This is a genomic window from Mucilaginibacter kameinonensis (assembly GCF_003675385.1).
GTDB lineage: Bacteria > Bacteroidota > Bacteroidia > Sphingobacteriales > Sphingobacteriaceae > Mucilaginibacter > Mucilaginibacter kameinonensis.
The window spans coordinates 1-56,515 of sequence record NZ_RCWZ01000010.1 but is presented as its reverse complement, the minus strand read 5'-3'; the positions used below and the strand labels follow the sequence as shown (position 1 = coordinate 56,515).

At 42.5% G+C, this 56,515-nt stretch carries 42 protein-coding genes and 1 tRNA gene; 30 read left to right on the top strand and 13 right to left on the bottom strand.

Features of this window, described 5'->3' with window-relative positions; translation table 11 throughout:
* Positions 1-966: 966 nt before the first annotated feature.
* From EAH55_RS30705 to EAH55_RS30615, 19 genes are all read left to right on the top strand, one after another.
* The gene (locus tag EAH55_RS30705; protein WP_121813066.1) at positions 967-1,530 is read left to right on the top strand and encodes an ROK family protein; all 564 of its coding nucleotides are present in this window, start codon (positions 967-969) and stop codon (positions 1,528-1,530) included.
* Between the two features lie 5 nt (positions 1,531-1,535).
* Complete coding sequence (locus EAH55_RS30700; protein WP_121813065.1) at positions 1,536-1,880, top strand: ROK family protein; 345 nt, start codon at positions 1,536-1,538, stop codon at positions 1,878-1,880.
* 38 nt (positions 1,881-1,918) lie between these two features.
* The gene (locus tag EAH55_RS30695; protein WP_121813064.1) at positions 1,919-2,287 is read left to right on the top strand and encodes a carboxypeptidase-like regulatory domain-containing protein; all 369 of its coding nucleotides are present in this window, start codon (positions 1,919-1,921) and stop codon (positions 2,285-2,287) included.
* A gap of 12 nt (positions 2,288-2,299) precedes the next feature.
* The gene (locus EAH55_RS30690) at positions 2,300-3,049 is read left to right on the top strand and encodes a TonB-dependent receptor plug domain-containing protein (RefSeq protein WP_121813063.1); all 750 of its coding nucleotides are present in this window, start codon (positions 2,300-2,302) and stop codon (positions 3,047-3,049) included.
* Between the two features lie 625 nt (positions 3,050-3,674).
* Positions 3,675-4,229 (top strand): RNA polymerase sigma factor, encoded by a 555-nt coding sequence (locus EAH55_RS30685; RefSeq protein ID WP_317127621.1) that lies wholly within the window; start codon positions 3,675-3,677, stop codon positions 4,227-4,229.
* 149 nt (positions 4,230-4,378) lie between these two features.
* Positions 4,379-5,554 (top strand): FecR family protein, encoded by a 1,176-nt coding sequence (locus EAH55_RS30680; protein ID WP_121813061.1) that lies wholly within the window; start codon positions 4,379-4,381, stop codon positions 5,552-5,554.
* Between the two features lie 272 nt (positions 5,555-5,826).
* Positions 5,827-9,252: a TonB-dependent receptor gene (locus tag EAH55_RS30675; protein WP_162997121.1), complete on the top strand. Its 3,426-nt coding sequence runs from the start codon at positions 5,827-5,829 to the stop codon at positions 9,250-9,252.
* 19 nt (positions 9,253-9,271) lie between these two features.
* Positions 9,272-11,044, top strand: a complete 1,773-nt coding sequence (locus EAH55_RS30670) for a RagB/SusD family nutrient uptake outer membrane protein (protein WP_121813059.1) — start codon at positions 9,272-9,274, stop codon at positions 11,042-11,044.
* A 146-nt stretch (positions 11,045-11,190) separates the two neighbouring features.
* On the top strand, positions 11,191-12,126 hold the full coding sequence (locus EAH55_RS30665; protein WP_121813058.1) for a metallophosphoesterase family protein: 936 nt from the start codon (positions 11,191-11,193) through the stop codon (positions 12,124-12,126).
* A complete protein-coding gene (locus EAH55_RS30660; protein WP_121813057.1) occupies positions 12,127-13,989 on the top strand; it encodes a beta-N-acetylhexosaminidase in 1,863 nt (620 codons plus the stop codon).
* Between the two features lie 35 nt (positions 13,990-14,024).
* Positions 14,025-15,527 (top strand): alpha-L-fucosidase, encoded by a 1,503-nt coding sequence (locus EAH55_RS30655; protein ID WP_121813056.1) that lies wholly within the window; start codon positions 14,025-14,027, stop codon positions 15,525-15,527.
* An 84-nt stretch (positions 15,528-15,611) separates the two neighbouring features.
* Entirely contained in the window at positions 15,612-16,703 is a 1,092-nt protein-coding gene (locus tag EAH55_RS30650) for an alkaline phosphatase family protein (protein ID WP_121813055.1), read from the top strand.
* Between the two features lie 66 nt (positions 16,704-16,769).
* On the top strand, positions 16,770-18,596 hold the full coding sequence (locus EAH55_RS30645; protein WP_121813054.1) for a beta-N-acetylhexosaminidase: 1,827 nt from the start codon (positions 16,770-16,772) through the stop codon (positions 18,594-18,596).
* 829 nt (positions 18,597-19,425) lie between these two features.
* Positions 19,426-20,004 carry an RNA polymerase sigma factor gene (locus tag EAH55_RS30640; protein WP_121813053.1) on the top strand — a complete coding sequence of 193 codons (579 nt, stop codon included), beginning with the start codon at positions 19,426-19,428 and terminating at the stop codon, positions 20,002-20,004.
* A gap of 94 nt (positions 20,005-20,098) precedes the next feature.
* On the top strand, positions 20,099-21,226 hold the full coding sequence (locus EAH55_RS30635; RefSeq protein ID WP_121813052.1) for a FecR family protein: 1,128 nt from the start codon (positions 20,099-20,101) through the stop codon (positions 21,224-21,226).
* 204 nt (positions 21,227-21,430) lie between these two features.
* Positions 21,431-24,712: a SusC/RagA family TonB-linked outer membrane protein gene (locus tag EAH55_RS30630; RefSeq protein WP_121813051.1), complete on the top strand. Its 3,282-nt coding sequence runs from the start codon at positions 21,431-21,433 to the stop codon at positions 24,710-24,712.
* 15 nt (positions 24,713-24,727) lie between these two features.
* Entirely contained in the window at positions 24,728-26,296 is a 1,569-nt protein-coding gene (locus tag EAH55_RS30625) for a RagB/SusD family nutrient uptake outer membrane protein (RefSeq protein ID WP_121813050.1), read from the top strand.
* Positions 26,297-26,359: 63 nt separating this feature from the next.
* Positions 26,360-27,808: an alpha-L-fucosidase gene (locus EAH55_RS30620; protein WP_121813049.1), complete on the top strand. Its 1,449-nt coding sequence runs from the start codon at positions 26,360-26,362 to the stop codon at positions 27,806-27,808.
* Between the two features lie 25 nt (positions 27,809-27,833).
* Positions 27,834-29,918: a glycoside hydrolase family 2 protein gene (locus EAH55_RS30615; protein WP_121813068.1), complete on the top strand. Its 2,085-nt coding sequence runs from the start codon at positions 27,834-27,836 to the stop codon at positions 29,916-29,918.
* A gap of 264 nt (positions 29,919-30,182) precedes the next feature.
* Here the strand turns inward: EAH55_RS30615 and EAH55_RS30610 are convergent.
* A tRNA-Ser gene (locus tag EAH55_RS30610) sits at positions 30,183-30,270 on the bottom strand.
* Between the two features lie 261 nt (positions 30,271-30,531).
* On the opposite strand from EAH55_RS30610, the gene EAH55_RS30605 reads away from it, so the two are divergent.
* The 4 genes from EAH55_RS30605 to EAH55_RS30590 all read left to right on the top strand — a co-directional run bounded on the left by EAH55_RS30605 (position 30,532) and on the right by EAH55_RS30590 (position 33,770).
* The gene (locus tag EAH55_RS30605; RefSeq protein WP_121813048.1) at positions 30,532-31,503 is read left to right on the top strand and encodes a polyprenyl synthetase family protein; all 972 of its coding nucleotides are present in this window, start codon (positions 30,532-30,534) and stop codon (positions 31,501-31,503) included.
* Positions 31,504-31,580: 77 nt separating this feature from the next.
* Positions 31,581-32,051 (top strand): group II truncated hemoglobin, encoded by a 471-nt coding sequence (locus EAH55_RS30600; protein ID WP_121813047.1) that lies wholly within the window; start codon positions 31,581-31,583, stop codon positions 32,049-32,051.
* A 102-nt stretch (positions 32,052-32,153) separates the two neighbouring features.
* Positions 32,154-32,945, top strand: coding sequence for a diadenylate cyclase CdaA (cdaA, locus tag EAH55_RS30595; RefSeq protein WP_112575059.1), 792 nt, complete (start codon positions 32,154-32,156; stop codon positions 32,943-32,945).
* A 6-nt stretch (positions 32,946-32,951) separates the two neighbouring features.
* Entirely contained in the window at positions 32,952-33,770 is an 819-nt protein-coding gene (locus tag EAH55_RS30590; protein ID WP_121813046.1) for a sterol desaturase family protein, read from the top strand.
* Here EAH55_RS30590 and EAH55_RS30585 read toward each other — a convergent pair.
* The gene (locus EAH55_RS30585) at positions 33,760-34,149 is read right to left on the bottom strand and encodes a hypothetical protein (RefSeq protein WP_121813045.1); all 390 of its coding nucleotides are present in this window, start codon (positions 34,147-34,149) and stop codon (positions 33,760-33,762) included. The genes EAH55_RS30590 and EAH55_RS30585 overlap by 11 nt on opposite strands.
* Positions 34,150-34,300: 151 nt before the next feature.
* Here EAH55_RS30585 and frr point away from each other — a divergent pair, with 151 nt between their 5' ends.
* The gene (gene frr, locus EAH55_RS30580) at positions 34,301-34,864 is read left to right on the top strand and encodes a ribosome recycling factor (protein WP_112575056.1); all 564 of its coding nucleotides are present in this window, start codon (positions 34,301-34,303) and stop codon (positions 34,862-34,864) included.
* A 73-nt stretch (positions 34,865-34,937) separates the two neighbouring features.
* Complete coding sequence (locus tag EAH55_RS30575) at positions 34,938-36,698, top strand: ABC transporter ATP-binding protein (protein ID WP_121813044.1); 1,761 nt, start codon at positions 34,938-34,940, stop codon at positions 36,696-36,698.
* A gap of 149 nt (positions 36,699-36,847) precedes the next feature.
* Here the strand turns inward: EAH55_RS30575 and EAH55_RS30570 are convergent, their stop codons facing one another.
* The 7 genes from EAH55_RS30570 to EAH55_RS30540 all read right to left on the bottom strand — a co-directional run bounded on the left by EAH55_RS30570 (position 36,848) and on the right by EAH55_RS30540 (position 43,943).
* On the bottom strand, positions 36,848-37,453 hold the full coding sequence (locus tag EAH55_RS30570) for a biliverdin-producing heme oxygenase (RefSeq protein WP_121813043.1): 606 nt from the start codon (positions 37,451-37,453) through the stop codon (positions 36,848-36,850).
* Between the two features lie 13 nt (positions 37,454-37,466).
* Positions 37,467-37,823, bottom strand: coding sequence for a response regulator (locus EAH55_RS30565; RefSeq protein ID WP_162997120.1), 357 nt, complete (start codon positions 37,821-37,823; stop codon positions 37,467-37,469).
* A gap of 4 nt (positions 37,824-37,827) precedes the next feature.
* Positions 37,828-38,247, bottom strand: a complete 420-nt coding sequence (locus tag EAH55_RS30560) for a response regulator (protein ID WP_121813042.1) — start codon at positions 38,245-38,247, stop codon at positions 37,828-37,830.
* Positions 38,248-38,249: 2 nt separating this feature from the next.
* Entirely contained in the window at positions 38,250-40,472 is a 2,223-nt protein-coding gene (locus EAH55_RS30555; protein ID WP_121813041.1) for an ATP-binding protein, read from the bottom strand.
* 269 nt (positions 40,473-40,741) lie between these two features.
* Entirely contained in the window at positions 40,742-41,479 is a 738-nt protein-coding gene (locus EAH55_RS30550) for a LytR/AlgR family response regulator transcription factor (RefSeq protein WP_110586695.1), read from the bottom strand.
* 55 nt (positions 41,480-41,534) lie between these two features.
* On the bottom strand, positions 41,535-42,869 hold the full coding sequence (locus tag EAH55_RS31120) for a 3-keto-disaccharide hydrolase (RefSeq protein ID WP_162997119.1): 1,335 nt from the start codon (positions 42,867-42,869) through the stop codon (positions 41,535-41,537).
* 18 nt (positions 42,870-42,887) lie between these two features.
* The gene (locus EAH55_RS30540) at positions 42,888-43,943 is read right to left on the bottom strand and encodes a sensor histidine kinase (protein WP_121813040.1); all 1,056 of its coding nucleotides are present in this window, start codon (positions 43,941-43,943) and stop codon (positions 42,888-42,890) included.
* Between the two features lie 241 nt (positions 43,944-44,184).
* Here EAH55_RS30540 and EAH55_RS30535 point away from each other — a divergent pair, with 241 nt between their 5' ends.
* From EAH55_RS30535 to EAH55_RS30525, 3 genes are read left to right on the top strand one after another with little or no spacing between them, the layout of a single operon-like run.
* A complete protein-coding gene (locus EAH55_RS30535) occupies positions 44,185-44,397 on the top strand; it encodes a hypothetical protein (RefSeq protein ID WP_112575048.1) in 213 nt (70 codons plus the stop codon).
* Positions 44,391-45,290, top strand: coding sequence for an ABC transporter ATP-binding protein (locus tag EAH55_RS30530; RefSeq protein WP_121813039.1), 900 nt, complete (start codon positions 44,391-44,393; stop codon positions 45,288-45,290). The genes EAH55_RS30535 and EAH55_RS30530 overlap by 7 nt, the downstream gene beginning before the upstream one ends.
* 3 nt (positions 45,291-45,293) lie before the next feature.
* Positions 45,294-46,094, top strand: a complete 801-nt coding sequence (locus tag EAH55_RS30525) for an ABC transporter permease (protein WP_121813038.1) — start codon at positions 45,294-45,296, stop codon at positions 46,092-46,094.
* A gap of 155 nt (positions 46,095-46,249) precedes the next feature.
* Here the strand turns inward: EAH55_RS30525 and EAH55_RS30520 are convergent, their stop codons facing one another.
* Together EAH55_RS30520 and EAH55_RS30515 are read right to left on the bottom strand one after the other, a co-directional pair.
* Positions 46,250-47,596: a M28 family peptidase gene (locus EAH55_RS30520; protein WP_121813037.1), complete on the bottom strand. Its 1,347-nt coding sequence runs from the start codon at positions 47,594-47,596 to the stop codon at positions 46,250-46,252.
* 151 nt (positions 47,597-47,747) lie between these two features.
* A complete protein-coding gene (locus EAH55_RS30515; RefSeq protein WP_121813067.1) occupies positions 47,748-50,918 on the bottom strand; it encodes an ATP-dependent DNA helicase in 3,171 nt (1,056 codons plus the stop codon).
* Between the two features lie 82 nt (positions 50,919-51,000).
* On the opposite strand from EAH55_RS30515, the gene EAH55_RS30510 reads away from it, so the two are divergent.
* Positions 51,001-51,567 (top strand): hypothetical protein, encoded by a 567-nt coding sequence (locus EAH55_RS30510; RefSeq protein WP_121813036.1) that lies wholly within the window; start codon positions 51,001-51,003, stop codon positions 51,565-51,567.
* Between the two features lie 51 nt (positions 51,568-51,618).
* On the opposite strand, the gene EAH55_RS30505 is transcribed toward EAH55_RS30510, so the two are convergent.
* Positions 51,619-53,331 carry a glycoside hydrolase family 3 protein gene (locus EAH55_RS30505; protein ID WP_121813035.1) on the bottom strand — a complete coding sequence of 571 codons (1,713 nt, stop codon included), beginning with the start codon at positions 53,329-53,331 and terminating at the stop codon, positions 51,619-51,621.
* 198 nt (positions 53,332-53,529) lie between these two features.
* Here EAH55_RS30505 and EAH55_RS30500 point away from each other — a divergent pair, with 198 nt between their 5' ends.
* Entirely contained in the window at positions 53,530-54,213 is a 684-nt protein-coding gene (locus tag EAH55_RS30500; protein ID WP_114941751.1) for a porin family protein, read from the top strand.
* Between the two features lie 246 nt (positions 54,214-54,459).
* Here EAH55_RS30500 and EAH55_RS30495 read toward each other — a convergent pair whose 3' ends face one another.
* Positions 54,460-55,866, bottom strand: coding sequence for a methyltransferase RsmF C-terminal domain-like protein (locus tag EAH55_RS30495; protein ID WP_244228409.1), 1,407 nt, complete (start codon positions 55,864-55,866; stop codon positions 54,460-54,462).
* Between the last annotated feature and the right edge of the window lie 649 nt (positions 55,867-56,515).

The window sequence follows — 56,515 nt, the reverse complement described above, 5'->3', positions numbered from 1 at the left end:
GCCAGAGCCGATGGTACTGCGGTAAAACGTGGGAGAGTAGGTCGGTGCCACCCTTTATCACCTTTAATGGTGCAACATTGCAAAAGCCTTAGCTAATCACTAAGGCTTTTTGCGTGTCTTACTGTTTCTGCGAATCCCGAAACCTATAATCATCTCAACCACTCACCCGCGCAGCGAAAAAGATCGGGTGACAAATGGTGAAATCGCATCATGGCGTAACATAACTATTCACCGCTCTCTACTCACAAATCAACTACCCACCTCAACCCGCGTTAGGGATAGGAGCGGATACAGACCAGTGGATAAGTCCTGCAGGCGTATGAGCGTATAGCCCGGCCGAAGGAAACGCCTTTAAACAATAAATATCACGCTATATCCAACGAAACCAACCCTTAACTACTAACAGCTCATCATTCTCCACTCATCCGCATAGCGAAAAATATGCTTCCTGCCTTGGTATTGCAATAAGAGTTACCGATGTCATGTAGGGCTTAGTCCGATATGTTTTAAATTATATCCTCAGAAAGAACTTTCCGGTTGCACGGCCATACGGCCTGATATGCCTGATAATGCTATGGTAAATAAAAGTAATTCAAACTTTTATCTGTAATAACATAGACAAGCAAACTTAAAAAAAAATAAAAAGTTTGCTTGTCTTATTAAATAAATATTAAATTGCCATGTCAAGCTTTTATCCTATATTATATTTAAGAATATTGACATCATTAAAGGGCTGTACTATAATAAGTCAGCATCGCTTAGTGATTTGGAGTATTTTCACTGGGAAAAGCATCCCTACGTAGCCAAAAGAATTGCTGAATTGGTCAAGTCGGCTATTGTTAAGGAAGTAGGCATCCGGGCGTCAAGCGGTGGGAGAAAGCCCGCAACGTACTCATTGATACTAGATACCGGCTTTATCATTTCTGTAGCGAGAACCAGTTTCTGACGAGAATCGCAATTATTAATATGAATAATGAGTTTGTTGGTGGCGTTCAGGAGTTTGAAATAAACCTGACCGACAATGAAAGTGCAGTTCATTCATTAATAACATGTATTAAAAGTGTTATTGTGAGCTCGGCGCTACTGTTGGATAAGTTTTTGGCCATTGCTTTTACTATGCCGGGATTTATTGATGCTTTTTTAGGCAACAACCTGAGTTTTCTTAAATTTCCTGGCCAAACACTGGTAACCTATATTACGCAACAGATTGGATTGCCGGTATTAATTGAAAATGATTTTACCGCAATAGCTCTGGCCGAACAAAAGTTTGGCCTTCCACTTGCCCGTAATAATTCTATGATCGTGAACCTGGGATGGGGCGTTGGTCGGGGAATGATTATCAATAAGGAGATCTTTAAAGGGCATAGCGGATTTGCAGGTGAGTTTAGCCACTTGCCATTGCATAAGAATGGAAAGTTATGTTCATGCGGTAAGCAGGGCCGTCTGGAAACGGAAGCTTCCCTGCTGGCTATCGGAGCTAAGGCAGTGGAAGGCTCAAAACAAGGGGAAATCAGCAGTCTGGTAAAGTAGATGCTATTACAGCGGATAATATTATTGCCGAGGTGCTTAAAGGTGACGCTTTTGCGGTGAAGATTATCTCGGAAGCTGCTTATTTTAGAGGCCAGGGCCTGGCTATCCTACTACATTTAATGAATCCCGAAAGTATTATTTTTAGCGGAAAGGGAAGTGTTATGGGCAAGATATGGCTTACTCCAATTCAACGAGCCATGAATGAACATTGTATACCTCACTTAACCACCTATGCACAATTGGCGGTCTCCAATCTCGGCAACGACGCACAACTGCTGGGAGGAGTAACCACCGTTATTGAAAGCCTTTATAAACTAAGTCCGCAGGCAAATATTGCTGAGCCTGTCTGAACATATTCAAAACTTTTTTTACTCAATCAATTAATTTTATGCAACAATTTTATCTAACCTTAAAAAGGTGGGTGGTTCTGCTACTGCCTCTTTTTATCTCGGCAAAATTATTTGCCCAAACAAATGTTACGGGAGTGGTGCGCGATAATACCGGGCCTTTACCTGGTGTAACTGTACAGGTTGCCGGTACAAGCAACGGTACGCAAACCAATGCAAACGGTGCTTATAGCATCAAAGTAGCAAAAGGTACAGTACTGAGGTTTTCATCTGTAGGTTATACCGCACAGGAGGTTACAGTTGGTGATAACCCCGTTATCAACGTGACCCTTGCCGCCGGTAAAGGTGAATTAAATGAAGTAGTAGTTACTTCGTTTAGTATCAAGCGTCAGGAAAAAGCCTTGGGCTAGGCGACTACTACGATTACCGCCAAACAATTAACGGAGGCCGGGAATATAAACTTCGCTTCTGCATTGTACGGTAAGACCCCAGGTGTGAAGATCACTACTGCTCCCGGTGGTTCAAGCAGTGCCGTAAATGTGCAGATACGTGGTATTAACTCGCTTAACTACAACACACAGCCCCTTCACGTTGTGGAGGGTGTTATTATCCGTAAAAACAGAGAGGCTGGTGCCGGTGGTTCAAATAATGACGGATATTGGTCTGACCAGTGTATCAGGGGCAATGGTATCCTTGATATTAATCCGCAGGAGATTGAGACTCTTACCGTGTTAAAAGGTGCAAGTGCGACTGCCCTTTATCGCTCCGATGCGATGGGCGGTGCGATTGTGATCACTACCAAAAAAGGCTCAAAATCAAGAGGCCTTGGTGTTGATTTCAACTATGTAGGTACTACCGAGCAAGTAGCTTTTACTCCAAATTTTCAAAACGTTTACGGCTCGGGTTATGACCGTGCAACCAACCTTGCCGGTGGTTTTATCGAAGATGGCCGGTCAGCTGATTCTAATTCCCCAACAGGATACAGACCTCGTTTTAGCTCATATGCGCAGTTTGGCCCTAAAATGGAAGGCCAAAAAATCAGGCGGTGGGACGGTGAGATCAGGGATTACACTCCACAGCCAAATAGCTACAAGGACTTGTTTCAAGCTGGTTATAGCTCAAGCTGGCTAATTATACTACCCCAACAAGCAGGCTGGTATATCCAAGCATAGAAACCGGCTTTAATAGTCATTATAACGATGTTAAAGCTAAAGACAAACGCGATGCAAAAATATTCTGGGATGTAAATTAAGCAACCAGACTTTTAGTTGATTAGGCTGTCTACATTTGTAGGCAGCTTTTTTTTGTAATTTCGAAAACCACCCGGTTTTGCAATTACCTCATCAATACGGCCTCATTTACAAGACGACAGACGCAGAACTTAAGCGCTTTAAAGATAGGTAAAGGGCACTTTTAATTAGATTTAAGACCGGTATTATATCTTATCTGGTTCGCCCTCGTTATACCTGCTACATCCAGCACGCCTGTAAGGATTGTAAGTATCTTATTATTAATTGCTTACGCAAGCGTTTGCGCAAGTGTTTTTAATATTGCTTGCTATGACTTTCGGAAATTCTTCTGTACGAACTGAACTATAGTTAGATAGCCCTTTTTAGGGTATCTGACGGAGGGGTGCCATTTATATTTCTCTAAAAACCACCAAATTCAAACAAACGTTTGCGCTTTGAAAAGCAGATTGCTGGCATCTTTTTGATATATATTCACTACAATAAAATAAACCTTCTTTAATAATTCCTTTTGTACGTGTCACAGAATAGCTCAATAGATACTGATAAAATGCTTATGCATAGGATTGCTTCCGGTGATCAGAAGTCATTTACGGTTCTTTTTGAGCATTATTCTAAAATGATTTATCCATTTGCGCTTAAACTTACACGGTCAGAAGAGCTCGCTGAAGAAATTTTACAGGAGGTTTTCCTGAAAATTTGGCTTAACCGACAAAATCTTCCGGAGATTGAAAACCTGGGGGCTTATCTCAATCGCATATGTCGCAATTACGCATACAACACATTAAGGCGCATTGCTCATGAAAACCTGCTTGCTTCAGAACTGAGCAAACAAATGACCGGGGAAGTAAATAATACAGAAGAGGATGTTATTTATCGGGACATGGAGCGGTCACTTAACCAGGCTATAAATGGTCTTACGCCCCAGCAAAAACTTATCTATACATTATGCCATCAGGAAGGATTAAAATATAGCGAAGTGGCGGGCCGTTTAAATATCTCCTCCTCAACAGTTCACACTCATATGAAACTGGCCCTGAAATTTATCAGGAACCATTTTGTCCGTATTAATAGCCTTATCCTGTTTTGTTGGCTTTTTAAATAATGAAATTTATATACTTGACTATTAGTTAGTTATTGTAAATATCATAAAAAAGTTATTTTCAACTCACCCTCGCTTTCTTACTGTGTGTCAGTGTATATAAAGGGCCACATACGCGATCTGCTTTCCCGTAACCAATCCCTTTCATTATCATGGATAATAAACAACTCGGTAATTTACTGGACAGGTATATGAACAAAGAGACATCGGAGCAAGAAACTCAGCAGCTTTTTTTATATATCAATGATCCGCAGAACGAGCAACAGGTAACAGAATTGTTTGGCGATTTTTTAAATAAAGAAAGCGAAGAACGCATATTACCTGCTTACAGGCAGCAAGAGATCCTCAACCGCATCTTTGTGCATCAATCATCATCTGGAAAAAAGTTTAAACATAGCATATTAACCTGGACTAAATTGGCGGCTGCCATACTCTTGTTCATATTATGCGGGGTATATCTTCTTAAAAATAATGAACCGAAGTCCGCAGTGTTAACGGCTATAAATAAGCCAAAGGCTTTTGATAAAAAACCGAGGGGCAATAAGGCCATATTAACGCTTGGCAATGGCTCACAAATAGTCTTAGACTCAGCCCGTAACGGACTGCTTGTGCAGCAGGGTAATACGAAAATTATAAAATCGGCAAATGGGCATATTGTCTATAACAAAACACTTGCCGGAACTACTATCCCTATATACAATACTATGACAACGCCCCGCGGCGGCAAATATGATCTGGAATTATCCGATGGCACAAGGGTATGGCTCAATGCTTCCTCATCTATCACATATCCCATCGCTTTTTCCGGAACCGAACGCAGGGTGACCGTTACAGGCGAAGCCTATTTTGAAGTGGCAAAAAATAAAAATATGCCATTTAAAATTAATGTAAATGATAAAGAAGAAGTGCAGGTTTTAGGCACACACTTTAACATTATGGCCTACAGTGATGAGCCCCTGATCAAAACAACGTTGCTGGAGGGATCGGTAAGAATTGTAAAAAACAAAATAACGGGAATGTTAAAGCCGGGCCAACAGGCGCAACTTAATACCGACGGGAAATTATCTGTTACAAATGACGCGGATATCAACGAAGTTATGGCCTGGAAAAACGGGCAAACCCTGTTTGTAAATGAAGATTTAAAAACCATTATGCGGCAGGTATCCAGGTGGTATGATGTAGATGTGGAGTACCAGGGAGATATACCTGCACGCTTATTTACAGGAGGTATTTCCCGCGAATCAAACTTGTCTGTTTTGTTAAAAGTGCTGGAAATAAATAAAATACATTTTAGGGCAGCCGGAAAAAAATTAATAGTAACCCCCTAAACCTTATCAAATTAACCGAATAGTCACCTTAAACAATAACACATGGCATAAAAGATACTTACCACCCCATCATGCGGTTACAAAAAAAATCCGGCAGTGCTACCAACACCGCCGGGGTAGTATTTGGTTAACCCTTTCCTGATTTTATCAGGATAAAAAATCCAGTTTCAGATAATCTATCCAGTTAACCTAACTCCTAAAGTATGAATTTTTATACGCTTTTCAGGCCTTTGTTTTTTAAACACAGGCAACTCATTAAAACTTTCATGGTTATGAAATTTGTAGTTTTTTTTATGACATTGGCCTGTTTGCAGGCATCAGCTACAGGATATGCGCAGCAAGTAACACTTTCAGAAAAGAACATTTCCCTAAAAAAGGTTTTTACTGCCATACAAAACCAAACCAAATATATTATCTGGTACGAAGACCAGATATTGCATGGTACCCATAACATTGATATTTCATTAAGTCATGCTACGCTGCAACAGGCACTTACAGAATGCTTTAAAGATCAGCCTTTAACTTATACTATTGTTGACAAAACAATCGTAATTCAAAGAAAGAACCCGCAGGCATCGGTTGTAGAGGCTGCGAATGTAATAGTTAAGGGACAGTTAACCGACGAAAACGGAATACCCCTGCCCGGTGTAACTGTTAAGTTAAAAGGATCATCTGTTTCAATGGCAACCGACAACAAAGGTAATTATGCCTTATCACTACCTCAAGCCAGCGGCGTACTCGTTTTTAGCTTTTTGGGCTATGAAACACAGGAAGTTGCTATTAATGGTAGGGTAGAAATTAATGTCCAGCTAATACCACATAAAAGTGATCTTAACGAAGTTGTGGTTGTGGGCTTCGGTACTCAGAAAAAGGTTGACCTTACGGGTGCAGTTGATCAAATAAAAGGCAAAGATTTGCAAAGCAGGCCGGTAACTAACGTAGGCGACGCTTTGCAGGGCATGATGGCCAATCTGAACATCACTACCAATTATGGCGGTGGTTCTCCCGATGCAAAAAAAAGTATCAACGTGCGTGGTTTTACCGGTTACGGTGGCCAGCTTGCCAGTCCGCTGGTATTGGTTGACGGTGTAGAAACGGATATCAACTCCATCAATGTTAATGATATTGACAATATCAGTTTATTAAAGGATGCGGCTTCTTCGGCCGTTTATGGTTCAAGGGCACCAAACGGGGTTTTGCTGATCAGCACTAAACAGGGCAAAAAGAACCAGGCGCCACGTTTAAGTTATTCCAACAACTTCTCTTATTCGCAGCCATTAAATGAGCCCACGATGTCTAATTCACTGACATGGGCAAATACTTATAATGAAGCTTATACTAACGCGGGTTTACCGCCGCTGGTAACGGATGACGCTATAACAAGGATAAAAGCGTATTTGGCCGATCCGAAAAACGTACCTGCTACTATTCCGGTACCGGGAAGCAACAGTTGGGCTACTTACGATCCGGTATTTGGAAATGCAAATAACGATTGGTTTAAAATCTACCTTAAAAAATGGTCGGCCAGCCAACAGCACAATATGAGCCTTGATGGAGGCAGTGATAAAATAACCTATTTTATCGGATTAGGGTCGACCAAAAAAAATGGGTTATTTAATTATGCTGATGACAACTATCTGCGCAATAATATCAGGGCGAATGTTACTGCCGATCTTAATAAGTATGTAACTTTTAGCTTAAAAACATCTTTTTCGCAGGAAAATGACCATTATCCCTACAATGGCGGGGCCAATACCGGCGGTAACTTTTTTCACCAGATAGCAAGGTTATGGCCTATTGTTGCATTAACTGATCCTAACGGCGGCTATGATTCCAATTCGTACATAGCACAGCTGCAGCAAGGTGGCGCAAACAACAGCCGTACAAACAATAGCCGTATCAGTGGTGACATTACCATTAAACCAATGTCTGGTTGGGATATTACCGGTCATTATAGTTATGACTATAACAGTTATAACATTACATCAACCGTTTTGCCGTATTACTATTCTACTCCAAATAATCCGCATACATTAAGTAACACCATATCTTCCATCAATGAAAATTATGGCTTAACCAGTTATTATAACTACAATGTTTTCACCAGCTATGAAAAACGAATAGGTGGTCACTTTTTTAAAGTATTGGTAGGTGAGCAAACCGAACAAAAAACCTACTCAAACCTGAGTGGATATAATCAATACTTATATAGCACTAATCAACCATCGCTCGCGCTTACCAGCGGCACAACGCCATCAACAACAGATGCCGGCGGATATAGCTGGGCAACTAACAGTACCATTGGCCGTATTAATTATAATTATAAAGAGAAGTACCTGGTTGAGGCTAATGCAAGCTATATGGGCACTTCGCTTTTCCCACAAAGCTCAAGATATCATTTATTCAGTTCGGGATCTGTGGGATGGAACATGTCAAAAGAAGCTTTTTTTAAACCAATTGAAAAATGGGTAAGCAACCTCAAATTAAGAGCATCTTATGGCGGTTTGGGCGATATTTCATACTTCCTGAATGCCTCTCCGGCGGTTTATTATCCGGCTCTTAGTAGTTTACAAACCAACCCTGCAACTAATAGCCAATGGATTTTTAACCCGGGAAGCGGAGGGCGTTTGCCTTATGTTTCTAATCCCGGGAATTTGATTAGTCCTACCTTAACCTGGGCAAAACCATCAATGCTTGACATTGGGATTGATGTAGATTTCCTAACAGATTTCAGCATTACAGCCGATTGGTACAATAAAAAGATAACTGATCAGTTTGCTCCGTCTACCACGCCTCCCGGAACATTAGGCATTGCTGCTCCAACAGTAAACAACGCTTCTTCGAGCACCAAGGGCTGGGATCTTACTGCTTCGTGGAAGCATCAGTTTGGCGAATTTGGTGTGATAGCAAGAGCCAATATAGGCCACTATAAGGGAAAGATAACCAAATATGACGCTAATCCGCAGCAATTTATTAATCAGCCTTATGTTGGCCAGCAATTGGGCGCTATATGGGGTTTCAAAACTGTAGGCAAATTTCAAACGCAAGCGCAGGTTAGCGCCGCGCCAAACCAGGATGCCATTAACGCCAGCGGTTATAAGCCCGGAGATATACAATATGCAGACCTGAATAAGGATGGCAAAATTACCTATGGAAGTAATACAGTTGGTGATCCGGGAGACCGAACCATTATTGGTAACACTACACCGAAATATTTGTACGGCTTTTCGACGGGAGTAAATTGGCGAGGAATAGAACTTTATGTATTTATCCAGGGACAGGGACACACAGATTACGCCCCTGGCAATAACTACTTCTGGGGACTTACTTCAGAATATCAAAGTACTATAACACCTAAATTGGACGACAGGTGGACACCTACTAACACGAATGGCTATTTCCCAAGATTGGATATCAACAACGGCAGCAGTAAAAATCAAATCACCCAATCTGGTTATTTGTTAAATGCCGCGTACATGCGTTTAAAGAATGTGCAATTGGGTTATACCTTTCCTAATAGCCTTACTCAAAAATTCCATGTTTATCAGCTAAAACTATATGGCAGTGTTGATAATGCACTCACATTTACCGGCGCTCTGAAACACCAATACGTTGATCCTGAACTGCTGCAGTCGGATGAAAAGATCTATCCGCTGCAACGCAGCTTTTCTTTCGGCCTACAAATGAATATTAAATAACATTTAACGATCTGAGTTTATGAAACCGATAAAAATCACATATCTCTATACAGCAATTGTCTTGATGGCCATTTTTTCCTGCAAAAAGGATACATTGTTAAATCAAACTCCACCTACCAAACTTACCGAATCATCGTACTGGAATACTGCTAATGATCTGCAGAACTATATGAATAACCTTTATGGCATTGACGGAATATTTCCGCATTATCGGGGTTATAGCAGCTTAGGTATATACAGCGTTGACGAAAACAGCGACAATATGGTTCCGCAGGGCGAAAATGCCAGACTGAACGGAGAATTAACTGTTGCCGGCAGCGGTGGTTATGCTGATTGGAGCAGCATCCGTAATGTGAATTATTTTTTGGCTAACTATCAGAAAGTAAACGCATCGGCAAGTGATATTGCTCCCTATGTGGGCGAGGCTTATTTTTTCAGGGCTATGCTATATTATAAAGCAGTTAAAAGTTATGGCGATATGCCTTGGGTGAATAAACCCCTGAACATTGACGATAAAGATCTGTTGAATGCCCCCAGGCTGCCGCGCAATGTAGTGATAGATTCTATAGTTAACGATTTGGATAAGGCAATTGCAAAACTCCCAGCTAAAAGCAAAGCCCAGTCGCAGCGTTTATACAAGGAATATGCCCAGGGTTTTAAAGCACGGGTATGCTTGTTTGAAGGCACATGGGAAAAATATCATGCCAATGATGTGTTTGGTGTAAGCGGTCAAAATGGTAGTAAATATCTGCAATTAGCGTCTGATGCTGCCAATCAGGTTATCACCTCAGGCACATATCAACTTGATAATGCAGGCATACCTAACGGCTATTTTAATTTGTTTAACCAAACAGATTATACAAGCAGCAAAGAGATTATGTTTTGGGGGGCCTATAACCAACAGGCAGGCATCACCACCTACTGGCAAAATTATTACCAGTTTGGTTCCGATGGATCTGAATCTACAGGTATTTCAAAAAGTTTGGTAGATGATTATTTATGTACAGATGGCCAACCAGCCAGTATAAGCCCGCAATATAAAGGCGATGATTCGCTTAGTCATGTTGTTAAAAACCGCGATCCGCGATTAAGGCAAAGTGTGTTTTTGTATGGCGATACGGTGATATCAAACGTGCCCGGCGGAACACCAATTAAACTGTTCACTTATCCCGCACTGATAGCAGGCGACAATTGTACAACAGGTTTCCAGATTAGAAAAGGACTGAATACCGACTTTTTCCAGGATAGCCATAACGGGCCCGGAGGTACGGATGGGGTTATTTACATGCGTTATGCCGAAATTTTATTGATTTACGCGGAAGCGCGTGCCGAATTAGGCGTACTGACCCAGGCCGATGCAGATAATACCATCAATAAATTAAGGGATAGGGTAAAAATGCCGCATTTAAATATCAGCGCCATCGCTACAGATCCTAAATGGGCTTTCCCCGAACTATCGCCAGTTATCAACGAGATTAGACGGGAGCGCCGGGTTGAATTGGCCTGCGAGGGGTATCGTTTTGATGATATATGCCGCTGGGCTGCAGCATCTGCACTGGTTGTACATAAACAGCCATTAGGAACAATGGCCAAACAATTCCTGACTGTTTTGCCAACTATTGTTATTGGGAAAAACCTGTTTGTTAATGCACAGGGATATATACAGCCTTATGCACAGGTGAGCAGTATGGCCAATGGCTACAACTTTAATCCGGGCCGGGATTATCTTTTACCTATTTCCTTACAGGAAACTACCGTAAATCCTAAAATAAAACAAAATCCGGGTTGGTAAATGACTAACAGCTTTAGCCGGGGTGGTAACGGCATTGTTGTTAAAAAGAGCCCTTCTCCGGAAGGGTTCTTTATGATACACCAGGTTGCAATATAGCTGTCAACAGCCTGTGATTAACAGATTGCGCAACCTATTATAGCACAAATATGAAAAGAAGAGATCTAATAAAAAGGGTAGGGTTGGCTGCCGGAACAATAGCCTTGAATAAGCCGATGGCAGCCATGTCTGCTGTTAACGCCCATAAAAAGCAGAAGGTTTTGCGGATAGCACATATTACAGATGTTCATATCCGGCCTGAATATAATGCCGTAGCGCGGTTTAAAAAATGCCTGGAGATGATCCGCAAGGATAATGTAGACCTGATCCTGAACGGTGGCGACTCGATTTACGCGGCAGACTACAGCGATATAAAAAAGGAGAGGGTGCTGGAATTATGGTCATGTTGGAAAGATAGCGTTGCCCTGGTAAAAGATATTCCAATGTACAGTGTATTGGGTAACCATGATATGTGGTGGCAGGGAAAGGGTGACGAATTATTTGGTAAGCCTGGTGTGCTTAAAATGCTGGGGTTACAGAATAACTATTACAGCTTTAACAAAAACGGCTGGCATTTTATTATGCTTGACAGTAATCATCCCAAAACACCGGGTATGCTGGATGACGAACAATGGAACTGGTTTGTGCAGGATGTACAAAGCCACCAGGATAAACCAACACTCATCATGTCGCATTACCCATTGCTGAGCTGTACTGGTATTACCGATAACAAACCCGGGGCTATAGGGCCGTTTAAGGTAGAAGGCAGCTACAATCACCTGGATATTATGAAATTTATAGAGGTGTTTAACCATAATAAAAACATCAGGATATGCCTGAGCGGGCATGTTCATTTACTGGATAAGGTTTGGTATAACGGTGTAAGTTATTTGTGTAATGGGGCCACAAGTGGTTTTTGGTGGGAACCCGGCGATGATGGTAAAAGTTCGTATAAGCAAACAGAACCTGGATACTCATTATTAAACTTCTATAATGATGGTAGCTTTGATGATGAATATATTAAATACGAAACGTTAATTAAGTAAATGAAAAATCTATTATTGGTATTAGCGATAAGCTTTTGCTCTGTAGCTCATGCGCAAAATTACACAGCCGTTGTTCCCGAGCCGGTATCTTTGGTTCAGGGTAAAGGTACATTTGTAATTGACAACCATACCTCCTTGATCATTCCGTCAGGTAGCCCCGAGCTTACCGCCCAGGGCAACCGTGCTAATGAATGGATCAACACGCTGCTGGGTTTTACATTGCCTGTAAAAAACAAAACAACTGCTTCGGAACGCTCTATTAAGCTATTGTTGAACCCAACATTAAACAATCCAATTAATGACGAAGGTTACGAGCTATCCATTACGGAGCATGAAGTAAAACTGCAGGCACGTAAAACAGCAGGTATATTTTATGGCTTACAAACCATGCGGCAACTGCTTTCTCTTTCAAGCGAAGCCAATAAGCAGCAACATAGCCTGCCTGCTGTAGAAATCATTGATTATCCCCGGTTAAAATGGCGCGGGCTGATGCTTGATGTAAGCCGGCACTTTTTTTCAAAAGACTTTGTGAAAAAATATATTGATGATATGGCCCGCTATAAATTCAATATCTTTCACTGGCACTTAACAGATGATCAGGGATGGCGCATTGAAATAAAATCACTGCCCCGCTTAACGGAAGTGGGTGCCTGGCGTGTGCCCAGAACAGGGCAGTGGTGGTCTTATGATCCGCCTCAAAAAAACGAAAAGGCTACTTATGGCGGGTATTATACGCAGCAGGATATAAAAGAAGTTATTGCCTACGCAGCCGAAAGAAATATAACCATTGTACCCGAAATTGATGTCCCAGGTCATTCGTTGGCAGCCATTGCAGCCTATCCTTATTTGTCTGCAACTGGCTACATTTACCCCGTAAACCCCGGAAGTAAATTTTATAATATTGACGATAATACCTTAAACCCCGCAGACGAACGCGTGTATACCTTTCTGGATAAAGTTTTTACTGAAGTAGCTGCTTTATTTCCGGGAGATTACATCCATATCGGCGGCGACGAAGCCACAAAGTACTTCTGGCAGCAGTCGGCAGTTGTGCAGGATTTTATGAAACAACAGGGGATAAAGACGGAGCATGAATTACAAAGCTATTTTATAAAAAGAGTAGAAAAAATCCTGAAGAAAAAGAAGAAAAAATTAATTGGCTGGAATGAAATTCTGGAAGGTGGGCTGGCTCCTGAAGCAACAGTGATGAGCTGGCAAGGTATGCAGGGGGGGATAGATGCAGCCAAACAGGGGCATCAGGTTATTTTTACTCCGAGCAGTAATACATACCTGGATCTTTACCAGGGAGATCCGCTGTTAGAACCTGACACATACGACATGTTGCGTTTACAAACAGCGTATCAATGGAGCCCTGTTCCAACAGGAATAGACAGCACATTGGTTTTGGGAGGACAGGGCAATTTATGGTCGGAGGCTGTGCCTAACGGGCGGCATGCCGAATACATGACATGGCCGCGATCACTGGCATTATCCGAAGTTTTTTGGTCGCCACAGGCAAAACAAAATTGGATTGGTTTTCAAAAAAAATTAGAGCCTCAATTTAAAATTTTGGATGCTGCGCAAATCAATTATTCCAAAGCAGCCTTTGATGTGCTTGCAACTGCAAAACTTGATGAGCAAAAACAGTTATTGGTTTCGCTTAGTACCGATATCGACAGTCTGAATATTTACTACACCCTTGATAATACCAACCCTGATACATCTTGCGCCCGTTATAACGGCACTCCAATAGTTATTCCCAAAGGTATCTACCAAATAAGGGCACAAGCATTTAAAGGAAATGCTGCCGCAGGAAAATTGTTGATTGTCCCGCGCGAAGAATTAGAAAAAAGGGCCAGGTAATAAATTGTCCGGTTTCTAAAATGTAAACTAAGTAAATGAAAAATCTATTATCTATAATAGCTATGGGCTTTTGCTCTACAGCTTATGCACAAAATTATACAGCCATTAGCTCAAGCGATTCCAAACAGGAAATTGTAAATAAAGCCGCGCACATTACTCCTTCACCAAGGCAATTACGCTGGCAGCAGTTGGAATTTACCGCGTTTTTCCACTTTGGCATGAACACCTTTACCAACCAGGAATGGGGCAGTGGCAAAGAAGACACTAAGCTGTTTAATCCAACTCAGCTGGATGCCGGCCAATGGGTACGTACCAGTAAACAGGCGGGGATAAAACAGGTGATCATTACGGCCAAACATCATGACGGCTTTTGTCTTTGGCCCAGTAAGTACACGGAACATTCTGTAAAAAATAGTCCCTGGAAAAACGGGCAGGGTGATGTAGTAAAAGAAGTTGCCGAGGCCTGCCATGCTCAGGGTGTTGGTTTTGGTATTTATCTTTCACCATGGGACAGGAATAATCCTGATTATGGCGACACCGAAAAGTACAATGCCTATTTCATGAACCAGCTAACCGAATTATTAAGTAATTACGGCCGGGTTGATGAGGTTTGGTTTGATGGTGCTAATGGTGAGGGCCCTAACGGCAAAAAAACAGTATATCATTTTGAAGAATGGTATAGCCTGATCCGTAAGCTGCAACCGGGCGCGGTTATAGCCATCATGGGTCCTGATGTACGCTGGGTTGGTACCGAAAGCGGTTATGGCCGTTTATCGGAGTGGAGTGTTGTTCCAATTGACAAGCAAACCAATGCTGGTACCGCTCAAAATTCGCAAAAGGATATCGCCTTTGCGCCAAAGGGAGATATGACGGGTGATGACCTCGGTAGCCGGGATAAGATTGGCAACGCGCAGGCCCTTGCCTGGTATCCCGCCGAAACAGATGTATCCATCAGGCCGGGATGGTTTTATCATGAGGCGGAGGACAATAAAGTAAAATCTCCCGAAAGGCTATTGGATATCTATTATAGTTCTGTAGGCCGTAATTCGGTTTTACTGCTCAATATCCCGCCTGATAAAAGAGGCCTGATCAATGAGCACGATCAGAAAAATCTTTTGGAATGGAAAAACATCATCGACAAAACTTTTAAAAACAACCTTGTAAAAGCAGCACGGATCAGCTCAAAAAATGGCATCAATACCGCTGCCCTGGCAAAAGGCGGTCTGGACAATTACTGGACTACAAAGGGGCGGGATACATCGTCGGTAATACAGATCACCCTGAGCAAACCACAAACATTTGATGTGCTGTGCCTTCAGGAAAACATCACCGTTGGCCAGCGTATTGAAAAGTTTAGCCTTGAATATTTTAATGGAACAACCTGGGAGCAAGCTGCCGAAGGCACCACTGTTGGCGCGAAACGATTGATCCGGTTTAACGCCATAACCGCGCAAAAGGTAAGATTAAAAATACTGGCGTCCAGGTTAAACCCAACTTTAACAACCCTGGGCTTATTTAAACAATTTACAGGGAACTAAAACCAGTAATAAAGACTATTTAAAAGATGAAGGGCCTGCCCGGCAGATCGAAAGCATCTTATATAAAATACCATAACTCATAAAATGAAAAAAATATTAGTTTTAATCCTATTTGCATTTTTTAGTGCAGGATCTGTTTCTGCTCAAAATACTGCTAAATCCGGGAACATTATAGTTATATCTATAGACGGCCTCCGGTGGAAAGAAATTTTTCACGGTGCAGAAAAACAGCTCATTACCGGTAAAAAATTTAACTCACAGGATTCCGCTCAACGTATCAATAAATATTGGGCCGAAGATCAGCAGGACCGCCGGGCCAAACTCATGCCTTTTGTTTGGGGCACAATTGAAAAAAATGGCCAGTTATATGGTAACCGAGATCTGGGAAGCCTGGTAAACGTTAAAAATACCTATTGGTTCTCATACCCGGGCCGCAGCGAAAATTTAACAGGCTATGCCGATCCTAAAGTAAATTCAAATGATTACCCGGATAATCCTAACAAAAATGTGCTGGAATTTATTAATCAGCAAAAGGGATATACTAAAAAAGTGGTGGCTTTTGCCTCATGGGATGCCGTTGCCAGGATTATTAACCGTAACCGGAACGGTATGCTGGTAAATAACCCCTTTGAAGACCTGAAAGGAAACGATTTGACAGAAGCCGAGAAATTGGCTAACGAAATACAGCATTATGAACCTAAAATCTGGGGCAATGGCGAACGCCTGGATGCTACAACCTATGCGCTGGCAAAATCGTACATCATGGCCAAACACCCCAAAGTGGTTTACCTTGACCTGGCAGATACCGACGACCAGGCGCATGAAGGTAGATATGACTTTTACCTGGATGCTATACATAGTATAGATGCCATGATAGGTAAACTGTGGACGTATGTACAAAACGATCCGTTTTATAAAAACAATACCACCATTATGATTATGCCTGATCATGGCAGGGGCGATGGAAACCAATGGACGAGCCATGGCGCCAGCATTCCGCATGCAAATGATACCTGGCTAATGGTTTTGGGCCCTAAAGTAAAACGTTTGGGGGAAGTAAAGGATAACGGACAGATATACCAGGATCAATATGCAAAAACCATCGCCGGGTTATTAGGGTTCAATTTTACTTCCGTAAATCCTATCGGCGATCCCGTTCCAAGTGTTGTTGAGTAAGTTTCTGATAGTCAATAAATAACCATTCGGCGTGAGTGGCCGGATAATACCTGATATAAATTTTTTATGAACAAGACCCTCTTTTTATTTTTCTTGGTGCTGTGCGGACAGACCGCTTTTTCACAGCAAAGCAACGAAGTATTGATTATTCCCAAACCCGCCTTTGCTGAAAAAGGTGTTGGCCAATTTGTTATTAACCAGCGCACCGGCATTGTAGCCAAAAAAGCTGATGCCCAAAAGGTAGCAGGCATGTTCAATTATTTTTTGAAAAAAAAGTATGGGTTTGCCTTAAAAATTAACAGCGTAGCGTCTGCTGGCGCCATTGTTTTAAATACAGCCCCAATTGCAAAATTATCAGGCGAAGCCTATCAACTTAAAGTAACCGGTAAAGGCGTAAACATATCCGGAAGCCGCGCCGGTGTATTTTATGGTGTTCAATCATTGTTACAACTCATTGAGCAAAAGGATAAGCAGTTATCAGTGCCGTTAGTAAACATTAATGATGAGCCTAACTTTGCTTACCGCGGTTTGATGTTGGATGTTGGCCGGCACTTTTTTGATACTGCTGAAATCAAGAAGATACTGGACGTGATGGCTTCTTTAAAACTAAATACCCTGCACTGGCATTTAACTGACGACCAGGGGTGGCGCCTGGAAATAAAAAAATATCCCAAATTAACGGGTATCAGTGCCTGGCGCGATTCGACAATTATTGGAGGCTATGGCGATTTTAAGCCATTTATTTACGACGGAAAAAAGAGCGGCGGATTTTATACCCAGGAGCAGGCCCGTGAAATTGTAAAATATGCGGCCGAAAGAAATATCGAGGTAATACCCGAAATTGAAATGCCCGGCCACTGTACCGCGGTATTGGCCGCTTATCCTGAATTAGGCAACGGAAGCCCCGCTTATAAAGTGCCCGGCTATTGGGGCGTACATAGTACTATTTATAATCCGGGCGAACCCACCTTTAAGTTTTTACAGGACGTTTTAACCGAGGTTATGGCCATTTTTCCAAGTAAATATATTCACATTGGTGCAGATGAAGTGCCTAAGGACGAATGGAAAAGTTCGGCCCTGGCGCAAAAAATTATCCATGAAAACAATTTGAAAGATGAACATGAATTGCAGAGCTGGTTTGTAAACCGCATAGAAAAATTTTTAAATAAAAATGGCAAAAACCTTATTGGCTGGGACGAGATACTGGAAGGTGGCCTTACTGCAAATGCCACTGTAATGAGCTGGAGGGGCGAAGCTGGTGGTATCCAGGCAGCAAAAGAGGGGCATAATGTAATTATGTCGCCTAATAGCAATATGTATGTAGATCATGGCCAGGCTAAAGACAGCAAAACAGAGCCTTTAGTTATTGGAGGTTTCCTGCCATTAGATGTGGTTTATAATTATAACCCGCGCCCATCGGCATTAAATGCTGACCAGCAAAAATATATTTTAGGTGTACAGGCTAATATGTGGACGGAGTATGTGGCAACAAACAATAAACTGGAATATATGCTTTTTCCGCGTGCCATTGCACTTGCAGAGGTAGGGTGGACAAAAAACGAAAACAAGAATTACCAGGATTTCACGGAGCAGCGGCTTCCAATAGTACTGGCCGACCTGGAGCGATCTGGCATAAACTACAGGATCCCGGAAGCCGATGTTGTTATTAGTAATGATCCGCAAACTCAAAGAAAAAGGATAGCCATTACCCCCCTTGTTGCAGGAAGCAAAGTATACTATACAATAGACGGACATAAAGCCGACAATACCGCCAATCTGTATTCGGCTTCCATAATAACACCCGTTACCAATGGCAGGCCTTTAACTTTAAAGTATATCGTAGTAACCCCCGAAAACAGAACGAGTAATGAGTTTACTATTGATATTAAGTAAATAATAATCAACTCCTACCGCATCACGAAATGGACATTAACCCGGATTCGGAATAAAAAAACCAGCCCCCATGTGGAAGTACTTTTAAACCGCCTTGTCATAAATAGAGGGCTGTTAGTAGCCGCGCTTATCGTAATGTCATTTTTTGTGGGGCCCCAGGTAAAACAACGCCCTTAAACGTTGCAGAAGGTCATCTGTGTTTACGCAGATGACCCAAAGCGTCTTTTTCGCGAATAAAAAGGTGCCACAAATCACGCAACATTATTGTGACTGTTATGGAGGGCTAAAATTGCCTTCTGATTAGCAAAATTAAGGAGCAATTTAAAAATCCAAAGGTTCCAATCCCTTACGGAAAAACGCCTGCTGAATTTATGGAGTTGTTAACAACAGCCTCAAACCACTACAGATAGCCTTTGAGGCTAAGTTTTAATTTGCTGAAAAACGTTGGTCTTTAGTTTACGCAAACGTTTGTCTGAAATTTGGGCAATCACATTGCCGGTAAACTTGAATAGCGATATAACAGAATGAAGTACTAAGCTTTACCGCTTGCTTTAACATTCATAGTTGCAGGTTTTTTGCAACGCTAAACAAATAATAAGCGTTTAAGGATATTTATTTATTCTAACCCGGCAGCAATCGGCTTGCATTAATCAAACGTTTGCGTAGTGTTTGAACTGTTTCATATGCCCAAAACAACGGCCCGATCAACTAACTTCCAGTATTCTTAAAGATTTGTTTATGAATCCTTAAGGATTTGATCATGTTTAATTTATGAAAACGCCTTTGGCTACCGGTTCCGGGGCGTGCCGTCTTTTGGGATACTGAAATAATGGAATATTACAGCAAATTAACGGATGAGAAATTGATCCTGCTTTTAAAAGGGAGCGATCATAAAGCTTATGCCCAAATTTATGACCGCTATAAATTTATCCTTCATGCGCATGCAATTAATAAATTGCGCGACCGCGAAGAAGCCATGGATATTATTCAGGAAGTTTTCACCTATTTGTGGGCTAAGCGTGAACAGATCGAGTTTACCGGAAGCTTGTCGGGCTATTTATATGGCGCTGTCAGGAACGCCATCCTGAATAAAATGTCCCGTAACCGGGTTCATGAAAAATATCATGACGCAATGAAAGCATTTGCATTACATGAACAGGTAGTAACTGATCATCGTGTTAGAGAAAACCTGCTACGGGAAAGTATTGAACGGGAAATTGCTATGCTACCTCCTAAAATGAAAGCGATATTTATAATGAGCAGAAAAGAGTATCTAAGCCACAGGGAGATTGCCTGGAAATTGGAGATATCAGAACAAACCGTAAGTAAACAAATCACCAACGCTTTAAAAATTTTGAAAGTAAAATTGGGTATAGTTATATACCTGTTGGTGTTCTTGCATTTATAAACCAAACAATAAAATATTTTTTTATTTCATCTACCTGTATAGCCCTTTGATCTTTCCTTACCATTAATTAAAGCATTAATAAGCCTTTAGTATAATGGAAGATAAAGAACTAAATGAATTATGGGAACGTTTCAGATCCGGCCAGGCTACTCCGGAAGATAAAGCGTTTTTAGAAAGCTGGTACTTAAAACATAATCAGCAGGCTCCATTTGAGGTAAATGACCATGAACGGGTGGAAGATGTTGACCAGGTTTGGGATAATATTAAAAAGAAACAATCTTCTAAATTCCAGAATGGAAGATATCGGTTAACCGCGGCGGCCATATTGCTGTTTGTATTTACAGGTACCTATTACCTGTTACACCGAAACGTACAGGATGCTGCATCTCGTATTAGTAAAACTGATGTAAAACCGGGTAGAAACCAGGCCACGCTTACCCTGGCCAGTGGTAAAAAGCTAATATTAAATAATACACTTAGCGGACAGCTTGCCAATGAGGCGGGGGTTACTGTTAGTAAAAACGCTAAAGGCGAACTTATTTATACAACTCAGGCATCCGGCAACGCCAACCAGTCTGCCGGCCGGATCAATACCCTTGCTACTTCCAAAGGCGAACAATACCAGGTGATATTGCCTGATGGATCACACGTATGGTTAAACGCGGCGTCGACACTTAAATACCCGGTGGTGTTTACGGGCAAAGAACGGCTGGTGGAGCTTACCGGCGAGGCATATTTTGAAGTGGCTCATAATAAAGCAATGCCCTTTAGGGTAAAAACCAGCCAGCAGCAGGTAGAAGTATTAGGGACTCATTTTAATATTAACGCTTATACCGACGAAAAAACAACCGCCACTACTTTGTTAGAGGGATCGGTAAAGGTCACATCAGCGTCTACCAATCAAAAAATGATCATTAAACCGGGGCAGCAGTCTGCCGTGAGTGGTGATGCCATGAATGTTGAGGAGGTTGACATAGATGAGGCTGTAGCCTGGAAAAACGGCTATTTTCTTTTTAATGATGAAAACCTGGCAAGCATCATGAAAAAGGTATCCAGGTGGTACAATGTGGAAGTGGAGTACAAAGATGCCTCACTGCAATCCCTGGTTTTTAGCGGTACAGTATCTAAATACCAGAATGTATCGCAGGTTATTAAAACGCTGGAACTAACAAATGCGGTACATTTTAAGGTTCTGGATAACAGGATAACTGTATCCAATTAAATCCCCCCGATAATTTATAAAAGCTCTGATTAATAAACTAAATCAATCCGAAATGAAACCCCATAAAAAATACCCGTAGTGGAGCTGTCAAAACTGGTGATCGGGTAAAAAATACCAGGAGTGTTGGAAGCACTCCCGGTAATGTTATCTGATCAAACCGAACGAGTGTGTTGAATACCATTTCTAACTTAAACAGATACCCAAATGTATAAATTTTACATCGAGATTTTACGTTGGCCGAAGCGCCGCGTGCCCAAATTACTGTTGATGATGAAACTCGCCATCCTTTTATTAACCGTTACCATGTTGCAGGTAAGTGCCTCAACCTTTGCGCAAAAGCTTAACTTAACGCAAAAGAATGTAACGTTAAAGCAGGTTTTTAAAGCCATTAAGAAGCAAACCGGTTATGATGTGCTTTATCAGCCCGGCAGGCTTAATGCCTCCGTAAAGATCAATGCCAACTTTATCAATGCTCCTTTGGATGAGGTAATAAAAAACTGTATTGACGGTAAAGCCTTAAGCTATATTTTTTTTGAAAAAACAATTGTTATAAAGGCTGCTGAAAAACAAGCGGGCAATAATTCTGCTGCCGGTGCAGGCAGTACGGAAGTTTCAATGATCACCGTTAAAGGCATCGTTATTGATTCAACCGGGCGACCTATACCCGGAGCAACGGTAAAGCTAAAAGACGGCAGCAAAGGAACAATGTCTGATGCTGATGGTAAATTTGAATTGAAAGATGTTCCATCTGCCGGGGTACTGCTCGTTACATCAATAGGTTATCTTCAGCAGGAAATTGCGGTAAATAACCAAACAACGCTGCGTGTTGTATTAAAAGAAACTTCAAGAGAATTGTCGCAGGTAGTTGTGATAGGTTACGGAAGCCAGAAAAAAAGTGATGTTACTGGGGCTATTATCTCTGTTTCCAAACAGCGGCTGGAAAATTTGCCGGTCACCAATATCCTGCAATCAATTGAAGGTGCTGTTCCTGGTATCAATATAACATCCGGTTCGTCGGCGCCAGGTTCGGTAAGCTCAATTTATGTTCGTGGGCTGCATTCCATTACGGCCAGTAATTCTCCTTTGGTTGTGTTGGACGGAGTGCCTTATAATGGCTCCTATAATGATATCAATACCAACGATGTGGAGTCAGTCCAGGTGCTGAAAGATGCATCGGCTACAGCTATTTACGGTACAAGGGGATCAAACGGGGTGATTATTGTTACCACAAAAAAGGGTAAAACGGGTAAGCCATCAGTTCAGTACAATGCCTGGGCAGGCCCCGAATACATGTCGCACGAGGTGAAACCTATGGGCGGGGCCGAATATGTGCAAAAAAACCTTGATTATGATGAACAGGCTGGCAAAACAGCCGCTCCGGTTCCAAACCTGTATGAGCAAGACAATTATAAAAATGGTAAGGAAACCGATTGGATAAAAGCGATATCACAGCAGGGTTTCATTCAAAATCATTCTTTAAACGTATCTGGCGGCACAGCCGATGTTAAGTATTATGTTTCGGGAGATTATACCAAAGAAAAAGGCATTCTGAAAGGATATCAGTTCAATCGCTTTAATGTTCGCGGAAACCTTGATGCTAAAATTACCGACTGGCTAAACGCTGGTACCAATATGTTTTTTAATAATAACAATTATGACGGCGGCAAAAGTAATTTATATATGGCTACCGTGATGAGCCCCTATGGCCAGGAATATAACGCACAGGGAGATTACCAGATCTACCCGATGTATCCGGACGCGCTCTATACCAACCCGTTATTAGGCCTTTACCAACCCACCGTTAGCAAAAACAGAACCTGGAACGGTAATTTTTATGCAGAAATTAAGCCTGCGTTCATTAAAGGGTTTAAATACAGGCTAAATACTGGTTATGCCTATAACCCGGCCATGACAGGCGATTATACCGGCAGAAACACGGGTGATGCCATCGGGCACGCTACAATGACCAATGCCGAAAGTAACCATTGGCTTATAGAAAATATTGTGAACTACAGCCGTAGCTTTGGCAAACACAGCATTGATTTTACGGGGTTATACAGCTCACAAAAGGATTATACTTTGAGCAATGCTTTAAACGCCAATACCTTTATCAATGACCTTACCAACTTTTACAATTTAGGTTCAGCACAAATACAGCAAACCACTTCAAGTTATACACAAAGTACCTTGCTGTCGCAAATGGCACGGATCAATTATTCTTACGCCGGAAAGTACCTTTTTACCGCTACTGCCCGTCGCGATGGCTTTTCGGGATTTAGCCCCGCCAATAAGTACGGTACATTTCCATCGGTCGCGGTAGCCTGGAATTTAACCGAAGAATCGTTTATGAAAGGCGTATCAGCAATATCAGCACTGAAATTGCGGGCTTCTTATGGTATTTCGGGTAACCAGGGGGTATCATCTTATAACACCTTGACAACGCTGGCCTCAACGCAATACATCTATGGTAGTACCACAACTATCGGATTAAACCCGAGCGCTATAGGTAACGGCAATTTAAAATGGGAGAGTACCAAAGGATTTAACTTTGGTATCGATTTTTCCATTTTAAAAGACCGGATCAGTGGTTCTGTTGATGCTTATGATACTAAAACGTACAATTTGCTATTGTCGCGTAAAATACCTTACATCACCGGTTATACTACTATTTTAGATAATATAGGCCGAACAGCTAATAAGGGGATCGAATTTTCCATCACCAGCCGCAATATTCAAAACAGTGACTTCAGCTGGGAAACCAACGTTAACTTTTCTGCCAACCGTAATAAACTGGTTCAACTTTATGGTGATAATAAGGATGATATCACCAATAACCTGTTCCTGGGTAAACAGCTGCAGGCAGTATATGATTATAAGCTGATTGGTGTTTGGCAAAAAGGTGATGACTTTACTGTTGACCCGAGCGCCAAGCCCGGCGATCTGAAATTCGCCGATTTAAATGGCGACGGTAAGATCAACACCGCCGACAAAACCTACCTGGGTTCACGTTTGCCCAAATACATTGCCGGTATGACCAATACTTTCAGGTATAAAAGCTTTTCGCTAAGCGCATTTGTACAAACGTTTCAGGGAGCACTTAAGCCTAATCCTATTTATGATTATCGGGATCAGGCCGGTCGTATCAACCTGCCGGCCGGGATAGGTTACTGGACCGCGGCCAATCAAAGTAACACCAGGCCATCGTTAAGTTATACCAACTCAAGGCAATACACGTACCCCGTTTCAGGTTCGTACACCCGCATTAAGGATGTTACTTTAAGCTACAGTTTTTCCAAAGAGGTACTGCGAGATTTAAAGATTTCCAACTTACAGGTTTATGCCAGCGGTCGAAATATCGCAACGTTCTCGAAATGGTTAGGCTGGGACCCCGAAACCGATTTTTATAACTATGCAGGCAACCAAAGCAGTTCATTTTACCCGCTGGTAGCCACCGTAGTGCTGGGTGTTAACATTACTTTACAATAATTAGAAATTAGAATCATGAAAAGTATTTATTCATTACTCTTTATAAGTCTGATAGCCATACTCACATTTAATTCTTGTAAAAAGAGTTTTCTGGATGAGGATGTCAGAACACAGTTTACACCGTCTACCTTAAAAGATGCCCTGAGTTTTGAAGCTGCAGTTGCAGGTTTGCAAAAAACGGTCCGCGATCAGTATGAAGGTGATCAGGGAATCATAGCGCTGATGCAAACAGGTACCGATGTGGCCCGTAACGGGCAAACCACAGCGGCTATGGCGCCATATGAAACCTATTCGCAATTAAATTCGCAGGATGTTGCTGCCCTTGGTTTCTGGCGCTGGGGCTACCAGGTTATCAATGCCTCTAACGTAATAATACAAGCGGCTCAATCAGGCAATACAAGTTTAACACCTGCCCAGGTTAATGGTTATGTGGCCGAAGCCAGGTTTTTCAGGGCATATGCTTATAATTTTCTATCTACTTTGTTTGGCGGTGTACCGCTTATAACGGTTCCGGTTACAGCACCTAAAACAGATTATGTGAGGGCGCCCTTAGATACGATCATAAATTTGCAGGTCAGCGACCTTACATTCGCTGCAACAAACCTACCCGATGCAGCGCATGTTGTCGCCGAAGGAAGAATAAATAGTGCTGCGGCCATGCAACTATTGGCGGTAACCTATTTAAGGGCCAACAAACCAGATCTTGCCGAAGCTCAGTTGAACAAGATCATAGCAAGCGGTTTGTATAAGTTGGTAAACAATCGTTATGGAATCAATTCCCTGAAACCTGGTGATGCTTTTTCTGATATGTTTATTTACGGTAATATGCGCAGGAGCCAGGGCAATACCGAAGCTATTTGGGTGGTTGAAGAGGCCAACATACCGGGCGGATATAGCCCAACCGACCAGCACCGCAGGGTTTGGGTGCCGTTCTACGTAAACATACCGGGCATGATCGTAGCAGATTCATTGGGCGGGCGTGGAATAGGTAGGATAAGGCCGACCAACTGGTGGACATATAACCTGAACCTGAGCAACGATATGCGTAATTCCAGTTATAATATCAGGCGTAAATATTACTATAACGACCCCTCATCTGCCAATTATGGCAAGCCGGCGGTAGTTACTTCCAATACCGATACCATTCAAAATATGTATGCGCACACCACCAAGTGGTACTCATATACCAATGCTGATCCTTTTGGCACAATCACTTATAAAGACAGGATCTATATGCGCCTTGGCGAAACATACCTTTTATTGGCCGAAGCACAATTTAAGCAGGGCAATTTAACAGGGGCTGCCAGCAATATCAATATGCTTCGTACAAGGGCAAATGCTCCGCAGGTACAGACATCAGATATTAATATGGATTTTATTCTGGATGAGCGCGCCCGCGAGCTTATTGGCGAAGAAGACAGGCGTATTACTTTAATGAGAACCGGAACCCTGGTTGAGCGGGTGAAAAAATATAACCCAACCTCGGCCGGCTCGATCAAGGATATCAACATGCTGTTGCCTATTCCGCAATCAGAAATTGATGTAAACAAAGGTGCAACACTAACACAAAACCCCGGATATTAAAACTTACCTAAGCCGCTGCGTTTTGTGGCGGCTTAGGTTGATGTATTACAAAGAGAACTGAGTATGAAAAAAAAAGCAATCCTGATTACAGCAATTGCATGGAGTTGCATGAATGCTGCAAGTGTAAACGCGCAGCAAGCGGCAACTACGACACAAAAACTTATTGCCCTGCAGCATGGCGCACACCACATTGGGCGCAGAACAGATGCCACCATGGAAAAATGGCGGGCTTACGGTTTAGGACAGTTTATACATTGGGGCTTGTATTCCATCCCCGCAGGTGAATGGAAAGGTAAACAATATAACGGTGCTGCCGAATGGATAAAATCATGGAAAGAGGTATCGGCCGCGGCCTACGATTCATTGATGTATCAATTTAACCCAACCAAATTCAATGCTGAATCATGGGCTGAAACAGCTAAGCAAATGGGAGTAAAGTACGTAACCATTACAACAAAACACCATGACGGCTTTTGTCTGTGGCCAAGTAAGTATACCAATTTTACTGTTGCTAACTCTCCATATAAAAAAGATATTATAGGGCCGCTGGTAAACGCTTATGACAAGCGGGGTATCGATGTGATATTATACTTCTCTATTATGGACTGGCACAATCCCGACTGGCGGTATGATATTAAAACCCGGGAAGACAGCATCGCTTTTGACCGTTTTAAACAGTTTACACGCAACCAGCTGCTGGAATTGCTTACACTATATCCCAGCGCCAAAGGTTTATGGTTTGATGGCACCTGGGATAAATCATGGGTGAAACAAGCCGCCTTTGCCGATTCGCTTGAAAAGGAGATGAGGGCAATGCACCCTGGATTGATCATTGGCAGCCGTTTCAGGGCCGACGAACATGGTAAACGGCATTTTGACTCCAATGGAAATATGATGGGAGATTATGAGCAGGGCTGGGAGCGCAAAATACCGGAGAAGATAGCGGATGTACACGGAAACGACTGGGATTGCGTAATGACTGTGCCCGAAAACCAGTGGGGATACAGCAAGGTATGGAGGGGGCATATTAAAACTACGGATGAATTACTGGAGATGCTTGCCAAATGCGTTTCGCTCGACGGTAATTTTGTGCTCAACTTTGGGCCGAAGCCCGATGGTACTTTAAGAACAGAAGAGCTGGACCTTGCAAAGGGAATAGGAGCATGGATGGATGCCAACAGCGAAGCTATTTATAATGGTGAATACGCCGGCCTTGTTAAACAGGACTGGGGGTATTATATCAAGAAAACTGGTACTAATAAAATTTATATGTTGGTATTTAATGTGCCCGTTTCCGGTGCGTTAAATGTAGTAATGCCATCCCATACAGCTATTGCTAAGGCATATGATCTTGGGAAGCCCGGGCAAAACTACGCACCTGAAGAAATCGGTACTTCAGTTTATTTCATCCACCTGAAACAGCAATCATTCAAACGCCCTTTTGTTATTGTTATAGAAACGACAGATAGCGGTAAAAACAGCGGTGCACAGTATCAAAAGGCAAAAACATAACAATACATTATATGAAGTTACATTTATGCGTACTACAAACATCATCCTGTTTTTAATAATAAACCTGTGTTTGGGTTTAAAAGTGAATGCATTTCAGAATGCTCAGGGTGTTAATGGTTCAAATTGCTCCCGGCAGGTTATACCCTTTAACCAGGATTGGCAATTTAAAAAGGCAACTTATAAAACCAACATTGCTATTGCAGGCAGCGACTGGGAAAGCGTCAACGTACCCCACACCTGGAATAACAAGGATATTCAGAAAGGGAAAAACTTTTATACCGGCGATGCATTTTACCGCAAAAGCCTTGTAGCCAGGCAGGAATGGAAGGATAAAAGGGTGTTTATTCGTTTTGAAGGTGTGGGAACTGTTGCCGACGTGTATATTAATAATAAACTGGTAGGTACGCATAAAGGCGCTTATTCGGCATTTTGTTTTGAGATCAGCAACTCGTTAAGATACGATACTACCAATACCGTTTTGGTCAAAGTAAATAACGAGGAGCGGCCGGATATCATCCCCATCAATAACAAGCTGTTTGGCGTTTATGGTGGCATTTACCGTCCGGCAAGTCTTATTGTCACCAGCAAAATTAACGTAACCACAACAGATTACGCATCGCCAGGTATTTATATTAAACAGGATGTAAATAATAAAAAGGCAAATATTTCGGTAACGGCTAAAGTTGAGAATAAAGAAAGGCAGGTACAGCAAATTACTGTAAAAACCACCATCCGCGATAAAAGCGGCATCATCATTAAGCAGGTACAGCAACAGCAAAATGTACAGCCTCAGGGAATAAATATCGTTAATCAGCAATTACAGGTAAATAATCCGCACTTGTGGAATGGCCGGAAAGATCCCTATCTGTATTCGCTTACTACTGCTATTGTTAAAGATGGTAAAACAATAGATGAGGTGACACAGCCTCTTGGCCTTCGTTATTTTTCGATAGTTCCAAGCAAAGGTTTTTATCTGAATGGGCAGCCGTATCGCTTGTATGGGGTTTGCCGCCACCAGGAATGGCAGGACTATGGAAGTGCCCTGAGCAATGCCCAGCATCAAAATGATCTTGATATGATCTACGAAATTGGCGCAACCTCCATCCGTTTCGCGCACTATCAGCAAGCAGAATATATTTATGCTAAATGCGACAGTATGGGTTTTGTGATATGGGCCGAAATTCCATTTGTAAACGCGGTTTCTACGCAGGAAGGAGATAATGCCAAACAGCAGTTAACCGAACTCATCAGGCAGAACTATAATCATCCGTCCATATATAATTGGGGTTTGCATAACGAGGTTTACTCCAGCTCGCCTGATGGTTTCGTGCCGGTTTTAACGAGAGAGTTGAACGATATCGCCAAAACAGAAGATCCAGGCAGGTTTACCGCCAGCGTAAGTGGTTACGGCGAAATAAACCGGCCGTCAAACCTTGCTGCTGATATACAGGGCATGAACCGATATTACGGCTGGTACGAAGGGAAGATCCCCGATTTAGAAGATCGGGTTACCGGGCTGGAAAAAGATTATCCGAATTATAAAGTTGTACTTTCGGAGTACGGCACAGAGGCCAATGTTAATCAGCAGCAGGAAAATGTAGGCGATAGCGGTGATCCGTCGGGCCAGTTTTGGCCCGAAACATTTCAGACAAAATTTCACGAAGTACAATGGGGTATTATCGAAAAGCATCCATACCTGGTAGCCTCATATGTGTGGAATATGTTTGATTTCTCGGTACCATCGGCCAACGGCGGCGGTGTGCCCGCCCGCAATATGAAAGGTTTGGTTACTTATGACCGTAAAATCAAAAAGGATGCGTTTTACTGGTACAAAGCCAATTGGAGCCAGGAGCCTGTACTTTATATCAGCGGCCGCAGAAACGCGGACAGGGCAGAGGCAGTAACTACTGTAAAAGTATTTGCCAATACCTCAAACGTTACGCTTTACCTCAACGGTAAAAAATTAAATGAGGCAGAAATGGGTACAACTAAACACGATTTTGTATTTAAAAACGTCAACCTGGTTAAGGGCGTAAATAAGCTCAGGGCCGAAGGGTATTTTAAAGGGAAACTACAAAGTGATTCTATTGAATGGACGCTGAAAAATTGAAGATTGACAATGGCCTCTACCTCAGGTGGAGGTTATTGTCCAGTATGATTTTTAATATTATCAGAAGTTTCGTCGTTTTGGATGCCAACCTCTTTTGCAATGTTGGTCAGCTAATTACCTCAATTGGCGTAAATCCTCAAATTTACTCGCCTCATCACTCTCTTTTTTGATGCTGATCGATGGCAATTTTGAGCATTTGACATAAAACAAAAGCCTGCAATTACTTATTTTGCAGGCTTTGCAATAATTTGGTATGAAAATCAGCGGAGAGGGAGGGATTCGAACCCTCGATACCCTTTTGGAGTATACACACTTTCCAGGCGTGCTCTTTCGACCACTCAGACACCTCTCCGTGTAAATAGTGGAGTGCAAAGGTAAAATATTTGCCCTAAGTATCAATAAAAAAGCGAAGTCCGTTTTAACCGACCTCGCTTTCACAAAAACTTAACTCTACTTACAAAAATTGCACTCGAGTTAGTATGACTGTAATAGCGCGCTTTGGTTTAATTTGAGTAAAAAATAGTAGGCATTAATGCAGATAAATAATTTTAGCTTATGTTTGCTGCGCACTGTCACATGGCGGTGGTTAACATAAAATACTGTTTTGGTTGAAATGCTGAGCATCAACGACATTAAAAAACCTATAGCTGCTGATATTGATGCGTTTGAGGAGAAATTCAGGACCTCGATGAAAAGTTCTGTTCCGCTGCTTGACCGTATCACGCATTATATTGTAAAGCGTAAAGGCAAGCAGATCCGCCCCATGTTCGTGTTTTTTTCGGCCAGCATCTGTGGGGGCATCAATGAGGCAACGCATCGTGGGGCTGCATTGGTTGAACTATTGCATACCGCGTCGCTTGTGCATGATGACGTGGTTGATAACTCTTACCAGCGCCGTGGCTTTTTCTCTATCAACGCTTTATGGAAAAACAAAATAGCCGTTTTGGTAGGCGATTACCTGCTGTCAAAAGGCTTGTTGCTTTCTATCGATAATAATGATTTCCAATTGCTCCGCATCGTGTCTGATGCCGTTAAGCAAATGAGCGAGGGCGAGCTGATGCAGATAGAAAAGGTGCGCCGCATGGATATTGGCGAACCTGTTTATTACGATGTGATCAGGCAAAAAACAGCCTCGCTTATCGCGTCGTGCTGCGCCTGTGGGGCTGCATCTGCCGGAGCAAGTGATGAGGTGGTTGAGAAAATGCGCCTTTTTGGCGAAAAGATAGGTATTGCGTTCCAGATCAAGGATGATATGTTTGATTTTGGTACTGATGATGTGGGTAAACCATTAGGTATCGATATTAAAGAGAAAAAGGTTACCCTGCCGCTTATTTACGCCCTGGCCAACTGTAGCAGTTCAGAAAAAAAGCGTGTGATAAACCTGGTAAAAAACCATAACGAGGATCCTAAAAAAATAGCAGAGATCATCAGGTTTGTAAAAGATACGGGCGGCCTTCAATATGCCGAAACCCAAATGAAACGTTTCCAGGATGAGGCTTTCGAGATTCTGAATACTTTCCCCGATAGTGATTCGCACCGCGGATTGGAACAACTGGTGAGGTTTACGACCGAGCGCAATAAGTAATTCAATTTACAGCTTTTGTAAATATTGGCTTTTTAAAAATAGGGTGCCTATCTTTATCATAACCGGTTTTTACAATTATGACAGCTACAATCCCTACACTGTTTGAATGGGCGGGTGGTACACCTGCTTTTGAACAGCTTTTCAACAAGTTTTATGATAAGGTTTTGGCCGATGAGCTGCTGGAGCCTGTATTTAAACACATGTCGCCCGAGCACCGGATGCATGTGGCACATTTTGTAGGCGAAGTTTTTGGCGGCCCCAAAACCTATAGTGAAACAGAGGGTAGTCACTACGCCATGATCAATAAACATTTGCAAAAACATTTAACCGAAGCGCATCGCAAGCGCTGGATTGAATTGTTGCTGCAAACTGCCGATGAGCTTTCGCTTCCGGATGACCCTGAGTTTCGTTCGGCCTTTATGGCGTACCTGGAGTGGGGAACGCGGATAGCGGTGCTGAACTCTCAAACAGATACCACAACAGAAAGCCCCGATACGCCTATGCCCGTATGGGGTTGGGGCGTGCCGGGAGGCCCGTACATTCCCTGAAATAATACCATGAGTATGTAAAATGGCTACCATTACCGGGAGGTTGATCATATTTACCATCCTTCCGGCGTTTATGTTCGGGTAAACTTATTAACTTCGTAAATGCAGTCCTTACAATCCCTCTTTCCCAAAATAGGTTTCTTCTCCATTCTTGATGTATTGCTGGTGGCATTGATCATTTACCAGTTATATAACCTTATCAGAGGCACCATCGCGGCCAATATCTTCATCGGTTTCGCGGTGATATTTGCTTTGAATTTTGTGGTGAAAGCTTTGGACATGAAGCTGCTTACTATTATACTGGGTAAGTTTGTTGATGTGGGGATCATTGCCATCATTGTGGTATTTCAGCAGGAAGTGAGGCGGTTTTTATTACTGGTAGGTAAAAATGCTTCGCTACAGCGTAACAAGGCCTGGTGGCAGTATTTCTTCGGAAAATCTGAAGTAGAGAAAAATAATTATGCCCGTATCAAACCAATAATTGATGCCTGTAAAAGCCTGAAGCAAACCCGCACCGGGGCGCTTATCGTTTTTGCTAAATATTATGACGAACAGTTTTACCAAAACAGCTGCGAGGTAGTAGAAGCTAAAATTTCAAAGCGTTTGTTGGAAAGCATTTTTCAAAAAACCAGTCCGCTGCATGATGGCGCCGTGGTGATCTCAGAGAATAAAATAAAATCGGCAAGCTGTATTTTGCCGCTTACCGAAAAAACTGATCTGCCGGCACAGTTTGGTCTGCGTCACAGGGCAGGCATTGGTGTAACCGAGGCAAATGAGGCAACGGCAATCATTGTATCTGAAGAAACCGGCGAGATTTCTTATGCCAAACAGGGGCGGGTTAAAATGAATATCAGCTTCGCGGAACTGGAAAAAGTTTTGAATAAGGATTTCTAAAATAAAATGTCCATCGATAAGATAATAGATATTTCGCGGGTTCTGCTTTCAATAGCCGGACGCTATCTTGTATTTGCAGGTGCGTTTTATCTGTTTTTTTATGTGTGGCGCAAAAGGGCATATTGGTATGCGAAGATTCAGCAGCGCTATCCCGAAAACAAGCACATCCTTCGTGAAATAATTTATTCATTTTTTACGATACTGATATTTGGCGCGGTGATCATGCTGGTGATCTATGCCAGTAAACTACGTTTAACAAGGATCTATCCAAACATCAGCGATAAAGGATATGCTTATTATTTTTTGAGCATCGGGCTGATGATCCTGATGCATGACACCTATTTTTACTGGACCCATCGCGCTATGCATTGGAAGCCCTTGTTTAAGCTGATGCACAAAACGCACCATTTATCTACCAATCCAACACCCTTTGCCGCTTATGCTTTCCACCCGCTGGAGGCTGTTGTAGAAATAGGTATAGTGCCACTTATTGCCTTTACTATTCCCTATCATGGCACAGCGCTTACTATATTTTCATTGTATTCGTTATTGCTAAACGTAACCGGGCATTTGGGGTATGAACTTTTTTCCCAAGGCTTTACTACGCACAGGTTGTTTAAATGGCATAATACCTCAACCCACCATAATATGCATCATCGCCTGGTGAAGTGTAATTACGGCCTGTATTTCAATATCTGGGACAGACTGATGGGCACCAACCACCCCGATTACGAAAAGAGTTTTGATCAAATAGTAGAGAAAAGGAAAAAAGCGAAGGGTAAGGAAGGCATTGCTTTATTACCTGACGGGCTGGCTACGGAGTAACTTTTTCTTTCCTAATCCTAACTGTGTCTGGATTAACAATATCTATCCTTTTAATCAGCATATGATATTTTACGCCCGGCTCGTCTGTTTTAACAATCGGCATATTGTCCTGCGGATAGGTTTTAACAACCGGCATACGACTGTAAACGGTTTCATCAGCAATAAGCTCACGGGTATTTAACAAAGTGCTGTTATTATTTAAAAGCCCTTTTTGCGGAAGTACAGGGATTAATTTAGATAGGTTGCTATCTGCCTTTAAAGGTTTCAGGTTAAAAAATTTATCGAAAGCGTTATTGTTGTTAGGCACCTTATTGAGGCTTTGTGCTTTGAGCTGGCCTGCACAGGCTATGATAGTGACAAGGAGTAAGTTTTTTTTCATGGCGACAATATTTTATACTAATATACCCATCGTTTAATAATATATAAATGTTAAATAATGTTATTTATTGTTAAATGCTTTTTAATTGAACCCAAATACCAAAGCCGTAAACTGATAGATTTTGTTATTTTTGTTGAAAATTTAAAAACCGATGAGCGAACTCATTAAAAAACAAGTGAACGATGCAAAGGCTTTAATGGATAAAGCCATTGACCATGCAGATAGCGAATTAAATAAAATACGTGCAGGTAAGGCAAGCCCTTCATTACTTGACGATATCAGGGTTGATTACTATGGTACCCCAACACCATTAAGCCAGATAGGCAGCGTTAACACCCCTGATGCCCGTACCATTGTTGTTCAGCCATGGGAAAAATCATTGTTAAACCCTATCGAAAAGGCCATCAAAGAAGCCAACTTAGGTGTTAACCCACAAAACGACGGTATCATAATCCGTATCAATGTACCACCACTTACCGAAGAGCGCCGTCGTGACCTGGTTAAGAAAGCAAAAGCCGAAGCTGAAACCGGTAAAGTAGCTGTTCGTAACATCCGTAAAGATGCTAACGAAAAGATCAAGAAATTAAAATCAGAAGGTGTTTCTGAAGACGAAATAAAAACAGGCGAAGCTGAAGTTCAAAAACTTACCGATGCTTACATCGCTAAAGTTGATCAACTTTCAGAAGCTAAAGAGAAAGATATCATGACGGTTTAATATTAACCTTGTGTCAAATTAAAAGGGAATGAGCTACTTAGCCATTCCCTTTTTTTATGTTTGCTGTTGAAACATGAATGTATTAATCTCTTACTTAAAAAAACACCGCTGGATTGTAGTATTTGCACTATTCCTGGCGGCAATGAATATAGGCTTTTCGCTGTTGGATCCATGGATAACAGGTCGTATTGTTGACCGTGTTATTGAGCAACGCACATCTCTCCACTATGACGAATATTTGAACAAAGTATTGTTGCTTGTAGGGGCGGCCATCGGTGTTGCTATGGTATCTCGTATAGCAAAAAACTTTCAGGATTATTTTACCAATATCATCACCCAAAAGGTAGGTGCCGAAATGTATGCCGATGGTTTAAAACATTCGCTCGAACTACCATACCAGGTATTTGAAGACCAGCGTAGTGGCGAAACCCTGGGTATACTGCAAAAGGTACGCCTGGATTGCGAAAAGTTTATCACCTCTTTTATCAGCATCCTGTTTGTATCGCTCATCGGGATGGTATTTGTAATTGTTTACTCGGTAAGCGTAAGCTATAAAGTTACGCTGGTGTATTTCGCGGCAATACCTATCATCACATTTGTGAGTATGGCTATGAGCCGCAGGATCAAAAAAATCCAGAAGACCATCGTAGCCGAAACAACTGCCCTTGCAGGTTCAACAACCGAATCATTAAGGAATATCGAGTTGGTGAAAAGTTTAGGTTTGGCCAAACAGGAAATAGCCCGGTTAAACAATACCACCTATAAAATCCTCGACCTGGAACTAAAGAAAGTGAAGTATGTACGCAGCATGAGCTTTGTGCAAGGTACTACCGTAAACTTTGTGCGCAGCGTAATGGTGGTGGTTTTGTTAATGCTAATCTTTAAAGGAACTATTTCACCGGGCCAATATTTCAGCTTTTTATTTTACTCATTCTTTTTATTTAATCCGTTGCAGGAGTTGGGTAACGTGATCCTTTCCTGGCGTGAGGCCGAAGTTTCCCTTGGTAACTTCAACAGGATCTTGAGCATCCCAATTGATAAAAAACCGGAAAAGCCGGTATTGCTTGAAAAGGTGAATACTTTAACTTTTAACGATGTTAGCTTTAAACACCTGACCGCAAACCGTAACGCGCTTAATCATATTAGTTTTGAAACCAATTCGGGCGAAACGATTGCGTTTGTAGGCCCATCGGGTTCAGGTAAAACAACGCTGGTGAAATTATTGGTAGGCTTGTATCAACCTTTGCAGGGGGATATTTTGTATAACGGCACATTAAGTAAAGAAATTGACCTTGATCAGCTTCGCGAAAAAATTGGTTTTGTAACCCAGGATACACAGTTATTTTCAGGCACCATCCGCGAAAACCTGCAGTTTGTGCGCCCCGGTGCTACTGATGAGGAATGTATGGATGTACTACAGCGTGCCGCCTGTCAAACCTTGTTGGCCCGTGCCGATAAAGGTTTAAGTACGGTAATTGGCGAAGGAGGTGTAAAAGTTTCGGGTGGCGAAAAGCAGCGTCTTTCTATTGCCCGCGCGTTATTACGCCGGCCGGATATCCTGGTATTTGACGAAGCTACCTCATCACTTGATTCTATCACCGAAGAGGAGATCACAGAAACTATCCGTAACGTATCCGAAAAGGAAAATCATATTACCATCCTGATAGCCCACCGTTTATCAACTATTATGCATGCCGATAGTATTTATGTACTGGAGAAGGGCCGCATTATTGAAGGTGGTAAACATGCCGATCTGATTGCCCAAAAAGGTTTGTACTACGCCATGTGGCGTCAACAGATAGGAGAGAAGGATACAGCGGATGCGCTGGATTAAGATATCCTAAACAAGAAAGGCGATGCTTCAGCATCGCCTTTCTTGTTTAACCTCGTCATTGCGCGGAACGAAGCAATCCCAGATGCGCAGAGCCGCTCTGTATAGTTCGCGATTGCTTCGTTCCGCGCAATGACGGGGGGGAATATTTTTTATACCTCCGGCGGCACAAGCGTTACCGTAGTAGTTGCTACTTTGGTATTTGCCATGTACTCAAATAGGCTTACTGCATTTTGTATCGCGGCTTCGTGTTCAGTTTCAGGTAGCGCGTTGAGCACTTCCAAAAATTGTTTCCATTTTAAACCAAGCTGATCTCCATACACCTGGTAATAATGATAGTTCAGATTGTATGGGAACAAATGCTCATTAGTTTTAAGCCGTTTTACGATCACATTTCCTCCAAGTGTTGCCCCCTCCAATACATACATTGCACCAAGGATTGCTGCATGGCTGCTGAGATCAATAAAATCAGGAGTGTTTTTAGGAGAACTGCCTGTTGCTGAGTTGATCTCCTCCAAATCGCGGAGAAGAGAAGGTAGTTTTACCCTGTTTCCGATATCCAGTTTTTGACGGAATTCATCGCTGAGACCGTCAAATAAAAAGTCTTCTACTGCAAGGTGCGTGGCGTAGTTTACCGTTAGTATGGTTTGGTATTGTTCAAAGGTAAGCGAGCCATCCATGATCTCACCCACAAACATTTTTTGTTCAAGCTGATCATGCAGATGCGCTGTAGCTTGTTTTATTTTTTCATGAAGCATAAGGTATGCGTTTTTACGCCGCTAAAATATTATCAATGCACTTATAAAGATCGTCAAGTGCAAAGGGTTTAGCCAGGTAAGATGTAGCGTTTAGATTTTCAGCCAGTTGAATAATGTTTTCATGGCCTGAAAATAATACAAAGGGTATAGTTCTGTGGTCATCAACCTCACGGATCTCTTTGATGATTTCCCGGGCCTGCCGTTGTCCTATATAGTTATCAAGTAAAATCAAATCCGGCGCAAAACGTTCAATTTGTGCTACAACTTCGTAGCCGTCGCGTTTTACCTCAACTTCATATTTGTCGCACAAGGCAATTCCCATGATGTCGGCTATATCGGCATCATCTTCAATAACTAATATTTTTTTCAACGTTTTAATTGACATTCAGGTTTTTAGTGAACCAAAAATTGTACAGTGATTCAACGCAGTTCACCACGTTTAAATAGCCGGCAGGCTTGGTTAAATAGGCATTGGCGCCAAATTCAAGCGATGCTTTAACATCTTTTGGATTATCGGATGTAGAAAAAAATACAACCGGCGTATATTTTAAAAACGGGATTTCACGAATACGCTTTACCAGGTCGAGTCCTGATAGTCCGGGTAAATTAAGATCAAGCAGTATAAGTTTCGGTTTTACCCTTGCTTCGGTAAGCTGTTTTAACTGCTCAAGCGCATCTTTCCCATTGTCAATGATCTTAACGGTAAGTCCGTCTTTCACTTCTTGTACGGCATGCTGCATTATGAATGCAAAATCCTCGTCATCTTCAACATATAATATATCGGGCGAACTCACAACTAACTAATTTTAAAAGATATATAAAAAACCGTGCCAAATCCTAACTTGCTCTCAAACCAAATACGCGCTTTGTGTTTTTCAACAATGCGTTTTACAATGGCAAGGCCAACGCCCGTGCCCTCAAATTCCAGAGCGTTATCCATGCGTTTAAATAGTTCAAATACACGGTTATAATAATTTACGTCGATACCAACGCCATTATCAGATACCGAATAAACGATCTCGCTGTTCCTGACTATCCCCTCAACCTTAACTTTTGATGGTGTTGATTTTGAAGAGTATTTAACAGCATTGTTAATCAGGTTAGTAAAAACCTGGGTTATCATCACGCTGTCGCCTTGAATGGATGGTGTTTCGCCAATGATAAATTCAATATTTTCGGGATTAAGGGCCGATAGTACCTCCCTTTTAATTTCATTTAGTAACAGGCCCATGTCAATTGGCGCTGCCTCAATTTCGGCACGGCCCACGCGCGAATAATGCAGGATCTCTTTAATGAGCATGTGCATTTTATCCGTACCCTTAATGATCCTGTCGAGCATTTTCTTAGCCTGCTCATCCAGACTTTTGTTACTGGCCAACAGCAGCTCCGAGTAGTTTTTTATGGACGAAAGCGGGGTGCGCAGATCATGCGATATGGTATAGCTAAAAGTATCCAGCTCGTCATAGGCCAATTGCAGGCGCTCATTCAGAATCCTGATTTCATTGGCTTTGCGGTTGATGGCATAAATAACATCTTCCCGTACTTTTAAAACCGCGGTGATCTCGTCATGTTTCCACTTTTCGGACGTGTTTTTAACAATTTGAGTCCAGCTGTCAAATGATTTTCGCGGCGAAAGTTGTAACAGACCATCGGCGGTTTCCTCAACCGGTTTTTCGGGATTGCCCGCCCATGTGATAGATTTTACCTGTTCTGGTTTAAACCAGATGATCATTTCGCCAAGCTCACGCGACAGGCTGCAAGATAAAATGCCGCTGGCAACATCGCTGTATTCTTTTGCCGCCGGGAATATTTCAGGGAAACGGTACGTGCTGTAAATGGTATCCACCATATTTACCCTAAGCCATTCAACTATATCGGCAATTTGATCTTGTGTAGGTGTTTGGCCAATGGTGTTTATTTCACCGTCATAAATCAATGCCGCACCTGTGGCGGTAGTAACATCTTTTATCGTGACTTTATTGCGGGTTAAGGCGAAAGTGAAATCAGTATCTTTTTTAATATAATCCGCAAGGGTGGTGGCAGCCTCGCCCAGTTCATGAAGTTTTGCCGAATCTTCTTCGTCCTGCCGGTACTCCAATGCCGACGAGAGGATCTGGCCTATCAGTTTAGATGCATCGCGCGATTTATAGTCGATAAACCTTGGCGAATAATTATGACAGGCGATAAGCCCCCAAAGTTCTCCATGGGCGATAAGCGAGATACTAAAGCTCGACCCTACGCCCATGTTTTTCAAATACTGGATATGGATAGGCGATACAGCCCTTAATACCGAGTGGGTAAGATCAAGCGGTGCTGCCCCTTCCTCGTAAGTAATAATAGCCGAGCTGTCTGAATTTACATCGGCTATGATACGGGTAAGATTGATCTTATAAAGCTCGCGGGCCTGTTTGGGGATATCCGATGCCGGGTAATGTAAACCTAAAAATGGTTCCAGATCATCGTTCTTTACTTCGGCAGTAACCTCGCCATGGCCGTCTTCATTAAATTTATAGATCATCACCCTGTCGTAATTAATGATCTTTTTTATTTCGAATGCCGCGTTTTGCAGCAGTATGGATAAGTTTTTACCGCTCAAAATCTCGGCTACCGAACGACCAATGGTTTTCTGAATATCATAACCAAGATCTGATTTGGTTGGCTCAAACTCCAGCACCAGGTCATTTACCGAATGGCTGATGATAAGGTTGTAATTACTACCCTTTACATCAATAGCCAATGGGTTGATGGTGTCAGAACTTTTTGAGCCTTTTGCCAGGTTTAACAACTGCTGTAATGATGCGGTATCGCTCGCTATAGCTAATTGCTCTTCAAGCTCAGTAATATTTTTACCTAATAACCCGGTGGCATTGACACCGGTATAGCTTTCAATATTTTGGCTGATATAGGAAATGTTGTACGACTTGCTGTTTACAGCGATCAAAAAACCGTGCGATTGAATTTTTCCGGGGATGTGGATGGGTTCTCTGTCGCAATTGGTCAGGTCTACCTGGTAACTCATAGTGTGTTTTATAGGATAAATGACCGCGTAAAATACAAAAAATACACTTCTATGAAATATATTTTTTAAATAGGCAAGTTGTAAGGAGGGGATTATTTGAAGAATAAATAAATCATGTCATTGCGAGGAGCAGGAGCGGTAAAAGCACTGGGGCGACGTGGCAATCTCGTAGCTATACAGGGCGGATATGCATTGGCTACGAGATTGCCACGCTTCGCTCGCAATGACATATTAATTAAGTATTCGGACTTATCGCGAAAATTTAACCCCTAAATATTCTTATTCTCAATCATCCTAAAAAACTCGTCGCGATAAGTATCGCCTACGGGGATGATCTTGTCGCCTATCTGGATGCGGCTTCTTTCAATACTGTCTATTTTATTGAGGGCAACGATGTATGATTTATGCACCCGTACAAAATGTTTCTCGGGCAGGGCGTCTTCCATCTTCTTCATGCCCTGCAGGGTAATGATCCGCTCGGCAGAGGTGAAAATGCTGATATAGTCTTTTAAGCCCTCAATAAACATAATATCATGAAGATAAACCTTCTGAATTTTATGCTCGGTTTTTACAAAGATGAAATCCGTCGAGAAATCATCCTGCTGTACAGGTTCGGCCTGTACAACCACCTGTTGTGGTTTGGCCTGCACCGGTTGGATAATACTTTGAGCTTTTTGTACCGATTTAAAAAAACGATCAAACGCGATAGGCTTCAGCAGATAATCAACCACATCAAGCTCATAGCCTTCAAGCGCGTATTGCGGATAAGCCGTGGTTAAAATGACCTTGGCTTTGCCGTTGGCGATTTTCAAGAACTGGATGCCGGTAAGTTCAGGCATCTGCACATCTAAAAATACCAGGTCAGCCTCGGCGGCCTGCACCATGGTAAGTGCTTCGATAGGGTTGGTTGTGGCTTTAACCAATTGCAAAAAAGGCATTTTGGATATATAATCTTCCAAAATATGCAGCGCCAAAGGCTCATCGTCAACTACCAAACATCTGATCATAGCGTAAAAATAATGTAATAATGGTTATTCTAAATTTTTTAGTGTGCTGTTTTTGTTACAACGGCGTCAATTCAACAGATTTATACCAGATTTCGGCCCCTTCAGATTGTAAAAGGATGCGGCCATGAGATAAAGAGGCTACTCCCCAGTTTACCAAATGCCCGTTAACATAATGCTCAATCTGGTTGCCGTTACAAATAATCTCGATGGTGTTCCATTCACCTCGCGGGTTCTCAAAATTGGCGGTTCGGTAAACGCGTTGCTGGTCCCACTCAATGGCCGACTTATTTGGTGTAACAACGCTGGTGTGCTGTACGCACCAGATATCGCCGCAATCACCCTCCTGTATCTGGCATTCTATTGATCGTGGCCATACCACATCTTTATCCTCTTCGCCAAAATGGTATAAAATACCCGCGTCACGGGCACCCTTTTCGCGCGGATGGTATTGTTTGGTCCCCCATTTAAATACCACTTTCAGGTAATAATTATCGTACGATTTTTGGGTGGCCAGGTAACCAAAGTATTTACCCATAACATGCACCATGCCGTTTTCAATAGCAAAATTATTATGCACATCATTGTCCTTGCCCAAAGTATCCAGGTAAGTATACCAGCCTTTTTTATCCTTACCGTTCAACAGCTTTTGAACGCCAAGCTCCCTGATCCAGATATTGCGGAACGACACCGGGAACTCGTGCTCCTGTAACAAAAGCGGTAACGCGAAGGGATGTTTTTGATATTTTGGCTGGCCCACATGTGCCACCGTACCTTTTATAGCTACGTGGTTTTGAACCAATACGCCATTGTGAAGTACTGTAATATAGGCAGGCGTTTTAACCGAGCTGTCGATATTAAAGCGTGGGGCGGTATAAATGATATCATACTTTTGCCACTCGCCAGGCTTAAGCGAAGCGTTTACCTGCGGCACGTATTGTTTATATATAGAACCCGCTTGCCCGTTTGAGTAGGTACGGTTTTTATAACTATCAAGGATTTGCAGTTCATATCTGCTTTGCATAATTACACCGCTGTTGCCCCGTTCCTGGCCTTCGCCTTTTACAACGGCCGGTGTACGCCATTCAATATGCAACTGGCAATCAGCAAAGTTTTGTTTGGTGATGATGGAGCCGCTACCCGGCTTTACTGTTACAATGCCATCCTTTACTATCCAGCCCGGCTTATTGCCTTTCTGATCGGTCCATTTATCCAGGTTTTTGCCGTCGAATAAAACAATAGCATCAGATGGTGGCTTGTTGCCAACGCCCGGTAAAATCACTTTAGGTTCGGGATCCCAAACTTCAGTTGCCTTTGGGTCGGTTTGTGCCGCTGCGGGAATGGCCGATATCGCTAAAAACAGTACTGGGAGCAATTTTTTCAGATAGGTCATGGTTATAATGGGTTATAACTATAAATCTATTGATAATTCGCAAGTGTAGGTATATTCTTCATCTCTGATTTTTAAGGAATACCTGTCAGGATAAAGCAAATCGAGCCGTCGTTGTACATTTATTAAACCAATCCCGCCCACCGCGTCGCGGTTATTGTTGTGTTTTTTGTTTTGAATGTAGAAATGAAGTTTGCCATCGGCTACGTTGATAAGCAGTTTAATTGGCGAGTTAATATCATTGGCAACGCCGTGTTTAAAAGCGTTTTCAATAAAGGCAATCAGCAACAGCGGTTCTATTTTCTGATCGGTAATGTTGCCATCAACCTTAAAATCAATAAAAGCCTTGCTGCCAAAGCGGATCTTTTGCAGGTCGATATAGTTTTGCAGGTACTGAAGCTCTTTACTCAAATCAACCTTGTTGTCGTTACACTCATAGAGCATATAACGCATAATTTCCGAAAGCTTTAAAATGGCCTCCGGGGTGGTTTCTGAACGCTGATAGGCCAGTGAGTAAATACTATTTAAAGAGTTGAACAGAAAATGCGGGTTGATCTGCGATTTCAGAAAAGCAAGTTCGGCAATCAGTCGCTGGTTTTCCAAATCGCGCTGGATCCGTTCATTCAGAAACCAGTCGGTACTGAATTTTAATGCCGTGCTCAAAAACACAAATATAAGGCTGGTAAATATGCTGCTGTAGAAATAAGTAGCAAAGCCGGTTACATGGCCTTTTTGATGTACTAATACAATATCCTTAAATAAAAGCCCTACTCCGTATTTACCTATGCCATAAATTACAATACTTGCAAGTACAACTGCGGCGTATTTCCAATATTGCTTTTTATTGAGAAAATTAGGTATATAAATAAGGTAATTAAGATAAAACAGACTGATATTGATAGCGGGGTACAGTAAAAATATCACCAGTAGTTCCTTGCTGCTAAGCTGCGCATCGTTTAATCGGGCCAGGAAAACAAAAAAGGATATGATGGCCGTCCAGAAAAACAGGTGCCAAAAAATTATCCAGGCAGTTTTAATGCCGGTTCTGGGTTTTGGTAATGGTAATGAAGCCTCCATTCGCGGTTTTTAAATCCTCTTTTTGTTTATGGGTATGGCATCTAATTTAATATTTTGATAATGATATCGGCCGGTTATTTATATGTAGCCCCCCTTTTTTTCGATGAACTGGCTTTTATTATCGATGAACCGGTTAAAAGGTATAGAAAACCGTTCATCTATAAACAAAGTGAGTTGGTCTAAATGATTTTAGCAGGTTATTTTTTTGATATTCCTTTGTTGTATAAAATCACCACTCACAATGAAAACGCTTATCAAAAATTCAAATCCTTTTATCATGTTATTGATCCCGGTAATGTTTGCCCTTATTTTGGGTGTAACTTACCAGTTCGAGCAAAAAAAGGAAACAGCAATAATTGGCCGCACAGCAGTACATGCTACCTCATTGTTTCATAAAGGTTTTGTAATGGTTAAAACCGTTTGCTCAGTAGCAAAAAACAATAATATATGGTAATTAGTACCGAAGGGCTTTCCTTCACCTTTGGTAAGCAGCAGGTAGTTAAGTCGCTGGCGCTGCAAGTTCCGGAAGGAAGCATATATGGTTTTCTCGGGCCCAATGGCGCCGGGAAAACCACTACCATCAAATTACTGCTCAACCTGCTTAAACCCGATGCAGGTAACATCAACATCTTTGAGCAGGATATCAAAACAAACCGCATCAATATACTTTCAAAAATAGGTTCGCTTATTGAGCAGCCTGCTTTATATCAGCATTTAACCGGGAGAGAAAATTTATTGAACAGGGCCTTATTATTACAGGTGCCTGCTCAGCGCGTTGAAGACATGCTTGACCTGGTGCAGCTAACTCATGCTGCCAATAAAAAAGCCGGGCAATATTCATTAGGGATGAAACAACGCCTTGGTATCGCCTTAGCGCTGCTAGCCGATCCTAAATTGTTAATTTTAGATGAGCCCACCAATGGCCTCGACCCGAACGGGATCATTGAAATCCGCGAGTTGCTGAAAAAATTAGTTGCACAACACGGCAAAACCGTTTTTATATCAAGCCACCTGCTGGCCGAAATTGAGCGGATGGCAACCCACGTGGGCATTATCAACAATGGCGCGATGCTTTTTCAGGGTAGCATAGCCGATTTACAGGCCATCAGCAAACCACTGGTGCGTATTGAAGCGGAAAATACAGTTGATGCCGCCAACCTGCTAACCCGTAATCATATTAATGTTACAGAAGTAACAGACGATCATTTAACGATACCCTACATCTCCAAACAACAAATGGGCGATATCAATAGCTTGTTGAACAAAGGTGGCCAGACCGTTTACAGCATTGGTAAACAACAAAAAGATCTTGAAAAATTATTTTTAGATATTACCCAAAACGCCTAAACCATGAAAGGATTTATACTATCGTTCCGTTCGGAGTTTTACAAAAGCCGTAAAACGCTTGGCTTCTGGGCTTCCGTAATGCTGCCTTTGCTGATAGGGGTTTTGCTGTTTGTTGGCTTTTATACTAAAAGCGAAAAACTGACATCAATGCCGCCAATGATGCTTTGGCTGCAGTTTGCAGGTGCCATCCTTGGCATTATGGGCTCGTTGGTGCTACCGATGTACATCATCTTTATAGCATACTCCGTAAACAGTATTGAGCACAGGGCCGATACCTGGAAAACTTTGTTTAACCTGCCAATCCCGCGCTGGTCGGTTTATGCGGCTAAGTTTTTTTACGCTGTTTTCCTTGTGTTTATGTGCCTTGCTTTGTTTGTGTTGTTTACCATAGGTTTTGGCAACCTGCTCAGTATAGTAAAGCCGGAATTACGGTTCGACGATTTTCACATGGAAAAAGAACTGGCGCAGATCTATTTCAAACTATTTCTGTCGTCATTGGGCATTCTTTCTATCCAGTTTTTGCTCAGCCTGTTCTGGGCCGATTTTTTAAAACCGATGGGAATAGGTTTTATATGTACCATAGCCGGCGTTGTAGCAGCTACAAAAGGCTGGGAATATAGTTACCTGTTTCCGTATGCTCATCCCATGGCCGCCATCAGCAGCATGTTAAAAAACAATCACGGTGATCCAGCTCACTCATTACAAATTGACGTTTTTACTAAAGATGTGTTTGTAAGCATGGCTATAGCCCTGGTGGTATTTATTACCGGATATTTTATTGTTCAGCGTAAGAGCGTGAAGTAGCTTTTCGTGATTAGGTAGCTTACTTCTGAGATAAACACAACCATGTCATTGCAAAGCGTGGCAACCGCGCAGAAGCAAAGCCGCTCTGTATAGCATGCGATTGCTTCGTACCTCGCAATGACATCTTTTCGTTATAGCCTCTAATCTCTCTCAATCTATCTAACTGGCTTAGGAAACACCGGTAAACTCTCATGCCCTTCCGCATCAACCGACTGTACCGCAAAAAAATAATTATCCTTTGAATAATTGAGTGTGGCAGTAGTATCTGTTACATAAAACTTCTTTTCCCAATATGGGCTGATAGTTTCACGCATCAACACGTAATAACCGGCCGGCTTTTTTCCGGTAGCCGGAGCGTCCCATTTCAGTTTAGTTTTGTTGGTGAGATCGCTGGTGATAACGCCCACGTTTTGAGGCTCGGCAGGGGCCGAAGCAAGATTGGCCAATACTGATAGATTCATACGCGCCACCTTTTGTACATAATTAAAATCTACAAAGTCGGGCAGATCGCCGTATTCAACACCATTTTCGGTACGGATATTCTGGTGCTGGCGGTTAAAGTTCTCGTTCATTTCGGTAAACCTCACAGCTGTAAAGCCCTGCTCTAAAAACGGCAGGTGATCGCCACCGCGCAGATAACGGTCGCGGCGATAAATAAGCTTCACATCCAACTGATCAACATAGCGTTCGCCAATTTCTTTGGTGTACCTCGCCAACTCCCTCGACGGGCTGTCATTTTCTCCCCCCAATGATTTTAAAGCCGCCACTTGTTTATCAGTAGCCGCGGTAGGCACGCCATCACTGAAAACCCGTACACTGCGGTTATCCTTCAGGTCGGTTTCCATGCCATAGGTATTGCCTACAATATCATTATTCAGCATGGCATCCACATTCCAGTTTTCGGCTTTGGCGCGTTTGGCAACGTTGGCCGATCCGTAAAGGCCTTGCTCTTCGCCAACCACAGTCATGAAAATAATGGTAGCCGGAAACGACCGTTTGGCCATTACCCTGGCCAGCTCCATAGAAAGCGCGGTGCCGGAGGCATCATCATTGGCTCCCGGCTCAACACCATTGGCATCCATCACATCATTAATGCGCGAATCATAATGGCCGGATACAAGGTACACACGGGTATCATTGGCATCGGTACCTTTTAATATAGCCAGTACGTTTTTGAGTTTGATGGGTTTGTCAATCCGTGTGCCCTTAGGCTGGGTAAACGTATCAAACTGAACGATCATCCTCCCGTTGGATTCCGCAGCATATTTCTCCATTTCAGCCTTGATCCAGTTGCGCGCGGCGCCGCTGCCGGTGGTTTTACTGGTAGTATCGCTGAGCGTATGCCTGCTTTTAAAGCTAACCAGTTTGCGGATGGTACCTTCAATGTTTTTGGCCGATACCTCATCAACCATTTGCTTGATCCCCGCATCCTGTTTTACAATGGTTTGCGCGGTCGCCGGGAGGGTTAGGATGAGGAGAAGGAATGGGAGGATGTGTTTCATATGGTATAGTGGTGATGTTCTTTTTTCTGTAGAGACGCATCACACGCGTCTATTGAACTATTTATTTTCGATTGCTCGTCCTGCAGGAGACTATTTATTTTCGATTGCTTGTCCTACGGGAGACGCATGTGATGCGTCTCTACATTGGTTTTTATTCCCCTTCCTCCTCTGCAACTATCCCTAAAATCTCGTCGGCCTGTTTAAAATTGCTTTTTACAAAATGGCACCAGTCGCATTCTTTTTTGCCGCATCCGGTGCTGAAGTTATGTGCCATGATCTGCTCGTACGTATCCTTGATCTGGCCGGTTACTATTTCCACATCTTCGGGTGTTATCACAAATTTTTCGCGGTAATATTCACCATCGTTTATCGGTTCAACAAAATCAAAAATGGTGCTGATGACCTGCCAGTCGGTGGTGCGGTCATGGTCAATCAGTATTTTATAAAAAACCGCTTGCCTCCAGTAATCGCCTCCGTTTGGCGCATCGTTGGTTGGGCGCAACAATTTATCTTTTGCATTTTTGGGCTTACCTGTTTTGTAGTCAACAACGGTGGCTTGTTTGCCATCAAATTCAATTTTATCCAGGTTACCTTTAATTGGCACGCCAACCACTTCAATATTTTTTATAGAACGCTCGGTTACCGCTATCTTATTCCAGTTTGGTACGTTTTGTTCATAGTAAGGCGGCAATATCTTTTCGCCGTAGGCCGAGCGCAGCTTAAACTCATCTTTAGTAAATGAATCGCGGTTGCGGGCCATGTACCACCTGAACTCGCGCATGAAGTTTTCGGTGCTCAAAAACTCGTTATCATTATCCTTTAACTGCCTGTATGTTTTATTAAGCGCCCAGTGCACCGCCTGCCCAAAAGTAGCCGACGGACTTTTACCTGCCGGTACACGGATAAGGCATTGAAAATAAAACCTTAAAGGGCAATCCAGGTAATTGCTCAGGTGGGTTACCGATAGCGTATAGTTTTGCAGTAGCTGGTTAATGTAGTTTGTGTCCAGCAATTCAACCTTAGGCTTATCGGTTTCGCTGAACTGGGTTGCCTGAAAATCAACCATCGCACCAGCATCAACCTTAGGATATTGTACTTGCAAACTTGTGCTGGCCAGTATTTCGCCAACAAACTGGCTTGCTTCCTGGTCTTTATCTTTTTTATCCTTGGCAGCATATGATATTACCAGGTGCTGTTTGGCGCGGGTTACTGCTACATAAAATAAGCGGCGGGCTTCCTCTTTCTGGGCAATATCATCTGACGCCGATTGGGTAAGTGTGTCCGGGTAGCTGAACCCGCTGTTACGGCCTTTGCTATCCCATGTACGTTTATCGCAACCAATAAAAAACACGTATTCAAATTCAAGGCCTTTGGAGCCGTGGGCGGTAAGGAAGTTAACGCCATTTTCAGAAAAGATGCTTTGGTTGAGCTCCAGGCGGATTTGGTGCTTCTTCATCATCTCAATGGTCTGGATCAGGTCATTCAGGCTGATATCTGGCCTTTTGCGGCTTTCATCCTTCAGGAAATCAAAAAAGCTGGTAAGCATTTGCATGTAGCTTCCCTTATCCTGCTGTTGCATTATGTATTTCAGGATGCCCATTTTGGAGATGACGCTTTGAAAAAGCTGCTGCAGGGTTACACTTACAGCTTCTTTCAACAGGTAATCCACATTGCTCACAAGGTACCGCATCTCCTGCTGCTGATCTGGCTTAAACAGGTCGGGCTGCGCAGGCGGTCTCATCTCGCTCACATAACGACGAATAGATGTTTTAGGCTGATTGTAAGCCAGGGTACCAAAGTTTTCTTTAAATACTGCTACACTTGCCTTGGCAATTTCGATAGGAGGGATGTTAAAGAAATCATAGTGCATGATCTCAAACAGCAGTTCGTCGCCGCTGTATGGCGAGTCGAGTTCCATGGCCAGGTAACGCAATATGTTGATGATCTTTTCGCCAAAGGGCTGGGTAAGTACGTCTATCTTGCGCTTGGTGTTTACCTGAATTTTCTGCACATCCAGGAATTTGATCATTTCCTCAACCTGGTTGTGGTTGCGATAGATCACGGCTATTTCGCCCGGAGGTACACCTGTTTCCACCAGCTTTTTGATCTGCAGGGATACATCAACCAGTTCCTTGTCCGGATTTTCATACTCACGGATCACCGGATCAACCAACAGCTCGCTGAAGCGCGGATGTGACGATTTTAATGCCTTATCTAATTTAAGCTGACTGGTTAATCGCTCAAAGTTATTATCGATAAGGGCTTTTGATATATCAAGGATCTGCTGGTTGGAGCGGTAGTTGTGTTTCAAAACCACAGTATGCAGGGTGTCTACATAATCATTGGCGAAATCAAGGATGTTTTTCATGTTGGCACCCTGAAACTTAAAGATCGACTGATCATCATCGCCCACCACAAAAACGTTTGGCGTATCCCAATAATTAAGCAGGAAACGCAGTAGCTCGTTTTGCGATCCGCTGGTATCCTGAAATTCATCAACCAAAATATATTGGTAACGCTCCTGGTAACGGCGCAAAATTTCCTCATTATCCCGGAAAGCACGAAGCACCCAAATGATCATGTCGTCATAATCATAGCGACCGCGGGTCTTCATCTTTTCGGTATAATTTTGATACTCGCCTACGGCTGCCAGCAATTTTTTCATTACCTCGTGCGCCGCATCGATATCTTTTTGTTTAGGATCTCCGACCTTAATACCTGCTTTAGCGTTGGCGCGTTTATAAATAAACTCCTCACGATTCGGTATATCCTCCAAATACTCGCCTACCGCCCGCTCAATCATAGCGGCGTCCCAGTTCTCCCGTTTCATGGTGCTGAACAGGCTTTTGAGGCGGGGTACATCGTAATAAATATCACCTGTAAAGCGCTTCAGCAGGTGATCGTTCGGAAACTCATCTACCAGCTCACGAAAAAGCATAGCCGATTCCAGATCCGACAACGACTCCAGGTTCAGCTTACCAAAATACTCCAGGTTTTCCTGGATGATCTCATTACAAAAAGCATGAAAAGTATATATATTAATACGGTAGGCATCCGGGCCTATAAATTCAAAAAGGCGTTTGCGCATGGCCACCGCGCCGGCGTCGGTATAGGTTAAGCACAATATCTCGCTGGGCGAAGCATCGGTATCAGTCAAAATCTTACCTATGCGGGCAGCCAGGATCTGGGTTTTACCCGTACCGGGGCCTGCTACCACAAGCACAGGCCCATCCATTTTATTTACTGCCGCTAACTGCTCGGGGTTTAGCCCGGCCAGCGCCTCTTGAAACTTGTTATTATATTTATTGAATGTAGATTGCATAATATTTAGTAAAGATAAAAAAGGTTGGGGCGCATTTGCAGCCATCATAATAAATCTGATATTTAATCCATTGAATTAAACCATGGAAATACCTTATCAGGGTCGGGTAATAACAGAAGATAACTTTGACTATTTTAAACTCATCATTCCTGCAAAAAAATCATACTTCTTCATAATATTTCTTTGTGTTTGGCTGTGCGGATGGTTTTGGGGCGAAAGAACCGCGATTACAGAACTCTTAAGGCCTGGCCTCAAAGGCGAAGATCTATTTTTGCTGTTTTGGCTTTGCGGGTGGACCTTTGGCGGTATTGTTGTGTTAAAAAGTATTTTTTGGGATTTTTTTGGAAAAGAAATTATCGAAGTGGGCAAAGGTACATTAGCGATTAAACGTAAAGGTGATTGGTTTAGCAGAGAAAAAGTGTACGACTTAAACGAATGCAAAAGTTTCAGGGTACAATACGACTCAATCATTATGGGGTATCTTAATAATTGGGGTAATTTTAACCGCAAAAAAATTATGAAAGGGGCTTTTGCGTTTGACTACGGGATGGAGACAATTCGCTTTGGCGAAAATGTAGAAGAAGCGGAAGCAAAATACATCCTGGACAGGTTAAAAGGAAAGAAAATCCTGACCGAAAAGAATTTTTGATTGAAGAGATTAGTTATCGCGTTTAGCAAAAAACTAATCTCTAATCTCTAACTACAACCCCATGCCCGTCGTAAAAAACGTATTCACACTCACAGGCAGCTTACCCGTAGGTTTTAAACGACCACTTAGCACTTTGGCCGCTGACTGTTGCAACTCCGGCGACATCTGGTAGCAAACAATTAAGTTGCCCGCTTTTTCAAGACCCGGTAAACCTGCTATGGTATAAGCGTTGGCAAATACGCTGAATGCTGTATTTTTTCTCGAAGCCAGATCGGCAATCATCAGTTTTACCTCGCTGCTGTAATCAAGTTTGCTTTGCGGGCGCAGGCGGGTATCATGTATGCCCACAATAATCTGCTGGTATTGTTTAAGCCAGTTAAGGATATTGGTAACTTCAATTGCGGGCGCATCTTTATTAACTATAAATATGCGGCTGTTCGGAAAGCTTTTTACAACCTCCATCTGGAAAAGCGTTGGCGAACTTACACCTATACTTACTATAGCCGTTTTTAAAAACGGATTAAATGCCGGATTGCTGTTTTTTAAACGGGTTACCGAGGCATCGCTTAATTGCTGCACCAATGCTTTAGCGGCGTCGCTGTTGATATCCTGGCTTAAATTGGCGAGGGCGGTTGGCTTGTATTGATTAAGTCCTGCCCAGTACTTAGCAACTAAAATCTTTTTGATACGGGCTTCAAATTCGGCCGCGCTAACACTACCATGCCTTACGGCCTTACGGATCAAACCAATGGCCCGGTCAGAGTTTTCAGACAGCTCGATAATATCATTACCCGCAATAAAAGCCCTTACATCAGCTTCGCCATTTGGGAAATATTTGGTAACGCCTTTCATTTCCATCGCGTCGGATATCACCAGGCCTTTAAACTTCAGCGAATCTTTCAAGATACCGGTGATAATAGGGCGCGAAAGGGTAGAAGGGAGTTTTGGCGTGTTATCTAACGAAGGTATATTCATGTGCGCTATCATCACACCACTAATACCGGCGTTGATAGCTTCCCGAAATGGGTACATCTCCAATGAATCTAACCTTGCGCGACTGTAAGGTAGTAGCGGTAAGTCAAAGTGGGAATCCACATTGGTGTCGCCGTGACCTGGAAAATGCTTGGCCGACGTAAGCAAGCCTGCATCCTGCATCCCTTTAAAATAAGCAATCCCTTTTTTTGCTACATTATACATATTATCCCCAAACGAGCGGTAATTGATAACCGGATTGTTAGGATTGTTGTTCACATCCATATCTGGTCCGAGGTTCATCTGCATGCCCAGGCGTTTAAAATCATAAGCCACCTGCTGACCCATTTTGTAAATCAGGTTGTTATCCTGTATAGCGCCAAGCGTCATTTGGTATGGGTATGATATGGTAGAATCCAGACGCATTCCCAGTCCCCATTCGCCATCCATGGTTACAATTAAAGGTACTTTGGCCAGTTTCTGGTATTTATTAATAAGGTTAGCCTGGCGCACCGGTCCGCCTTGAAAGAAAACCACACCACCTAACTGCTGCTCTTTAATTACCTGTCCAACCGAATCTTCATAAACTTTCCCCTTATTGGTATGCGCCCTTACAAACAGTAATTGCGCTATCCGTTGTTTGCGGCTCATTTTATTATATACCGAATCAACCCAGTGGTTTTGCTTACCCAGTAATTGGATATAACTCTCCTTTTGAGCGAAAGCATCGGCAGTAAAAAATGTGAAGATGATAATTAAGGGGTAGAAAAAAAGGTTTTTAGAAGCTTGCATAGGTCAAATGTAGCGTTATTCTGAATTTTTGATGAAAATGATGTTACAACTATTACAAAAAACAAACCACAAATAAACCTTTACGTTTTTCAGTAATCTATCAATTTATTAACATACATACAGGGAGAAGTTAATGGCGGCCCATGCATAAATCGGCCTGAGGCTTTTCCCGTCACTTATTTAAAACAGAGAAAAACGATGAAAAAATTACTTTTTTTGGCGATGTGCCTTTTTACCGTTGGTACAGTTAGCGCGCAGGGATATTATTATGGCCCGCGTCACCGCCGTCCGCCACGCAGGGTTGTTGAAAGGCAGCAGCCACAGCGCCGTTATGATGATTTTTATACGCCGAAGGTAGGTGTTGCGGTAGGTTTAAATGTTGCAAACACGGTTGATGCTTACAACAGCAATTACAGTTCAAGCTCACTTGCCGGCTGGCACGCAGGTTTAACGTTTGACGTGCCTATTATCTACCCGTTGTCGTTTGCGCCCGAAGTATTGTTTTCGCAAAAAGGTTATGAGGTAAATGATAGGGACGGGAAATTTACGCAACGTACCAATTATATCGATGTGCCCTTGCTGGCTAAGTTTAGGGTAGTAAGGGGCTTTAACCTGTTGGTTGGTCCGCAGCTTACCTTTTTAACATCAACCAAAAATACTTATGAAAGCGCTGTAGGTACGAGTATTGATCATATCGACAATGATGCCGAACATAGTTACGTGGCCGGTGTAGTGGGAGTGAGCTTTGATATTAACCGTAATGTGGAGATCCGCGGCCGTTACAATATCGACCTTGGCGAAAACCGTCCTTATGCCGATCAAAATCTGCCTAACTACCGTAACCAGGTATGGCAAATTGGTTTGGGCTTTAAATTTCAATAAGCAATTAGGTATTTAAATCAGGAGTAAATCTCCCAATAATTGATTCATGCAAAGGTTCAAAGGGAATAAACCCGTTGATTTGAACCTTTGCATGAATTTTTAATGTTACGGCATTGCGAGCCAGCATACTCATATGGGCGTTCCCGTCAGCTGACGGGCGGGCTATCCGCTCATACTGCACAGGCATTAATCACTGGCCGGTATCCGCTACTATCCCTAACGCTGAAAACTGTTAAATATAATTTATCACCATTCTCTCGGTGGGTGTGCCGACAGGATCCTTATTTCTTTAGGATAATAATTATTAATGCGGTTAGGCAAAAGTTTGGCCCAGCCAAGCGGGTGTCCTTCGTAAGTCATCAATGTCCAGCCCTTATCAGTTGTAGTTAAATCTATATTATCCCGGCGCAGGTATTGGATGGCCTGGTCCTTATTAAGTGGCGTTTCCAGAACGGCATCTTTATTCACTATCAGGCTTAACGCCAGTTCATGATCCGGAATCAAGTCTTTCCCTGCAAGCTTACCAATAATTACCCCCGATTTTTTAATATAAAGGTGTCGCTGTAATATATTAAGGCTTTCTTTATGTGCGCGGTTAATAGCCATCCAGTCGTCGTTCACTTTAAAATAGTAAAAATCATCCGGGGCATTAATATATGAGCGCACCAGGTCAAGCTCTTTGCCCGGTAACTTTTGCTGGGTATTGTTTTTAAAAGATGCCAGATCGCCACTGTGCTCTTTTTTACGCAAACAGGAAACAAATAAACCCTCGCCTTTTACTTTGCCGGGATAGAAACGATAGCCCCAGGCTTTTTTCTGCGGCGATTGGGTTTCAACAATTCCCCAGTCATTATGAACAGGTATCCGAATGCTTTCCAGTTCAAACTCGGCACAAAGCCAGTCCAGGATATCTTCGTTTTCCTGGTGCGAGTAGGAGCATGTACTATATATAAGATAGCCATCTTCTTTTAGTGCCGGATAAATGTCTGCGAGGATGCGTTCCTGTCGCTGGTGGCAAAGGTTCACATTCCCTTCCGACCATTCGTTCATCGCGTCGGGATCTTTGCGGAACATCCCCGAGCCAGAACATGGCGCGTCGACCAGTATAATATCAAAAAAGCTTTTCAGCCTCCCGAAATCTTTGGGATCATTATTGGTAACAATAGTATTGGCCGTGCCCCAACGGTTCAAATTATCTGTTAATATAGGTACGCGGGTTTTGATGATCTCGTTTGCTACCAACAAATCGGCAGGCTGCAGGGCCGAATTAAGGAGTGTGCTTTTACCTCCGGGCGCGGCGCAAAGGTCAAGTACTTTGATCTCGTCCTCGTTATTTTGGTTGATCGTTTTAAAAATATGATCAATAAACATCGACGATGCTTCCTGTACATAGTAACACCCGGCATGAAAAAGCGGATCAAAAGTGAACGACGGACGGCTCTCCAGGTAATATCCATTTGCACACCAGGGTACATTTTGTGTGCTTTTTAAGGTTGATGGCTTAAAAGGATTCACCCTGATAGAGGTTGGAGCGTCTTCAAACTGGTGCGTTTTTACAAAGTTTTCTTCGTCAAAACCGTTTTCTGCACCTAATGACGCGATGAAATGCGGTGGAAAATTAAGCTCGTTCATATTCATTTCAAATATACGCATTAGGAAAATGACCGTCCTTACCTAATTATAACAGTAACTTCACATTTATTTAACCTTAATTTTCAGTGAGTTGCAAAAGTCGTGTCGATTATTTGAAAATATGTCTTGGTTGGAAGCTGGTTTTCTGTGTACATTTGTGACCGCCTTTGAGAAAAAGGTGTTGTTTTTTGAAGATTAGGGTTGAATAAAAAAGGTTTTAAAAAGTAAAATTTTACTTGCCAAAACAAAAAATAATTCACACCTTTGCAGCCCGCAAACGAGGGGAAGAGAGAAGGAGAGCGGGGCCAAAACAAAAAGAAAAAAAAGTTTTGGAAAAGAGAAAAAGGTTGTTACCTTTGCAGCCCCAAGCGGGAGAGAAGTTTAAAAGCTTCTAAAAGAAAGAGGATGAGGGTTTTAGGCCTTTGGAATCAAAACGGAAAGAGAGCGATTCTCGCCGTAAAAACTGACAAATCAAAACGGTGTAAAAACCGAAAGATTATATAGCTGAACTGAGATGGGGAGGCGAAAAAGTTCTTTTAAGAAATGGAAATCATGTAGCGTAACGGGAGGCGAGCGGAGACTAAGGTTAAAGTAAGCTGAAGAGTTACAAAAAAAGCAAGCGAACTGTATAAAGATATAATAATACAGATTCTATTAATTAATAATAGGG

Excerpts from the sequence above, each read along its gene's own strand:
- EAH55_RS30570 (WP_121813043.1), bottom strand. The coding sequence starts at position 37,453 with ATGCTTCATGAAAAAATAAAACAAGCTACAGCGCATCTGCATGATCAG.
- EAH55_RS30615 (WP_121813068.1), top strand. The coding sequence starts at position 27,834 with ATGCGTACTACAAACATCATCCTGTTTTTAATAATAAACCTGTGTTTG.
- EAH55_RS30515 (WP_121813067.1), bottom strand. The coding sequence starts at position 50,918 with ATGCAATCTACATTCAATAAATATAATAACAAGTTTCAAGAGGCGCTG.
- frr (WP_112575056.1), top strand. The coding sequence starts at position 34,301 with ATGAGCGAACTCATTAAAAAACAAGTGAACGATGCAAAGGCTTTAATG.
- EAH55_RS30630 (WP_121813051.1), top strand. The coding sequence starts at position 21,431 with ATGTATAAATTTTACATCGAGATTTTACGTTGGCCGAAGCGCCGCGTG.
- EAH55_RS30650 (WP_121813055.1), top strand. The coding sequence starts at position 15,612 with ATGAAAAAAATATTAGTTTTAATCCTATTTGCATTTTTTAGTGCAGGA.
- EAH55_RS30520 (WP_121813037.1), bottom strand. The coding sequence starts at position 47,596 with ATGAAACACATCCTCCCATTCCTTCTCCTCATCCTAACCCTCCCGGCG.
- EAH55_RS30640 (WP_121813053.1), top strand. The coding sequence starts at position 19,426 with ATGGAATATTACAGCAAATTAACGGATGAGAAATTGATCCTGCTTTTA.
- EAH55_RS30530 (WP_121813039.1), top strand. The coding sequence starts at position 44,391 with ATGGTAATTAGTACCGAAGGGCTTTCCTTCACCTTTGGTAAGCAGCAG.
- EAH55_RS30660 (WP_121813057.1), top strand. The coding sequence starts at position 12,127 with ATGAAAAATCTATTATTGGTATTAGCGATAAGCTTTTGCTCTGTAGCT.
- EAH55_RS30685 (WP_317127621.1), top strand. The coding sequence starts at position 3,675 with ATGCTTATGCATAGGATTGCTTCCGGTGATCAGAAGTCATTTACGGTT.
- cdaA (WP_112575059.1), top strand. The coding sequence starts at position 32,154 with ATGCAGTCCTTACAATCCCTCTTTCCCAAAATAGGTTTCTTCTCCATT.
- EAH55_RS30705 (WP_121813066.1), top strand. The coding sequence starts at position 967 with ATGAATAATGAGTTTGTTGGTGGCGTTCAGGAGTTTGAAATAAACCTG.
- EAH55_RS30695 (WP_121813064.1), top strand. The coding sequence starts at position 1,919 with ATGCAACAATTTTATCTAACCTTAAAAAGGTGGGTGGTTCTGCTACTG.
- EAH55_RS30675 (WP_162997121.1), top strand. The coding sequence starts at position 5,827 with ATGAAATTTGTAGTTTTTTTTATGACATTGGCCTGTTTGCAGGCATCA.
- EAH55_RS30525 (WP_121813038.1), top strand. The coding sequence starts at position 45,294 with ATGAAAGGATTTATACTATCGTTCCGTTCGGAGTTTTACAAAAGCCGT.
- EAH55_RS30635 (WP_121813052.1), top strand. The coding sequence starts at position 20,099 with ATGGAAGATAAAGAACTAAATGAATTATGGGAACGTTTCAGATCCGGC.
- EAH55_RS30670 (WP_121813059.1), top strand. The coding sequence starts at position 9,272 with ATGAAACCGATAAAAATCACATATCTCTATACAGCAATTGTCTTGATG.
- EAH55_RS30645 (WP_121813054.1), top strand. The coding sequence starts at position 16,770 with ATGAACAAGACCCTCTTTTTATTTTTCTTGGTGCTGTGCGGACAGACC.
- EAH55_RS30505 (WP_121813035.1), bottom strand. The coding sequence starts at position 53,331 with ATGCAAGCTTCTAAAAACCTTTTTTTCTACCCCTTAATTATCATCTTC.
- EAH55_RS30590 (WP_121813046.1), top strand. The coding sequence starts at position 32,952 with ATGTCCATCGATAAGATAATAGATATTTCGCGGGTTCTGCTTTCAATA.
- EAH55_RS30575 (WP_121813044.1), top strand. The coding sequence starts at position 34,938 with ATGAATGTATTAATCTCTTACTTAAAAAAACACCGCTGGATTGTAGTA.
- EAH55_RS30605 (WP_121813048.1), top strand. The coding sequence starts at position 30,532 with ATGCTGAGCATCAACGACATTAAAAAACCTATAGCTGCTGATATTGAT.
- EAH55_RS30495 (WP_244228409.1), bottom strand. The coding sequence starts at position 55,866 with ATGCGTATATTTGAAATGAATATGAACGAGCTTAATTTTCCACCGCAT.
- EAH55_RS30585 (WP_121813045.1), bottom strand. The coding sequence starts at position 34,149 with ATGAAAAAAAACTTACTCCTTGTCACTATCATAGCCTGTGCAGGCCAG.
- EAH55_RS30625 (WP_121813050.1), top strand. The coding sequence starts at position 24,728 with ATGAAAAGTATTTATTCATTACTCTTTATAAGTCTGATAGCCATACTC.
- EAH55_RS30540 (WP_121813040.1), bottom strand. The coding sequence starts at position 43,943 with ATGGAGGCTTCATTACCATTACCAAAACCCAGAACCGGCATTAAAACT.
- EAH55_RS30510 (WP_121813036.1), top strand. The coding sequence starts at position 51,001 with ATGGAAATACCTTATCAGGGTCGGGTAATAACAGAAGATAACTTTGAC.
- EAH55_RS30535 (WP_112575048.1), top strand. The coding sequence starts at position 44,185 with ATGAAAACGCTTATCAAAAATTCAAATCCTTTTATCATGTTATTGATC.
- EAH55_RS30500 (WP_114941751.1), top strand. The coding sequence starts at position 53,530 with ATGAAAAAATTACTTTTTTTGGCGATGTGCCTTTTTACCGTTGGTACA.
- EAH55_RS30680 (WP_121813061.1), top strand. The coding sequence starts at position 4,379 with ATGGATAATAAACAACTCGGTAATTTACTGGACAGGTATATGAACAAA.
- EAH55_RS30620 (WP_121813049.1), top strand. The coding sequence starts at position 26,360 with ATGAAAAAAAAAGCAATCCTGATTACAGCAATTGCATGGAGTTGCATG.
- EAH55_RS30555 (WP_121813041.1), bottom strand. The coding sequence starts at position 40,472 with ATGAGTTACCAGGTAGACCTGACCAATTGCGACAGAGAACCCATCCAC.
- EAH55_RS31120 (WP_162997119.1), bottom strand. The coding sequence starts at position 42,869 with ATGACCTATCTGAAAAAATTGCTCCCAGTACTGTTTTTAGCGATATCG.
- EAH55_RS30655 (WP_121813056.1), top strand. The coding sequence starts at position 14,025 with ATGAAAAATCTATTATCTATAATAGCTATGGGCTTTTGCTCTACAGCT.
- EAH55_RS30600 (WP_121813047.1), top strand. The coding sequence starts at position 31,581 with ATGACAGCTACAATCCCTACACTGTTTGAATGGGCGGGTGGTACACCT.
- EAH55_RS30665 (WP_121813058.1), top strand. The coding sequence starts at position 11,191 with ATGAAAAGAAGAGATCTAATAAAAAGGGTAGGGTTGGCTGCCGGAACA.
- EAH55_RS30550 (WP_110586695.1), bottom strand. The coding sequence starts at position 41,479 with ATGATCAGATGTTTGGTAGTTGACGATGAGCCTTTGGCGCTGCATATT.